The organism is Mycobacterium sp. NGS62, assembly GCF_059812285.1.
In genome coordinates this window covers 54,789-112,459 of the sequence record NZ_JCALCK010000012.1, presented here as the reverse complement: position 1 = coordinate 112,459, position 57,671 = coordinate 54,789, and the positions used below count along the sequence as shown (strand labels likewise).

57 protein-coding genes (2 of these 57 cut by a window edge) are annotated in these 57,671 nt (G+C 64.6%); 21 read left to right on the top strand and 36 right to left on the bottom strand.

All coding sequences use genetic code 11. The features are described from left to right. From AC5Y49_RS21290 to AC5Y49_RS21245, 10 genes are all read right to left on the bottom strand, one after another. On the bottom strand, nt 1-281 hold the start of the coding sequence (locus AC5Y49_RS21290) for a cytochrome P450 (RefSeq protein ID WP_499890852.1). 1,009 nt of this gene lie to the left of the window's left edge; 281 of the gene's 1,290 nt are visible here — the first part of the coding sequence; the start codon lies at nt 279-281; the stop codon falls past the left edge of the window. 149 nt (nt 282-430) lie between these two features. Beyond that, nucleotides 431-934 carry a hypothetical protein gene (locus AC5Y49_RS21285; RefSeq protein WP_499890850.1) on the bottom strand — a complete coding sequence of 168 codons (504 nt, stop codon included), beginning with the start codon at nt 932-934 and terminating at the stop codon, nt 431-433. Further along, nucleotides 931-1,536: a TetR/AcrR family transcriptional regulator gene (locus tag AC5Y49_RS21280; RefSeq protein ID WP_499890849.1), complete on the bottom strand. Its 606-nt coding sequence runs from the start codon at nt 1,534-1,536 to the stop codon at nt 931-933. Before AC5Y49_RS21280 ends, AC5Y49_RS21285 begins: the two co-directional genes overlap by 4 nt. Nucleotides 1,537-1,632: 96 nt before the next feature. Beyond that, nucleotides 1,633-2,781, bottom strand: a complete 1,149-nt coding sequence (locus AC5Y49_RS21275) for an acyl-CoA dehydrogenase family protein (RefSeq protein WP_499890847.1) — start codon at nt 2,779-2,781, stop codon at nt 1,633-1,635. A gap of 3 nt (nt 2,782-2,784) precedes the next feature. After that, nucleotides 2,785-3,930 carry a thiolase family protein gene (locus AC5Y49_RS21270; protein WP_499890844.1) on the bottom strand — a complete coding sequence of 382 codons (1,146 nt, stop codon included), beginning with the start codon at nt 3,928-3,930 and terminating at the stop codon, nt 2,785-2,787. Continuing rightward, nucleotides 3,923-4,729 carry an enoyl-CoA hydratase/isomerase family protein gene (locus AC5Y49_RS21265; protein ID WP_499890840.1) on the bottom strand — a complete coding sequence of 269 codons (807 nt, stop codon included), beginning with the start codon at nt 4,727-4,729 and terminating at the stop codon, nt 3,923-3,925. The genes AC5Y49_RS21270 and AC5Y49_RS21265 overlap by 8 nt, the downstream gene beginning before the upstream one ends. Beyond that, nucleotides 4,729-5,937 (bottom strand): CaiB/BaiF CoA transferase family protein, encoded by a 1,209-nt coding sequence (locus AC5Y49_RS21260; protein WP_499890838.1) that lies wholly within the window; start codon nt 5,935-5,937, stop codon nt 4,729-4,731. Before AC5Y49_RS21260 ends, AC5Y49_RS21265 begins: the two co-directional genes overlap by 1 nt. Beyond that, entirely contained in the window at nt 5,937-6,695 is a 759-nt protein-coding gene (locus AC5Y49_RS21255) for an SDR family NAD(P)-dependent oxidoreductase (RefSeq protein WP_499890836.1), read from the bottom strand. Before AC5Y49_RS21255 ends, AC5Y49_RS21260 begins: the two co-directional genes overlap by 1 nt. After that, nucleotides 6,695-7,861 carry an acyl-CoA dehydrogenase family protein gene (locus AC5Y49_RS21250; RefSeq protein ID WP_499890908.1) on the bottom strand — a complete coding sequence of 389 codons (1,167 nt, stop codon included), beginning with the start codon at nt 7,859-7,861 and terminating at the stop codon, nt 6,695-6,697. The genes AC5Y49_RS21255 and AC5Y49_RS21250 overlap by 1 nt, the downstream gene beginning before the upstream one ends. Nucleotides 7,862-7,932: 71 nt before the next feature. After that, complete coding sequence (locus AC5Y49_RS21245) at nt 7,933-9,228, bottom strand: amidohydrolase family protein (RefSeq protein ID WP_499890834.1); 1,296 nt, start codon at nt 9,226-9,228, stop codon at nt 7,933-7,935. 274 nt (nt 9,229-9,502) lie between these two features. Here AC5Y49_RS21245 and AC5Y49_RS21240 point away from each other — a divergent pair, with 274 nt between their 5' ends. Genes AC5Y49_RS21240 through AC5Y49_RS21210 form a run of 7 tightly spaced genes read left to right on the top strand, consistent with a single transcriptional unit; the run spans nt 9,503 to nt 15,144 of the window. Further along, on the top strand, nt 9,503-10,042 hold the full coding sequence (locus tag AC5Y49_RS21240; protein ID WP_499890829.1) for a carboxymuconolactone decarboxylase family protein: 540 nt from the start codon (nt 9,503-9,505) through the stop codon (nt 10,040-10,042). A 5-nt stretch (nt 10,043-10,047) separates the two neighbouring features. After that, on the top strand, nt 10,048-11,331 hold the full coding sequence (locus AC5Y49_RS21235) for an aromatic ring-hydroxylating oxygenase subunit alpha (RefSeq protein WP_499890825.1): 1,284 nt from the start codon (nt 10,048-10,050) through the stop codon (nt 11,329-11,331). Then, entirely contained in the window at nt 11,315-11,638 is a 324-nt protein-coding gene (locus tag AC5Y49_RS21230) for a hypothetical protein (RefSeq protein ID WP_499890822.1), read from the top strand. The genes AC5Y49_RS21235 and AC5Y49_RS21230 overlap by 17 nt, the downstream gene beginning before the upstream one ends. Before the next feature lie 3 nt (nt 11,639-11,641). Further along, nucleotides 11,642-12,856, top strand: a complete 1,215-nt coding sequence (locus AC5Y49_RS21225) for a metal-dependent hydrolase family protein (RefSeq protein WP_499890818.1) — start codon at nt 11,642-11,644, stop codon at nt 12,854-12,856. Next, nucleotides 12,840-13,256, top strand: a complete 417-nt coding sequence (locus tag AC5Y49_RS21220; protein ID WP_499890816.1) for a nuclear transport factor 2 family protein — start codon at nt 12,840-12,842, stop codon at nt 13,254-13,256. The genes AC5Y49_RS21225 and AC5Y49_RS21220 overlap by 17 nt, the downstream gene beginning before the upstream one ends. A 2-nt stretch (nt 13,257-13,258) precedes the next feature. Continuing rightward, nucleotides 13,259-14,350 (top strand): acyl-CoA dehydrogenase family protein, encoded by a 1,092-nt coding sequence (locus AC5Y49_RS21215; protein ID WP_499890812.1) that lies wholly within the window; start codon nt 13,259-13,261, stop codon nt 14,348-14,350. A gap of 2 nt (nt 14,351-14,352) precedes the next feature. Then, the gene (locus tag AC5Y49_RS21210; RefSeq protein WP_499890810.1) at nt 14,353-15,144 is read left to right on the top strand and encodes an acyl-CoA dehydrogenase family protein; all 792 of its coding nucleotides are present in this window, start codon (nt 14,353-14,355) and stop codon (nt 15,142-15,144) included. 76 nt (nt 15,145-15,220) lie between these two features. On the opposite strand, the gene AC5Y49_RS21205 is transcribed toward AC5Y49_RS21210, so the two are convergent. Continuing rightward, the gene (locus tag AC5Y49_RS21205) at nt 15,221-16,393 is read right to left on the bottom strand and encodes an acyl-CoA dehydrogenase family protein (RefSeq protein ID WP_499890808.1); all 1,173 of its coding nucleotides are present in this window, start codon (nt 16,391-16,393) and stop codon (nt 15,221-15,223) included. Nucleotides 16,394-16,590: 197 nt separating this feature from the next. Here AC5Y49_RS21205 and AC5Y49_RS21200 point away from each other — a divergent pair, with 197 nt between their 5' ends. From AC5Y49_RS21200 to AC5Y49_RS21170, 7 genes are all read left to right on the top strand, one after another. After that, nucleotides 16,591-17,247: a TetR/AcrR family transcriptional regulator gene (locus AC5Y49_RS21200; protein WP_499890806.1), complete on the top strand. Its 657-nt coding sequence runs from the start codon at nt 16,591-16,593 to the stop codon at nt 17,245-17,247. A 276-nt stretch (nt 17,248-17,523) separates the two neighbouring features. Beyond that, nucleotides 17,524-17,697: a hypothetical protein gene (locus AC5Y49_RS21195; protein WP_499890804.1), complete on the top strand. Its 174-nt coding sequence runs from the start codon at nt 17,524-17,526 to the stop codon at nt 17,695-17,697. A 9-nt stretch (nt 17,698-17,706) separates the two neighbouring features. Then, nucleotides 17,707-18,105 (top strand): hypothetical protein, encoded by a 399-nt coding sequence (locus tag AC5Y49_RS21190; RefSeq protein ID WP_499890803.1) that lies wholly within the window; start codon nt 17,707-17,709, stop codon nt 18,103-18,105. Between the two features lie 241 nt (nt 18,106-18,346). Next, entirely contained in the window at nt 18,347-19,549 is a 1,203-nt protein-coding gene (locus tag AC5Y49_RS21185; RefSeq protein WP_499890799.1) for a cytochrome P450, read from the top strand. Nucleotides 19,550-19,607: 58 nt separating this feature from the next. After that, nucleotides 19,608-20,444: a mycofactocin-coupled SDR family oxidoreductase gene (locus AC5Y49_RS21180; protein ID WP_499890796.1), complete on the top strand. Its 837-nt coding sequence runs from the start codon at nt 19,608-19,610 to the stop codon at nt 20,442-20,444. Between the two features lie 64 nt (nt 20,445-20,508). After that, complete coding sequence (locus AC5Y49_RS21175) at nt 20,509-21,522, top strand: phosphotransferase (RefSeq protein WP_499890904.1); 1,014 nt, start codon at nt 20,509-20,511, stop codon at nt 21,520-21,522. Nucleotides 21,523-21,563: 41 nt separating this feature from the next. Continuing rightward, nucleotides 21,564-22,388 carry an SDR family NAD(P)-dependent oxidoreductase gene (locus AC5Y49_RS21170; protein WP_499890794.1) on the top strand — a complete coding sequence of 275 codons (825 nt, stop codon included), beginning with the start codon at nt 21,564-21,566 and terminating at the stop codon, nt 22,386-22,388. A 6-nt stretch (nt 22,389-22,394) separates the two neighbouring features. On the opposite strand, the gene AC5Y49_RS21165 is transcribed toward AC5Y49_RS21170, so the two are convergent. From AC5Y49_RS21165 to AC5Y49_RS21115, 11 genes are all read right to left on the bottom strand, one after another. Beyond that, complete coding sequence (locus tag AC5Y49_RS21165; RefSeq protein WP_499890790.1) at nt 22,395-23,195, bottom strand: SDR family NAD(P)-dependent oxidoreductase; 801 nt, start codon at nt 23,193-23,195, stop codon at nt 22,395-22,397. Between the two features lie 5 nt (nt 23,196-23,200). Further along, entirely contained in the window at nt 23,201-24,055 is an 855-nt protein-coding gene (locus tag AC5Y49_RS21160) for an LLM class F420-dependent oxidoreductase (protein ID WP_499890786.1), read from the bottom strand. Then, a complete protein-coding gene (locus AC5Y49_RS21155) occupies nt 24,052-26,478 on the bottom strand; it encodes a CaiB/BaiF CoA-transferase family protein (RefSeq protein ID WP_499890783.1) in 2,427 nt (808 codons plus the stop codon). The genes AC5Y49_RS21160 and AC5Y49_RS21155 overlap by 4 nt, the downstream gene beginning before the upstream one ends. Before the next feature lie 2 nt (nt 26,479-26,480). Then, nucleotides 26,481-27,431 (bottom strand): enoyl-CoA hydratase/isomerase family protein, encoded by a 951-nt coding sequence (locus AC5Y49_RS21150; RefSeq protein ID WP_499890782.1) that lies wholly within the window; start codon nt 27,429-27,431, stop codon nt 26,481-26,483. Then, nucleotides 27,424-28,554 (bottom strand): M24 family metallopeptidase, encoded by a 1,131-nt coding sequence (locus AC5Y49_RS21145; RefSeq protein WP_499890780.1) that lies wholly within the window; start codon nt 28,552-28,554, stop codon nt 27,424-27,426. The genes AC5Y49_RS21150 and AC5Y49_RS21145 overlap by 8 nt, the downstream gene beginning before the upstream one ends. A gap of 41 nt (nt 28,555-28,595) precedes the next feature. Next, the gene (locus AC5Y49_RS21140) at nt 28,596-29,822 is read right to left on the bottom strand and encodes a M24 family metallopeptidase (RefSeq protein ID WP_499890901.1); all 1,227 of its coding nucleotides are present in this window, start codon (nt 29,820-29,822) and stop codon (nt 28,596-28,598) included. 21 nt (nt 29,823-29,843) lie between these two features. Continuing rightward, on the bottom strand, nt 29,844-30,905 hold the full coding sequence (locus AC5Y49_RS21135; protein WP_499890899.1) for an amidohydrolase family protein: 1,062 nt from the start codon (nt 30,903-30,905) through the stop codon (nt 29,844-29,846). A gap of 175 nt (nt 30,906-31,080) precedes the next feature. Beyond that, on the bottom strand, nt 31,081-32,322 hold the full coding sequence (locus tag AC5Y49_RS21130; protein ID WP_499890779.1) for a cytochrome P450: 1,242 nt from the start codon (nt 32,320-32,322) through the stop codon (nt 31,081-31,083). Nucleotides 32,323-32,326: 4 nt separating this feature from the next. Continuing rightward, nucleotides 32,327-32,521, bottom strand: a complete 195-nt coding sequence (locus AC5Y49_RS21125) for a ferredoxin (protein ID WP_499890776.1) — start codon at nt 32,519-32,521, stop codon at nt 32,327-32,329. Beyond that, entirely contained in the window at nt 32,518-33,180 is a 663-nt protein-coding gene (locus AC5Y49_RS21120; protein WP_499890774.1) for a TetR/AcrR family transcriptional regulator, read from the bottom strand. Before AC5Y49_RS21120 ends, AC5Y49_RS21125 begins: the two co-directional genes overlap by 4 nt. Nucleotides 33,181-33,225: 45 nt before the next feature. Beyond that, a complete protein-coding gene (locus tag AC5Y49_RS21115) occupies nt 33,226-34,038 on the bottom strand; it encodes an SDR family NAD(P)-dependent oxidoreductase (protein WP_499890771.1) in 813 nt (270 codons plus the stop codon). 413 nt (nt 34,039-34,451) lie between these two features. On the opposite strand from AC5Y49_RS21115, the gene pstS (AC5Y49_RS21110) reads away from it, so the two are divergent. The 3 genes from pstS (AC5Y49_RS21110) to pstA are packed head-to-tail and all read left to right on the top strand — an operon-like array spanning nt 34,452 to nt 37,501. After that, the gene (gene pstS / locus AC5Y49_RS21110) at nt 34,452-35,591 is read left to right on the top strand and encodes a phosphate ABC transporter substrate-binding protein PstS (protein ID WP_499890769.1); all 1,140 of its coding nucleotides are present in this window, start codon (nt 34,452-34,454) and stop codon (nt 35,589-35,591) included. A gap of 54 nt (nt 35,592-35,645) precedes the next feature. After that, nucleotides 35,646-36,596, top strand: a complete 951-nt coding sequence (pstC, locus tag AC5Y49_RS21105) for a phosphate ABC transporter permease subunit PstC (protein ID WP_499890766.1) — start codon at nt 35,646-35,648, stop codon at nt 36,594-36,596. After that, entirely contained in the window at nt 36,596-37,501 is a 906-nt protein-coding gene (gene pstA / locus AC5Y49_RS21100) for a phosphate ABC transporter permease PstA (RefSeq protein WP_499890896.1), read from the top strand. The genes pstC and pstA overlap by 1 nt, the downstream gene beginning before the upstream one ends. 29 nt (nt 37,502-37,530) lie before the next feature. On the opposite strand, the gene AC5Y49_RS21095 is transcribed toward pstA, so the two are convergent. The 12 genes from AC5Y49_RS21095 to AC5Y49_RS21040 all read right to left on the bottom strand — a co-directional run bounded on the left by AC5Y49_RS21095 (nt 37,531) and on the right by AC5Y49_RS21040 (nt 51,247). Then, nucleotides 37,531-39,501 (bottom strand): serine/threonine-protein kinase PknD, encoded by a 1,971-nt coding sequence (locus tag AC5Y49_RS21095; RefSeq protein ID WP_499890762.1) that lies wholly within the window; start codon nt 39,499-39,501, stop codon nt 37,531-37,533. 22 nt (nt 39,502-39,523) lie between these two features. Then, a complete protein-coding gene (pstS, locus tag AC5Y49_RS21090) occupies nt 39,524-40,636 on the bottom strand; it encodes a phosphate ABC transporter substrate-binding protein PstS (protein WP_499890759.1) in 1,113 nt (370 codons plus the stop codon). Between the two features lie 182 nt (nt 40,637-40,818). Beyond that, a complete protein-coding gene (locus AC5Y49_RS21085) occupies nt 40,819-41,634 on the bottom strand; it encodes an alpha/beta fold hydrolase (protein ID WP_499890757.1) in 816 nt (271 codons plus the stop codon). A gap of 9 nt (nt 41,635-41,643) precedes the next feature. After that, on the bottom strand, nt 41,644-42,402 hold the full coding sequence (locus tag AC5Y49_RS21080; protein ID WP_499890755.1) for an alpha/beta fold hydrolase: 759 nt from the start codon (nt 42,400-42,402) through the stop codon (nt 41,644-41,646). A gap of 10 nt (nt 42,403-42,412) precedes the next feature. Next, nucleotides 42,413-43,003, bottom strand: coding sequence for an NADPH-dependent FMN reductase (locus AC5Y49_RS21075; RefSeq protein WP_499890753.1), 591 nt, complete (start codon nt 43,001-43,003; stop codon nt 42,413-42,415). Nucleotides 43,004-43,011: 8 nt separating this feature from the next. Then, complete coding sequence (locus AC5Y49_RS21070; protein WP_499890748.1) at nt 43,012-44,001, bottom strand: cyclase family protein; 990 nt, start codon at nt 43,999-44,001, stop codon at nt 43,012-43,014. Next, complete coding sequence (locus AC5Y49_RS21065; protein WP_499890745.1) at nt 43,989-44,813, bottom strand: coniferyl-alcohol dehydrogenase; 825 nt, start codon at nt 44,811-44,813, stop codon at nt 43,989-43,991. The genes AC5Y49_RS21070 and AC5Y49_RS21065 overlap by 13 nt, the downstream gene beginning before the upstream one ends. Continuing rightward, complete coding sequence (locus tag AC5Y49_RS21060) at nt 44,810-46,111, bottom strand: LLM class flavin-dependent oxidoreductase (protein ID WP_499890741.1); 1,302 nt, start codon at nt 46,109-46,111, stop codon at nt 44,810-44,812. The genes AC5Y49_RS21065 and AC5Y49_RS21060 overlap by 4 nt, the downstream gene beginning before the upstream one ends. Then, a complete protein-coding gene (locus AC5Y49_RS21055) occupies nt 46,108-47,832 on the bottom strand; it encodes an FAD-binding protein (protein WP_499890739.1) in 1,725 nt (574 codons plus the stop codon). The genes AC5Y49_RS21060 and AC5Y49_RS21055 overlap by 4 nt, the downstream gene beginning before the upstream one ends. Continuing rightward, nucleotides 47,829-48,746 carry a 3-carboxyethylcatechol 2,3-dioxygenase gene (locus AC5Y49_RS21050; RefSeq protein ID WP_499890736.1) on the bottom strand — a complete coding sequence of 306 codons (918 nt, stop codon included), beginning with the start codon at nt 48,744-48,746 and terminating at the stop codon, nt 47,829-47,831. Before AC5Y49_RS21050 ends, AC5Y49_RS21055 begins: the two co-directional genes overlap by 4 nt. Next, nucleotides 48,694-50,382 carry a bifunctional 3-(3-hydroxy-phenyl)propionate/3-hydroxycinnamic acid hydroxylase gene (locus tag AC5Y49_RS21045; RefSeq protein ID WP_499890733.1) on the bottom strand — a complete coding sequence of 563 codons (1,689 nt, stop codon included), beginning with the start codon at nt 50,380-50,382 and terminating at the stop codon, nt 48,694-48,696. Before AC5Y49_RS21045 ends, AC5Y49_RS21050 begins: the two co-directional genes overlap by 53 nt. 1 nt (nt 50,383) lies before the next feature. Further along, complete coding sequence (locus tag AC5Y49_RS21040; RefSeq protein ID WP_499890730.1) at nt 50,384-51,247, bottom strand: alpha/beta fold hydrolase; 864 nt, start codon at nt 51,245-51,247, stop codon at nt 50,384-50,386. 102 nt (nt 51,248-51,349) lie between these two features. Here AC5Y49_RS21040 and AC5Y49_RS21035 point away from each other — a divergent pair, with 102 nt between their 5' ends. The 3 genes from AC5Y49_RS21035 (at nt 51,350) to AC5Y49_RS21025 (ending at nt 55,213) form a co-directional block, all read left to right on the top strand. Further along, nucleotides 51,350-52,042: an IclR family transcriptional regulator gene (locus AC5Y49_RS21035; protein ID WP_499890726.1), complete on the top strand. Its 693-nt coding sequence runs from the start codon at nt 51,350-51,352 to the stop codon at nt 52,040-52,042. 13 nt (nt 52,043-52,055) lie between these two features. After that, nucleotides 52,056-53,672: an FAD-dependent oxidoreductase gene (locus AC5Y49_RS21030; RefSeq protein ID WP_499890722.1), complete on the top strand. Its 1,617-nt coding sequence runs from the start codon at nt 52,056-52,058 to the stop codon at nt 53,670-53,672. 104 nt (nt 53,673-53,776) lie between these two features. Next, nucleotides 53,777-55,213 (top strand): WS/DGAT/MGAT family O-acyltransferase, encoded by a 1,437-nt coding sequence (locus AC5Y49_RS21025; protein WP_499890719.1) that lies wholly within the window; start codon nt 53,777-53,779, stop codon nt 55,211-55,213. A gap of 5 nt (nt 55,214-55,218) precedes the next feature. Here AC5Y49_RS21025 and AC5Y49_RS21020 read toward each other — a convergent pair whose 3' ends face one another. Then, entirely contained in the window at nt 55,219-56,019 is an 801-nt protein-coding gene (locus tag AC5Y49_RS21020; RefSeq protein WP_499890717.1) for a lysophospholipid acyltransferase family protein, read from the bottom strand. A 106-nt stretch (nt 56,020-56,125) separates the two neighbouring features. On the opposite strand from AC5Y49_RS21020, the gene AC5Y49_RS21015 reads away from it, so the two are divergent. Next, a complete protein-coding gene (locus AC5Y49_RS21015) occupies nt 56,126-57,211 on the top strand; it encodes an NAD-dependent epimerase/dehydratase family protein (protein ID WP_499890714.1) in 1,086 nt (361 codons plus the stop codon). Here AC5Y49_RS21015 and AC5Y49_RS21010 read toward each other — a convergent pair. Continuing rightward, on the bottom strand, nt 57,189-57,671 hold the 3' portion of the coding sequence (locus AC5Y49_RS21010) for a TetR/AcrR family transcriptional regulator (RefSeq protein WP_499890892.1). The gene runs 36 nt beyond the window's last position; the window shows 483 of its 519 coding nt (coding positions 37-519); its start codon lies beyond the right edge, outside the window; it ends in the stop codon at nt 57,189-57,191. The genes AC5Y49_RS21015 and AC5Y49_RS21010 overlap by 23 nt on opposite strands.

Genomic DNA, 57,671 nt, shown 5'->3' with positions numbered 1-57,671 from the left:
GGAAGCTCGGCGCGATGTTGCTCGATCAGTTCGGTCACGTCGTCGCCCTCGAGTGGCACCGGGAAGCCGGGGAAAGGTCCCGTCACCGAAACGCACGACGAGAACGTCTCCGCGTCGTTGGCGACCTCGACGGCCTCCTCCCAGCCGGTCACCATCGTCACCCCATGGTGAGGCTCCCGCGTGACAGGGCATTGCCGCCGCAGCGCATCGAAATACGGATACGGATCGTCGACGAGACGCTCGTCCTTGAAGAAATCCATCGCGGTCAAGTCATGCGCCATCTACTGCTCCGTTCGCGCCTAGTGAGAACGTCCCTCTCAGCGATGAATATTACATTTCCATAGCTGGTCGCCAGCGTCAACGTGGAGCAATGTGGCGCCCACGCTCCACGCGGTATGCCGAGGGATCCGGCGTCAGGGGAAGCCGGGACTCAGCTGGCCGGCACCAAGTCGGCGGCGACCGATGGACAAGCCATCACGCCAGTGCGGAAGGTCTCGACCACCCCAATGCGCTCCTGCACCGAGCCGGCGGCCAGGGCCTGGGCTTTGAAGGCCTGCGCTGCTGCGCTCAGCCGGTGGTGGACCAGACCGACGCTGTCAGTCAATTCGGCCGGCCATGTCTCACCCCACAGGGTGACTTCGGTGACCCCGGCATCCAGGGCCTGCAGCACGCCCTGCCGGACCCGCGAATCGCATCCGATGAGATCCGCGGCGGCCGCCAGGGTCTGCGGCACCGGACGGTGCCCGACGGTCGCCAGGGCGTGCTCGAGGTCGATGATCTGGGCACCCAGAATCTGCAACGGCCGTTCGTCAGGGTGGTCGGCGACCAGGACCGTCACATCCCATCCGGCCATGGCCCGGTCGAACAACCAACCGCCGGCGAACCGCACCACGTCGATGACGTTCGCCGCGACGACGTCGAGTCGGTACCTCATGTCGTGCTCGGCGGTGCCATGTCGCGGGCCAGCGACTCCGCGTATTCCTTGAACACTTCGGTCAGCGGTATCGAAGGATCGAGCAACCATGTGGTCTCCATTCCGGTGATGAAGGCGAGAATTTGCACTGCCTTGACAGCGACGTCCATATCCATCCGAAACTGGCCGGCCTCCTGACCGCTCCGGATGAGAGCGGTGACGATCTCGACCGCGTCCTGGTATCTGCTGACCAGACGGTCATGCAGCGGGGCATCGGGATCCATGTTTTCGGCCAGCAGCACGGTGTAGGTGCCCACCAGTTCCGGTGACCGGTAGAAGCGCTCGGCGACGGCTGCGATTTCGGCGATCAGGTCGCCCGCCCGGTCTGCGTGGGCGTCGTCGTCGGCGTCGCGGACATCGACCACCGCGTGCAGCAGTTGGTCTTTGGATTCGAAATGGTGCAAAAGGCCGGCCGGGCTCACACCGGCTTCACCGGCGATCTGGGCCAACGTGGTGTTGCGCCACCCGTTTCGGGTCAGCAGCCGCTGCGCGACCTTGAGGATCCGCTGTTTGCGGTCTTCGCCCTTGGCCAGCAGCGTGTCGTAAGGCCGTGTCTCCGGCACCGGACTCCTTCGCGGGTCAACCAACCTAGTGAACACACAGTAGGTTGGTTTGGGCGCTGTGACAAGGGTCTCAACGAAGGAGATTGGCGGTGCCCGTCACAGGCCGAGCGATTTGGCGATGATCACCTTCATCACCTCGCTGGTGCCGGCGTAGATGCGCGCCACCCGGGCGTCGGTGTAGAGCCGGGCGATTGGATACTCCATCATGTAGCCGTATCCGCCGAACAACTGCAGGCACCGATCCACGACCCGAGCCTGCATCTCCGTGCAGAACAGTTTCACTCTCGCCGCGTCGGCGGCCGACAGCTCTCCCTCGACGTGCAGCGCCACGGCGCGATCCAACATCGCCTGGCCGGCTTCCACCTCGGTCGAACACGCGGCCAGCTCAAACTTGGTGTTCTGGAACGACGCCACCGGAGTCCCGAAAGCCTTGCGGTTCTTGGTGTATTCGATCGCCGCGGCGATCGCCGAGCGCGCCTGCGCGACCGATCCGACCGCCACCGTCAAGCGCTCCTGCGGCAGGTTGTGGCCCAGATAGCCGAACGCTTCACCCTCATCGCCGAGGACGTTCTCGGTGGGAACGCGAACGTCGACGAACGACAGTTCGGCGGTGTCCTGGACTTTGCAGCCCATTTTCTCCAGTTCGCGGCCGCGGGTGAACCCCGCCATACCGTCTTCGACGACGAGCAGCGTTAAACCGTTGCGCCGGTTGTCGGGATCGGTGGACGTGCGCGCGACCACGATCACAAGGTCCGCCTGCATACCGCCGGTGATGAATGTTTTGGCGCCGTTGACGATCCAGTGGTCTCCGTCTCGCACTGCCGTCGTGCGCATCCCTGCTAGGTCCGATCCGGTTCCCGGTTCGGTCATTGCGACGGCGGTGAGCAGCGTCCCATCGGCCAGGCCCGGAAACCAGCGCTTGCGCTGTTCTTGGTTCGCATAGTGCAGGAAGTAAGGCAGGATCACCTCAAGTTGCGTGCGGACCGTGGAAAGTGTCACCAGCGCCCGCGCAGCCTCCTCTTGCAGCACGATGTTGTAGCGGTAGTCGGGCATGCCGGCACCGCCGTACTCCTCGGGAATCGCCATCCCCAACATCCCGAGCGCACCCATTTTCTTGAAGATTTCGCGTGGCATTCGCCCACGCTTCTCCCACTCTGGGTAGCCGGGCACAACCTCCTTGTCGACAAAGTCGCGCGCCAGCTGCCGAAACGCCTCGTGGTCTTCGGTGAACAGGTCACGACGCATCAGTCAGGCCACCAGTTCCACTAGCGTGGCATTGGCGGTGCCGCCGCCCTCGCACATGGTCTGCAATCCGTAACGGATCCCGTTGTCGCGCATGTGATGTGCCATCCGAGTCATCAGCACCGCCCCTGAGGCGCCCAGTGGGTGTCCCAGCGCGATCGCGCCGCCGAGCGGGTTGAGCCGCTCGAGGTTGGCGCCGGTTTCGGCCAGCCACGCCAGGGGCACCGGGGCGAACGCCTCGTTCACCTCGAACACACCGACGTCGGCGACCGAGACCCCCGCTTTGGCCAACACCTTCTCGGTGGCGGGAATCGGACCGGTCAGCATCAGCACCGGATCGGCGCCGGTCACCGCGCCGGCCCGGTAGCGCACCAACGGAGTCAACCCGAGCTCGAGCGCGGTCGCCGACGTGGTGACCAGCAGCGCCGCCGCGCCGTCGGAAATCTGCGAAGAGTTGCCGGCATGGATGACGCCGTCGTCGACGAAGGCCGGCTTGAGCGCGGCGAGTTTTTCGACGCTGGTCCCCCGCCGCACGCCCTCGTCCCGGGTGACCGCAGTGTCGTCGACGAACACCGGCACGATCTGCGCGTCGAAGGCGCCGCTGTCTTGGGCGGCGGCGGCACGTTCGTGAGACTGCGCGGAGTACTCGTCGAGGCGGGTCCGGGAAAAGCCCCACTTCTTGGCGATCATCTCCGCAGACAGTCCCTGGTTGAACGAGAAATCGTCATAGCGCTCAAGGACTTTAGGTCCGTACGGCATCCCGGTGGCCCGTGCCGCGCCCAGCGGCACCCGGCTCATCACCTCGACACCACCGGCGACGACGACGTCTTGCTGGCCGGACATGACCGCTTGCACTGCGAAGTCGAGGGCCTGCTGGCTAGAACCGCACGCGCGGTTGACGGTGGTGCCCGGGATGCTCTCCGGCCAGCCCGCCGCCAACACCGCGTAGCGACCGATGTTGCTGGACTGGTCGCCAACCTGCGATACGCAACCCCACACCACGTCGTCGACGATCCCCGGATCGATCCCGGTGCGCTGCATCAATTCGTTGAGCACGATCGCGGACAGGTCGGCGGCGTGCATCGCCGACAGCCCACCGTTGCGTTTGCCGACCGGGGTGCGCACCGCCTCGACGATGACTGTTTCACGCATCTGTTTGCTCCGATCTCGATATCGCCCACCGACCAGTAAACGACGGGTCCCGTCGTTCGGCGAACGCGGCATAGGCTTCAGCGGCGTCGGCGGTGGCGAAGTTGACCACCTGCGCACGGGCTTCGTTGGCCAACGCGTCACGCAGTGTCTGGTCGGCGCCTTCGTTTAGCAGCGCCTTGCTTTGTGCCAGCGCGATCTCCGGCCCGGCCACCAGGCGGTCGGCGAGCTCGGCGACGTAGGCGTCGATTTCGGCTGCGGCGACCACCCAGGTCACCAGGTTCAGGGCCTGGGCTTCCTCGGCGTCGATGGTCTCAGCCAACAGCGCCAGCCGTTTGGCCTGTTGGAGTCCGACGAGCTTGGGCAGCAACCATGAGCCGCCCAGGTCCAGGGACAGCCCGCGCTTGGAAAAGATCTGACAGAAGCTCGATTCCGGCGTCGCTACCACGAAGTCGCAGCCCAGCGCCAGGTTCCATCCGGCGCCGACGGCCACACCGGTGACCTTGGCGATCGTCGGCACGGGCAGTTCGTGCAGCGCCAGCGCCACGTCGGTCAACAGCCGTAATTTGTATGCAGGATGGCCGTCATCGGGACTGGAGATGTCAGCGCCCGAGCAGAACGCGCCGCCGGCGCCGGTGATGACAACTGCGCGCACGCCGCGGTCGTTTCGCGCGGCCATCAGGGCATCGGCCAACGCGATCCACAACTCGCGGTTGATCGCATTCTTACGGTGCGGGCGGTTTAGCGTCAGCGTCCGGACGCCGTTGCGGTCACTGCATAGCAGCACAGGCTCATCGGACATCAGCGGTAAGCCGCTCCGATGGCACCTTCTGCACGTAGCGCATTGATTTCGTCGTCCGTGACGCCCAGTTCGGCTAGCACTGCGTCGGTGTGCTGCCCGAGTCCGGGCACCGCTCCCATCGGGGGGCGGTAGCCCGAGATGACGGGCGGGGGCAGCAGGGCCGGAATGGGGCCTGCGGTCGTGTCGACCTGTCGCCACCGGTCCCGCTCGCTCAACTGGGGGTGCACCAGGACTTCGCTGGGCAGGTTGTATCGCGCGTTGCCGATCCCGGCGGCATCGGCGGTCTTCTGCACGTGTTCCAGGTCATGCCCCGCACACCAGCTGCCGATCGCATCGTCGAGGATGTCGCGGTGCGCGACCCGGCCGGCGTTGGAAGCGAAGCGCTGATCATCGGCCAGGTCGTTGCGCTGCAGGATTTCTCGGGAAAGCCGTTGCCATTCCTGGTCATTGGTGGTGCCCAGCACCACCGTCTGTCCGTCGGCGGTGCGATAGGCACCGTAGGGGGCCACCGCAGGCGAGCTCATGCCCAGCGGCTGCTGGTCGACGCCGGAATGCTGGGTGTAGGTGAGCGGGTAGCCCATCAGGTCGGTCATGGTGTCGAATAAGCTCACGCTTACCGCCTTGCTCACAGCGCGGCCGCCGGTACGTGAATAGAGCAGGGCCAAAATGGAAATCGCCGAATACAGCCCGGTGCTGATGTCGGCCACCGGCGGCCCGGGTTTGGCCGGGGCGCCGGGCGAGCCGGTCACCGCGCACGCTCCGGACTCGGCTTGGGCCAACAAGTCGTAAGCGCGCTTGTGCGACAGTGGGCCGCCCGAGCCGTAGCCGTCGATTTCGACGGCGATCACGTCGGGGTGGCGCTGGGCCAGATCGTCGGGGGCAATGCCCAGCCGGGCGGTTGATCCTGGCGCCAGATTGGACACCAGGACATCGGCCCGTTCCAGTAGGCGGTGCATAACGTCCAGTCCGGCAGCAGCTTTCAAGTTCAGGGTGACTGATTCTTTGCCGCGGTTGGCCCATACGAAGTGCGCGGCCAGTCCGTTGACGACGTCGTCGTAGTGCCGGGCGAAGTCCCCGCCTTTGGGGTTTTCCACCTTGATGACACGAGCGCCGAAATCAGCGAGTACCCGGGTGCACATCGGAGCGGAGACTGCCTGTTCCAACGCCACTACGGTGACGCCGGCCAGCGGCGCCGCAGAGTCGGGCATCACATCACCATGCCGCCGTCCACGGGCAGCACTTGCCCGGTGATGTAGGACGCGGCATCCGATGCCAGGAACACGAACGCCCCGGCGACCTCGTCCGGTTCGGCCCAGCGCTTGAGCGGGATGCGGTTGCGCATGTTGGCCGCGAACTTCTCGTTGGTGCGGATGGTCTCGGTCATCGGAGTCGCCGCCAGCGGCGCCAGCGCGTTGACGAGAATGTTTTTGGTCGCGAATTCGCGGGCAAGCGATTTGGTGAAGCCGATGATGCCGGCCTTGGCCGCTGAATAGTTCACCTGACCGAGCGTGCCGGTCAACCCGGCCGCCGACGTCACGTTGATGACGCGCCCGGTCCCGTCGGTGGGGATGTGCGGGATTGCGGCCTGCGTGCAGTTGAACGCGCCCATCACGTGGATGTCGAACAACAGCCGGAACGACTCCTGGGAGGTCTTCTCGAACATCGCCGGCCGCGTCACGCCGGCGTTGTTGACCAGGATGTGCAGTTTGCCGTCAGCCAGGGCGGCCGCTTGCGTTGCCGCCGCGTCGGCCGACTCGCGATCCGACACATCCAGTGCAGCAGATTCAGCTCGTCCGCCCGACGCCGAAATCCGCTCTGCCACAGCCGCTGCCGCGTCTTTGTCCACGTCGGTGACAAGCACCGCCGCGCCTGCCTCGGCCAGAGCCCTGGCGACCGCCGAGCCGATGCCGCCCGCGGCACCGGTGACCAGCGCCGCGCGGCCGGACAGATCGAAATAACCGCTCATCAGTAGCTCCTCGGCAATCCGAGCACATGCGAGCCGAGGAAATTCAGGATCATCTCCTGACTGACCGGCGCGATCTTCATCAACCTGGCCTCCCTGAAGTACCGCGACACGTGGTACTCCTCCGAATACCCCATGCCGCCGTGGGTCTGCAGCGCCCGGTCGGCAGCGGTGAAACCGGCGTCGGCGCAAAGGTATTTGGCGGTATTGGCTTCGCGTCCGCACGGCTTACCGTTGTCGTAGAGCCAGGTGGCCTTGCGCAGCATCAGCTCGGCCGCGTCGAGCCGGGCCAGCGAGTCGGCCAACGGGAACTGAATACCCTGGTTCATGCCGATCGGCCGGTCGAAGACATAACGTTCGTTGCCGTACTTGACCGCCTTCTCCAGCGCGACCCGCCCGATACCCAGGGCCTCGGCGGCGATCAACATCCGCTCCGGGTTCAGGCCGTCGAGAATGTACTGAAAACCCTTGCCCTCCTCTCCGACTCGATCCTCCACCGGAATGTGCAGGTCGTCGATGAACAGCTCATTGGAGCTGACCGCGTTGCGGCCCATCTTGCGGATCGGCCGGATATCGACCCGGCTGCGGTCCAGGTCGGTGAGGAACAGGGTCATTCCGTCAGTCTTCTTGCTGACCTCGTTGTAGGGCTGGGTCCGCGTCAGAAGCAGGATCTTCTGTGATTCGATCGCCTTGGAGATCCAGACTTTTCGGCCGTTGACGATGTAGTGGTCGCCGTCTCGCTTGGCGAACGTGGTGATCCGTGAGGTGTCCAGCCCGGCGCCGGGTTCGGTCACCCCGAAGCACACGTGCAGTTCGCCCGTCGCAACCCGGGGCAATGTGCGCGCTTTGAGCTCCTCGGATCCGTGTACCACCACCGGATGCATGCCGAAGATGGACAGGTGAATAGAGCTGGCCGCGTTCATCCCACCACCGGATTTGGCGACCTCTTCGGCCAGCAGCGTGGCTTCGGTGATGCCCAAGCCGTGACCACCGTACTGCTCGGGGATAGTCATCCCGAGCCAGCCGCCATTAGCGATCGCTTGATAGAACTCGGTCGGAAACTCGTGTGCCTGGTCTTTTTCCATCCAGTAGTGGTCGTCGAACTTCGAGGCCAGTTCGGCGACCGACTTGCGGATCAGCTCCTGGTCGTCGGTCAGCTCGAAGTTCATTCCACCGCCGGGCACTGCGGATCTCCTTCAGGTCGGTTGATGCACCGGCGCAATGCATTCCGGCGGCGTGATCAGTCCTTGTTGCCGGTCAGCGCTTTGGCGTTGGCGGCAAAGTCGGCAAACGACGAGCCCGACCGATCCTTGTGCTGACTGAGCGCCTGGATCGAGACGTCATGTCCCTCGGCGGCCTTGCGCAGCGCGCCGACCGTGGCCTGCTCGCGGGGAATGTGGCTGAACGGGTCGAACGAGTACCAGCGCATCGCGTTCTCGTAGGTCATCTTGTTGATCTCGTCGTCTGGGACGTTGTTGGCGGACAACACCTCCCAAAGCTCCTCGGGCGCACCGGGCCACATCGAGTCGCTGTGCGGGTAGTCGGCTTCCCAGCAGATGTTGTCGATGCCGATCATGTTGCGCAGCTGCACGCCAACCGGGTCGCTGATGAAGCAAGTCAGGAAGTGCTCCCGGAAGACCTCGCTGGGCACCTTGCCGCCGAAGTTCTGGTGGGTCCACGTCGAGTGCATCTCGAAGGTACGGTCCACGCGCTCCAAGAAGTACGGAATCCAGCCGGTGCCGCCCTCCGACAGCGCGATCTTAAGGTCGGGGTACTCCTTGATCGGTTTGGACCACAACAAGTCTGCCGCGGCCTGGACGATGTTCATCGGCTGCAGGGTGATCATCACGTCCATCGGCGCATCGGGCGCGGTGATCGCGAGCCTGCCCGAGGAGCCGATGTGCACATTGAGAACGGTATTGGTGTCGCACAACGCCTTCCACAACGGATTCCAGTACTCGTCGTGGAAGCTCGGATACCCCATCGCCGCCGGGTTTTCGGTAAAGGTCAGCGCGTGCACCCCCTTCTTAGACACCCGCCGGACCTCGTCGGCGCACTTCTCGGCATCCCAGATCACCGGCAGCGCCATCGGAATGAACCGGGCCGGATAGGCCCCGCACCACTCGTCGATGTGCCAGTCGTTGTAGGCCTGCACCAACGCCAGCGAGAACTCCGGGTCTTCGGTGGCGAAAAGCCGCCCGGCGAAACCGGGGAATGACGGAAAGCAGATCGAACCCAGGATGCCCCCCGCGTTCATGTCCTTGACCCGTTCATCGACGTTGTAACAACCCTTGCGGATCTCGTCCAGACCAGTCGGCTCGATCCCGTACTCCTCCTTGGGCCGGCCGGCAACCGCGTTCAGCGCGACATTCGGGATCACGGTGTCGCGGAACTGCCAGGTATCCGAGCCGTCCGGGTTGTGCACGAGGCGCGGCGCATCGTCGGCGTACTTCTTCGCCAAGTGGTTCTTGAACATGTCGGGTGGCTCAACGATGTGGTCGTCGACGCTGATCAGAATCATGTCGTCTTTGTTCACCGGTTGGTCCTTTCCCTCGGATCCCTCGGGCCATGGCAAGCGAGGCGGGTGAGTCCCCACTATGGAAATTATCTTCTCAGATCGCGAGAATCAACATCTTCACGCTACCCCCTGCGGGTGGCTGCCGTCGCCGAGACGACGAGAGTGCAGTCGCCGGAGATCGCGTTTCTGCAGGTGGCCACCACCTTTTTTGCCGGTGTTGACCAATCCGACGGATCGTGGAAATCTATTGGTCAAATATGAGAATATGATTCTCCATACCGAGGAGGCCCCTATGCGTTTGTCCCCGCTGCCGGCGGATCAGTGGGACGACGCTGTCCGGCATGCGGTGGCGGGGATGCTGCCCGAGGAACGGCGTAACCCCGACGACGCGGGAAACCTCCTGGCCACCCTGGTGCACCACCCCGAACTCACCCGCGCGTTCCTACGGTTCAGCGTCTATCTGCTGTACGGGTCGACGCTGCCCGAGCGGGTTCGGGAACAGGTCATCCTGCGAGTCGCGCATCGGCGCGGCTGCGAATACGAGTGGACACATCACGTCACCATCGGCAAGAGGGCCGGACTGACCGACGCCGACATCGCCGCAATCCAATCCGGCGACCCGCGCGACGAGTTCGACCGCGCGGTCCTCACCGCGGTCGACGAGCTCGACGAGAAGACCAACCTGTCGGATGCGACCTGGGCGGCGTTGTCCGCGCGGCTCGATGAACGGCAGCGGATGGACCTGATTTTCACGATCGGTGGCTACACCGCGCTGGCGATGGGCCTGAACACCTTTGGCGTCGAAGTCGAGGAAGACCGAAAAGAGAGGTAAGGACCTTGGCACACTTCACCAAGCCGGCGGCCGGCAGCTGGACAACGAACTATCCGGAGCTTGGCACCGCACCCGTCGACTACAGCGATTCCATTGACCCCGACCACTACGCGGCCGAACAGCAGGCGATCTTCCGCCGCACCTGGCTCAACGTCGGCCGAGTGGAACGGCTCCCCCGCACCGGCAGCTACTTCACCAGAGAACTACCCTCGGCGGGCACCGGCACGTCGGTGATCGTCGTCAAGGGCAAAGACGGGGTCATTCGGGCGTTCCACAACATCTGCCGACACCGCGGCAACAAGCTGGTGTGGAACGACTATCCCCATGAGGAAACAGCCGGGACCTGCCGGCAGTTCACCTGCAAGTACCACGCCTGGCGTTACAGCCTGGACGGGGAACTCACCTTCATCCAGCAGGAAGGCGAGTTCTTCGACGTCGACAAAAGCCAGTACGGACTGGTCGGCGTGCGCTGCGAGGTGTGGGAAGGCTTCATCTTCGTCAATCTGGACCCCAACGCGGCGCCCTTGACCGACTACCTGGGCCCGCTGGCCAAGGGCATCGAGGGCTATCCCTTCCACGAGATGACCGAGGTCTACCACTACAAAGCCGAAGTCGGCAGCAACTGGAAGCTGTTCATCGACGCGTTCGCGGAGTTCTACCATGCCCCGGTACTGCACCAGGGTCAGTACACCAAGGAAGAAGCCGCCAAGATTCAGCAATACGGCTTCGAGGCGCTGCACTACGAACTGGCCGGGCAGCACTCGATGATCTCCGTGTGGGGCGGTCAGTCGCCGCCCAAGGACCTCAATATGGTCAAGCCGATGGACCGGGTGCTGCGCAGCGGTCTCTTCGGCCCCTGGGACCGCCCCGACATCGACGGCCTGGACTCGCCGCCGCCCGGTCTCAATCCCGCTCGGGCGCCGCAGTGGGGCGCAGACACATTCGTGTTCTTCCCCAACTTCATGATTCTGATCTGGGCACCCGGCTGGTACCTGACCTACCACTATTGGCCGACCGCGGTAGACCGGCACATCTTCGAGGGCACGCTGTACTTCGTTCCGCCGAAAAACGCTCGTGAACGACTCGCCCAGGAACTGGCCGCGGTCACCTTCAAGGAATACGCGCTGCAGGACGCCAACACCCTGGAGGCCACCCAGACCATGATCGGCACCCGCGCCGTCAACGAATTCCTGTTGTGCGACCAGGAAATCCTGCTACGTCACCTGCACAAGATCGCCCACGACTACGTCAACGACTACAAGGAGCACGCCAATGGCTCTCCCCGCTGAGTTCACCGACCTGGAGCCCTATGCGGACTGGGATCTGGCCACCGAGCCGGAACGGTATGCCAAGCGGCTGGCATCTTCGATGCCGGAAATGCAAGCGTTCTACGATGTCGCGTTTCCCCGCCTGGAAGATGCGATCACCTACCTGGACAAGTTTCCGCTCGACGACCTGCCCGACGACGCCCGGTCGCTCATGCATGTGATGCAATCACTGATCATGGTGTCATTCCCGATCGAAGCGTGGAAGCAGCCCCGAGTGCCCGATAGCGGCGCCGCCTATCTGAACCTGGTGCGGGAGCCGGTGGTCTGACACGTGTTGACGCTCAAGGCCGCTGGGCTGCTTGACGTCGATGCCGGCGAGATCGTCCGTCCCGGCATCCTGCGGGTAGACGGCGAGCGGATCGTCGGTGTCGGCGGTGCAACTGAGGGCGACGTTATTGATCTCGGTGAGCAGATCCTGCTCCCGGGGCTGATGGACATGGAGGTCAACCTGCTGATGGGCGGCCGGGGGGAGACCGGTCTGGCCTCCTCGGTCCAAGACGACCCCCCGACCCGGGTGCTACGCGCGGTGGGCAATGCCCGCCGCACGTTACGCGCCGGGTTCACCACCGTGCGCAATCTCGGATTGTTCGTCAAAACCGGCGGATACCTGCTCGACGTCGCGCTCGGCAAGGCCATCGACGCCGGGTGGATCGAGGGCCCGCGGGTAGTGCCGGCCGGCCACGCCATCACCCCCACCGGCGGGCATCTGGACCCCACGATGTTCTCCGCGTTCGCCCCCGACTTGCTGCATCTGACTGTCGAGGAGGGCATCGCCAACGGTGTCGACGAGGTCCGCAAAGCCGTTCGCTACCAGATCAAGTACGGCGCTCAGCTGATCAAGGTGTGCTGCTCGGGCGGCGTGATGTCGCTGACCGGAGCGCCTGGCGCACAGCACTATTCGGATGAAGAGCTGTGCGCAATCGTCGACGAGGCGCACCGCCGGGGGCTGCGGGTGGCAGCCCACACCCATGGCGCCGAAGCGGTGCGCCATGCGGTCGCGGCGGGCATCGACTGCATCGAGCACGGTTTTTTGATGGACGACGAGGCGATTGCGGCGCTGGTCGACAACGACACATTTTTGGTGACCACCCGGCGGCTGGCCGATGCCATGGACGTCTCTAAGGCGCCGCCGGAGCTACAGGCCAAGGCCGCCGAGATGTTCCCCAAGGCACGCACCTCGCTGCTGGCCGCCTACCAAGCCGGCGTGAAGATCGCGGTAGGCACCGATGCGCCGGCAATCCCGCACGGCCGCAACGCCGACGAACTGGTCACCCTCGTCGAATGGGGTATGCCCGAGCTCGCGGTGTTGCGAGCGGCCACGGTCACCGCAGCGGACTTGATCAACGTCACCGACCGCGGACGGCTGGCCGAGGGGCTGCTTGCCGACGTGATCGGCGTGCCCGGAGATCCGTTGTCCGACATCACCGTTACTCAAAACGTGCAGTTCGTCATGAAAGGCGGCAAGGTGTATGCCAACAAGAACTGACGACCTTGTCGAGATCCAGCAGCTGCTGGCCCGGTATGCGGTCACCATCACCCAAGAGGACATCGACGGGCTGGTGGGCGTCTTCACGCCCGACGGCACCTACAGCGCATTCGGCGAAACCTATTCGCTAGACCGCTTTCCCGTCCTGGTGGACGCTGCGCCGAAAGGCTTGTTCCTGACCGCGACACCGGTGATCGAGTTGTCCGGCGACACTGCGACCGGCACACAGCCGCTGTGTTTCATCGACCACGCCACCCACGACATGCGGATCGGCTATTACAACGACACCTACGTGCGTACCGCCGACGGCTGGCGGCTGAAAACCCGTGCGATGACCTTCATTCGCCGCAGCGGCACCCACGACTCGGGCCGCCCGCACGCCGTGGGGCGGCCGTCATAGCAATGAAGGTCGAGCAGTTCCGGGCGGATCTGCGTGCCTGGCTCGACGACAACGACTTGACTCCAGGGCCGGACCATTCGCTCGAAGGTCAAATGCTGCAACTCGCCCGAGTCCATGGCGCGCTCTATGACGCCGATTGGATGCGATACGGGTGGCCCGTTGAGGTCGGCGGATTGGGCGGTCCCGCAATGCTTCGCGCAATCGTCGGTGAGGAGGTCGTCGGCCGGGGACTCGCCGAACCGGGACCCTACTCGATGGTCGAGGTGCTGGCGCCGACGATGATCGACTACGCCCCAGCCGAACTCGCGGCCGAAATGGTGCCGCGATTGCTGTCCGGCCGTGAACAATGGTGTCAGGGCTTTTCCGAACCCGGATCCGGCAGCGATCTCGCGTCGCTGTCCACTCGCGCTGCACCCAACGGCGAGACCTGGGTCGTCAACGGGCAGAAGGTCTGGACCAGCTTCGCGCAGTATTCGACACGCTGCATCCTGCTCACCCGCACTTCGCCGGGACATGACGGCATCACCGCGTTTTTCGTCGACATGGATACCCCCGGTATCGCCGTGCGGCCGCTGCGCACCATGCACGGGGTCGACGAGTTCTGCGAGGTGTACTTTGACGACGTCGTGATCCCCGCCGACCGGATGCTCGGCACGCCGGGGGACGGCTGGCGGCTGGCAATGGACCTGCTGCCCTATGAGCGCTCCACCTGCTTCTGGCAGCGGATCGCTTACCTGTACTCGCGATTCGATCGGCTCATCTCCGAAGCGACCGACCCGGATGACTCCGCTCTGGGCTCGGCATATCTGGCCTTGCACACCCTGCGCTGCCGCTCGCGTGCCACCCAGCATCGGTTGGCCGAGGACGGGACCCGGCTGGGGCCCGAGACGTCGATCGACAAGGTCTTGCTGGCCACAGCCGAGCAGCGGCTCTACGACACCGCGCGGGACCTGCTGCCCGGCGTCGTCGAACTCGACGAAACAGACTGGCGCACCGAATTCCTGTATTCACGCGCGGCGACCATCTATGGCGGCACCGCCGAGATCCAGCGCAACATCATCGCGCGCCGGCTGCTGGATTTGGGCAAGGAGTGAGCATGGACGCCGACTCGTTGGAGCTGATGGAAGACGCGCTCCGCAAGACCATGGCTGCCGTCTCGGGCCAGCAGCTCGATGCGGCGTTGGCCGACCTCGGCTGGCTCGACATGCTCGACGAAACACCCGATGCCGCAGTCCCGTTGGTGTTCCGGCTACTTGGCGAGACCGGAGCCCACGCGCCCATTCTCAATGACGTCGTGTTACGCGCGGCCGGTCGTGGCGGGGGCGGCACCGTGCCGCTGCCCTACGCCGGCGGCTCCTGGATTGTCTGGGAACGCACGGACCAGCAAAGCTCGACGCTGGGCGAAGATCTGCCGATACACCGTGTGCCTGACGGAGAGCCGCTGCCGCTGGCCGCCGGACGGCACGCGCTCGGCTGGTGGCTTGTCGGAGCCAGCCGGGCCATGTTGTCGCTGGCGCGCCAACATGCGCTGGACCGTCTACAGTTCGGCCGGCCCGTCGCCTCGTTCCAGGCGATCCGGCATCGGTTGGCCGAAACACTCGTCGCGATTGAGGGCGCCGAGGCCACCCTGCATGCCGCCGCAGCCGATCCCGACGATCTGGGCGCTCTGCTGGCCAAGGCCGCCGCCGGTCAAGCGGCGCTGACCGCCGCGCGGCACTGCCAACAGGTGCTCGGCGGTATCGGGTTCACCGCCGAGCACGAGTTGCACCGCCACGTGAAGCGCGTGCTGGTCCTGGATGGAATGTTCGGCAGCGCAAGAGAACTCACCCGCGAAGCGGGAGCGGTCCTACGAACCACAGGGTTCGCTCCGCGACTGGCAAACCTCTAGCTCCTAATTGCGCGAGCGTGCGTGTCCCCGGCCGACACGCCGCGCTAATATCCGGGTTTGCGCACACTCGTCCGCGTCATCGCGGCAGGCCCAAAACCCGCTGGGCGATGATGTTGCGCTGGATCTCCGAGGTGCCGCCGGCGATCGTCCCGGCGAAGCTGCGGAAGTAGCGATCGAACCAACTGCCGTAGTGGGCATCCAGATTCAGCGGCGCGAACGGACCGGTGACATCAGGGTGCTGGAGACCGTCAGCCGCTGCAGCATTGAGCGCATGCTCAGATGCGGTCTGCACTGCTTCTGATCCCAGCAGCTTGAGCACCGACAGGCTCGCTACATCCTCCTCGCCACGGTCAGCGCGGGCCAGTGCGGCCGAGCCGAGCAGTCGCAGGGCTTCGGAATCCATCAGCAGGGTGGCGTAGTGGTCGCGTTGTAGCGGATCCGCCGGTTGGCAATCGACGATCAGTTCGCGTAGCCGATCGGCGTAGCCCAGCCACAGCATCGTGCGTTCGTGCCCCAGGGAGCCGTTCGCCACCCGCCAGCCCTGATTCAGCGGGCCCACCAGGTTGTCGACCGGCACCCTCGCGTCGTTGAAGAAGACCTCGTTGAAATCCAGGTCGCCGCCATCCGCCGCCGACGCGAAGGGCCGTCGCGTCACACCCGGCGTGTCGGTGGGGATCAGCAACACGCTGATTCCCTTGTGTTTTGGCGCATCGGGATCGGTCCGAACGAAGGTCAGCAGCACGTCGGCATCGTGAGCGCCGGACGTCCATACTTTCTGCCCGTTGACCACGAAGTGGTCGCCGTCCAGCACCGCGCGGGTCCGCAACGAGGCCAGATCGGAGCCCGCGCCCGGTTCGCTCATCCCCAACGACGCGGTCATGTCGGCCCGCAGAATCGGCACCGCCCAGCGCTGCTTCTGCTCGTCGGTTCCGAACGACAACACCGACGCAGCGATGATGCCCACCCCTTGCGGATTGAAGCTTTGGTAGATCCGTCGCCGCGACAACTCTTCGAGATGCACGTATTGCTGTAGGACGGTGGCGTTGCGGCCGCCGAACTCCGGCGGGTTGCCCGGCAGCAGCCAGCCGTTGTCGAACAGCAGCCGCTGCCATCGGCGCGCCCAGGGCGGCACATGCGACGACGAGCGCGGCCGCTCGCCGGTTTGAACCTCGTCGGGCAGGTGCTCGTCCAGGAAGGCCACGAATTCGGAGCGGAACGCTTCCACGTCGGCGGCAAAAGTCAGTTTCACGGGTACTCCTCGGCATCGGCGCCCGCAGTTCCACATTTCTGCTTCCGGGAGCACTGCAAAGAGAATAGTATTCTCGTGGTAAGAAAGTTACAATCTCTGACACGTCGTCCGTGAGGGGGTGCGAGACACCAATGGCACGGCGTTCTCCGGTACAGTCCAACCATGTTCTCCCCTCACGGCAACCGTCTGAGCCGTCGGTGACCAGTCCCGGCGAAGAGCCGGCCTGGAAGCAGCGGGCGGTCGAGCGGTCCATCAAAACCGCGAAACTGCGCGCAGCCCAGCGCGTTCAACGTTTCCTGGATGCCGCCCAGGCCATCATCATCGAAAAGGGCAGCACGGACTTCACCGTCCAAGAGGTTGTCGACCGGTCCCGCCAGTCGCTGCGGAGCTTCTACCTGCAGTTCGACGGCAAGCATGAGTTGTTGCTCGCCCTTTTCGAGGACGCGTTGAGTCGGTCCGCCGACCAGATCCGCGCGGCTACGGCCAGCCACTCCGACCCGCTCGAGCGGTTGAAGGTCGCCGTCGAGCTGCTCTTCGAGGCGTCCCGTCCCGATCCCGCCGCCAAACGGCCGTTGTTCACCGACTTTGCACCGCGATTGCTGGTCTCCCATCCAGCCGAGGTCAAAGTCGCTCATGCCCCGCTTCTTGCATTGCTGACCGAACTTATGGAAGAGGCGGACGCCGCCGAACTACTGCGCGCCGGCATCCCGCCCCGGCGGCTGGCCGCGATGACGATGCAGACGGTGATGTTCATCGCCCAATCGAGCGGCGGTTCCGACGACGCGACCGTGCATCCCATCACCGCCGACGAGGTCTGGGACTTCTGCTCACGGGGATTCGCAGCCGAGAATTAGGTTACCGCGGTTCGAGAACTCGACTTACACTATCTGAGTGCCCGACCTGTGGACGGACCTGCTCGGTTGTTTGAATCTGCGATTCTGCGACACCGAGCAACCCGGGCAAGCCAACGCAACCACGTTCCAGGGCCCCAACCAGCAACTCGAATACCACCGGCTTTTCGGCGGTCAGTTACTCGGCCAATTCGTTTGTGCGGCCTCGATGAGCTGCCCGGACAAGCGCATCAAATCGCTGCATGCGGTGTTCGCCCGGGAAGGCCGGCCGACGAACCGGTGCGATACCAGCTGGCGCGTCACCACGAAGGCCGGTCATTCGCGACGCTGGCGATCACCGCCAGCCAGTCCCGCGGCGCATTGGCCACCGGCTCGGTCTGCATGCACACCGCCGAGGACGGCCCAGACCACCAGAGCATCGAGAGCGTGCCGCCGGTCTTGGACGAGCAGTAGCAAGTCGAATTGGGCCTCATTCCCTGGGAGACTCGCTGCGCCGACGATCTCAATGCTGCTACCGCCGGTCCGCCCCGGTTCGAGCTCTGGATGCGCACACCACCAGTTGACCCCGAGCTGGCGCCCGCGTTGGCCGCCTACGCCACCGATCTCACGCTGATCGGGACGGCGCTGCCCCCGATCGAGGGAGTCGACCAAGGCGGCAACGGGACGGCGTTCACCTCAGCGGTGACCAGCCATACACTGTGGTTCCACCGCCCGTTCCGCACCGACGACTGGCTGCTGCTGCGGCAGCACAGTCCGGTGTTGGCGCACGGCCGGTGTTTTGGGCGCGGCGATGTGCTGGGTAAAGACGGTTCGCTCGTTGCTTCCTATGCACAGGAGGCCCTGCTGCGTTTCAGCCAGTGATGGGTGGCACCGGAATATGTTGGCAGCCAACCTCTCTGGTCGTGATCAGCGCGGACAAGCCGCAATTGCAGTGTTCGAATATCGCACCACCCGACGCTTGGAGAATTTGATTCTCGATGTGCGAGAACTTTAGATGTCAGAAACGGATTCGAGATTGACACTGGTAGCGGCTGATGACAGAGTTCAGGAGCAACAGGATGCAAGATCCCGTGAGAACACGGTTCCGTGAGAGGCGATATCCGTGACAGTCAGCGCCGCCAGTGACGTCTACTACGACCCGTACAACCCCGAGCTGAATGCCGATCCGTACGGAATGTTCCGCCGGCTGCGCGAAGAATCGCCGCTGTACTACAACTCCGAGCACGACTTTTATGCGCTGAGCAGGTTCGCCGACGTCGACACCGCTCTGGTCGACTACCAGACCTTCAGCTCGTCTCGCGGGGCGATTCTGGAGCTGATCAAGAGCAACATGGAAATGCCTTCTGGTGTCTTGATTTTCGAGGACCCGCCGGTGCACGACGTCCACCGCAAACTGCTGGCACGAATGTTCACCCCTCGCAAGATCAACGAACTGGAAAGCAAGATCCGCGATTTCTGTGCTCGCTGTCTCGATCCGCTGATCGGCACTGACCGGTTCGACTTTGTGACCGATCTCGGGGCCCAGATGCCGATGCGGGTGATCGGAATGCTTTTGGGCATCCCCGAAAACGACCAGGAGGCGATCCGGGATCGCTCGAATGCCACGATGCGCACCGAGGTCGGTCAGCCGATGACCATTGCCTCCGATGGCTTCGACACCGGTGAGGCTTTTGCTCAGTACATCGACTGGCGAGCCGAGCACCCGTCAGACGACATCATGACCGAGTTGTTGAACGTCGAGTTCGAAGGCGAAACCGGCACCACCCGCCGGCTCACCCGCGACGAACTGCTCGTCTATGTCAATGTGGTAGCCGGGGCAGGCAACGAAACCACCACCCGGCTGATCGGCTGGACCGGCAAGGTTCTCGCAGAACATCCAGACCAGCGGCGGCAACTGGTCGAGGACACGTCGCTCATTCCACGGGCTATCGAAGAGCTGTTGCGCTTCGAGCCGCCGGCGCCGCACGTCGCACGGTATGTGACCCGCGATGTCGAGCTCTACGGCCAGACCGTACCCGAGGGCAGCGTGATGATGATGCTGATCGGGGCAGCCAACCGCGACCATCGCCAATTCCCGCCCGACGGTGACGTTTTCGACATCCATCGGGAAGCCCGTCAGCACTTGGCCTTCAGCGTCGGCACGCATTACTGCCTTGGCTCGGCGCTGGCCCGGCTGGAAGGACGGATCGCGCTGGAGGAGATCCTCAAGCGCTTCCCCGATTGGGACGTCGACCTGACCAACGCCACGTTGTCCCCGACGTCCACTGTGCGCGGATGGGAAGCGATGCCCGCGGTCATCCGATAAGCCGCAGCGGTGATCGAGTGCACGTCAAAGTTTCAACATCAACGGAATTGAGGTAGGGATGGCGGGACGAGTCGAAGGCAAGGTCGCATTGATCACGGGTGCAGCCCGTGGCCAGGGCCGCGCGCACGCGGTGCGGCTGGCGCAGGAAGGCGCCGACATCATCGCGGTCGACATCTGCAAGCCGATCGAGAGCGTCCAAGTTCCGCTTTCCACACCGGAAGATCTGGCCGAGACGGCAGATCTGGTCAAGGGCCACAACCGCCGCATCTACACCGCCGAAGTCGATGTGCGGGATTACGACGCGCTGAAAGCTGCAGTGGATGCTGGTGTCGAGCAGCTCGGGCGGCTGGACATCATCGTCGCCAACGCCGGTATCGGCAACGGGGGGGCGACGCTGGACAAGACCAGCGAACGAGACTGGACCGACATGATCGACGTCAACCTCGCCGGCGTATGGAAGACCGTGAAAGCCGGTGTACCGCATCTGCTGGCGGGCGGACGCGGCGGATCGATCATCTTGACCAGTTCGGTGGGCGGGTTGAAAGCCTATCCACACACCGGTCACTATGTGGCGGCCAAGCACGGCGTGGTGGGGCTGATGCGGACCTTTGCGGTCGAGTTGGGCCAGCACATGATTCGAGTCAACTCCGTGCACCCCACCAACGTGAACACACCGTTGTTCATGAACGAGCCGACGATGAAGCTATTCCGCCCCGATCTGGAGAACCCCGGCCCAGATGACCTCAAGGTGGTCGCACAGATGATGCACACTCTGCCGGTCGGGTGGGTGGAGCCGGAGGACATCAGCAACGCGGTGCTGTTCCTGGCGTCCGACGAGTCCCGCTACATCACCGGCGTCACGTTGCCGATCGACGCGGGCAGCTGCTTGAAGTAAGTCGATCGTGACAACTGCCGAACTCTCGGTTCCCAAAGAGTGGGAACACGTTACACCCGAGTGGATGACGGCGGCGATCGCACGCCACTATCCCGGTGCCGAGGTTGGCGAGGTCACAGTCGAGCTGCGTGACGACGGCACGAACCGGCGCGCCCGGCTGGCGTTGAGCTACTCGGCCGGTTCCGGGCCGCCCACCGTCTTCGTCAAGGCTGCGGATCCGGCGCACAAGGAGCTGATCCGCGCGACCAGCGGCATGTTCCACGAGCCGCGATTGTTCAATTCCGGAGTTGAGTTGCCGCTGGAACATCCGACCGTCTATACGGCCCTCATCGACGAAGGCGACTACGACTTCGTGATGGTCATGGAGGACCTGACGGCCCGCGGAGCCGACCCGCGCGACGCGACACGGCCCATGACCGTTGCGGAAGTCGCGACCGGTGTGCGCGGCCTGGGCCGGATGCATGGCCATTATTGGGGCAACAGAGTTCTCGAGGCCACGGCGCTTGACTGGCTCGAGCCGTTCGAGCCCTGGGGCGGCATGGAGATCGCGCCCCTGCCGGCGGCCATTGAGAGGTTGGGCGATGACGCTCCGGCGCAGGTGAAGTCGCTGACGATCGAGCAATTGATCGGTGATATCTGGGCGCCCTACATTCGCACGTTGACCAAGTCGACGCAGACGCTGTTGCACGGCGATCCGCATATCGGCAACACCTATCTGCTGCCTGGCGGCGAGGTCGGCTTCCTGGACTGGCAGGTGGCGCGCCGCGGGAACTGGTCGCTGGATCTCGGATATTTCCTCCAGGGGGCATTGACCACAGAAGACCGACGCCATGCCGAACGCGAACTGCTAGAGCAATATCGTGATGCCCTGGCGTTACCGGCCGACGAACTGCCGTCGATGGACGAGATCTGGCTGCGCTATCGGGCCTCGGTCGCCCATGGGCTGACCCTGTGGCTCTGCACCGCCAGCGCCGGCGAGCTCTGGCAGCGGCCGGACATCGCTTTGGCGCTGGCGCAAAGGTATTCGGCCGCCTACGCCGACCTGGACGCGGCGGCAGCTTTAGCAGCAATCGGCTAAGCGATACCCATCCAGGTCCGCATCGGTTAGCGTTTTCCGCCATGGACGCTTTCAAAGGCCGGGGCGCGGTCATCACCGGCGGAGCGAGTGGCATCGGTTTCGCCACCGCCGACAACCTTGCCCGGCGCGGCGCGGCCGTCGTGCTGGCAGACGTCGAAGGTGCTGCGCTCGAGCAAGCCGTCGCGCGGCTGCGCGCCGATGGCCTCGAGGCGCATGGCGTGGTCTGCGATGTCCGCCACCACGATGAGGTTATCGGCTTAGCCGACCAGGCGTTTCGCCTGCTCGGGCGAGTTCACGTGGTCTTCAACAACGCCGGTGTCGCGGTGGCCGGGCCGATCGCGCAGATGTCGCACGACGACTGGCGCTGGGTGGTCGACGTCGATTTGTGGGGTCCGATTCACGGCGTCGAAGCTTTCTTGCCCCGACTCCTCGAGCAGGGTGAGGGTGGCCACATGGTGTTCACGTCGTCGTTCGCCGGCTTGGTAGCGAATGTGGGCCTCGCGCCGTACTCCGTCGCCAAATACGGTGTGGTCGCACTCGCCGAAGCGCTGGCCCGTGAGGTCAAGGCAAACGACATCGGGGTATCGGTGCTGTGCCCGATGCTCGTCGGAACCAATATCGGCAACTCCGAGCGCAATCGCAGTATCGACTACGGAGGGCCGGCGCAGCAGCTGGTTCCAGGACCGGAGACCGGCGGGGAAGGCGTCCTTGACGTCGATGCCGTCGCCGGGCTGACGGTGGAAGCAATACTGGCCAACCGGCTCTACATCCTGCCGCACCAGGCGTCGCGGGGCTCAATCCGGCGCAGGTTCGAGCGGATCGACCGCACCTTCGACGACCAGGCCGCCCACGGTTGGACCCACTAGTGGGGACTAGGCGGGGCCTAACGTGGGCTTATCGGTATGTGGATGGTGATACCAGCCGCCGGCGGCGTGTGTCCCGCCGTCGACGTGAATGGTCTGTCCGGTGATGTAGCTCGCCATATCCGAGGCGAGAAACACTGCGGCACTTGCGACCTCGTCGACAGTTCCGGCTCGGCCGATCGGGACAGCCTGGCCGATATCCTGGCTCAGGTCGCCGAGGTTGGCGAGTCCCTCGGTGATGGTGATGTCCGGCGCCAGTGCGTTGACCCGGATACCGTGCGGTGCGAGCTCGAACGCCGCGGTTTTGGTGTAGTTGATGACGCCGGCTTTGGCGGCCGCATATGCGGCGTAGCCGGGTGCGGCGCGCACCCCTTCGATCGAGGTCAGGTTGATGACGCTGCCGGGTAGGCCGGCGGCTACCAGAGATCGCGCAACCCGCTGAGTGCACAGCAGCACATGACGGATGTTGGCCTTGTAGAGTGCATCCCAGCCGTTCTCGCTGGTCTCCAGCAGCGGCGAGAAGAACGTCCCACCGGCGTTGTTCACCAGGATCGTCACCGGTCCAAGTTCTTCGGCCGTACGCTGCAGCGCGGCATCGACCTGTGCGCTGTCTCGGACGTCGGCGACAATGCCCAGCGCGCCAATCGATTCGGCAGTGCTAATGCAGCTCTCGGTATCGCGTTCCCAGATCGCCACCGATGCCCCGAAAGCGACCAAGCCCGCCGCAATGCCGCGGCCGATGCCTGCTCCGCCACCGGTCACCACTGCGACACGGCCGCTAAGTTGGATGTCGGATGGACTGATGGCCACGGAATCTAGCCTGCCGCAGCGGCTTTCTCGAAGTACTGATCGGCGAAGCGGGTGATGCCGTCGAGTGCGTCGCGGGTGCGTTGCCACGGTGCGACGATGAGTCGGTCGATACCTGCGTCAGCGGCGCGCTGCACATCATCGGTCGAGGAGATCGGTACGGAGGTGGTGATTTGTGGTCTGCCGCTGCGTCCATGCTCAGCCCACAGTCCGCTGAGTATCCCGACCGACTCCGGTATCCGATCCACAGTGTGGTTCATCGGCAGCCAGCCGTCGCCCAGGCGCGCGACCCGGCGTAAGGCGGCCTTGCCGTCGCCGCCGATGTGCAACGGCGGTCCGCCCGGCTGCACCGGTTTGGGCTCGAACATGACTTCACCGAAATCGAAGAACCGGCCGTGGTATTCGACACTGGGTTGGCTCCACAGTGCCCGGCATACCTGTAATGCCTCGTCGACGCGTGGGCCGCGGCTGTCGAAGTCCAGGCCGACCGCCTCCCACTCTTCGCGTAGCCAGCTCGCGCCGACGCCGAAGTCGAACCGGCCGCCCGACACGATGTCCAGGGTCGCAGCGGCGCGTGCGCTGACGAAGGGGTGGCGCAGGCCGATGTTGTAAACATAGGTGCCCAAGCGGATGGTCGCGGTCTGGGCGGCAAGAAACGACAGGTAGTTCAGCGCGTCGAAAATCGGTGTCTGCGGCGGCACTGGTGGATGCGCATCGCCCTGGTGAGGGCTACCGCTCATCGCGACGGGGAACACCAGGTGTTCGGGAAGCCAGACCGACTCGAAGCCCAGCGCCTCAGCCTGCTTCGTCAGCTCGGGCCACAACCCGGGATGGGCGCGTGCCAGCGGAATACCGAATTTCATTGGGCTTTCGCCTTTCTCGCAACGCCCGGCGCCGAGCCGATGACCCCGTCGGCTTCCAGGCCGGCGATCTCAGACTCGGTGAGGCCGAGCTCGGCAAGGAGTTCATGGTTGTGTTGCCCGAGCAGCGGGGCGGGCTGTCGGTGGAAGCGATGCGGTCCCCGAGAGAAGCGCGCAGGCACCGTGCTGTGTGGAACCGACTCGTTGACCGGGTGTCCGACGGATTCGAAGAAACCACGGAAAGCGAGCTGCGGCAGCTCGGTTTGCCGATGCGGTTGCATGACCTTCGCCACTGGGACACCGGCTTCCCACAGGCAGCCGACGATCTCGTCGCCGCTGCGGTGCTGACACCAGGCGCTGAGTTGCTCGTCGATCAGGTCATGGCGTTGCCGCCGTCCGGCGGCACTGGCCAGCGCCGGATCGGTTGCCCACCGCGGGCGGCCGAGCGCGTCACGCAATCCGGCCCACTGTTCGTCGGTTGCCACCGCGACCGCGACCCAGCTGTCGGGGCGGCCGAACTCGTCGATGTCGGCTGTGCGGTAGAGGTTTTGCGGCGCTGCCGTCGGACCGCGGTTACCGTCCCGTTGCAGCAGGGCGCCGTAGGCGCTGTATTCGACGACCTGTTCGGCGGCGACGTTGATCGCGGCGTCGACCATGGCGGCCTCCACCAGCACTCCTTGCCCGGTTCGGCGTCGGTGTTCCAGCGCCAGCAGTAGCGCGTTGACCGCGTGGATGCCGGCGTTGGGGTCGCCGACCGAATATGGGTCATAGGGGTTGCGGTCGGGATAGCCGGTGAGCCAACTCAACCCGGACGCGGCTTCGATAACGTAGGCGAAGGCCGGATTGTCGCGCCAAGGCCCGTCAAGTCCGAACCCGGGCATCCTCAGCAGGATGGTGTCAGGCCGGATCGCTTGCACCGCCGCGAAATCCAGTCCGATTTGTTCGAGCACCCGGGGCGTGAAGTTCTCGACGATCACGTCCGATGTTGCGATGAATCGGCGCAGCAGATCGCGTCCGGCAGCCGTCCGCAAATCGAGCGTCAAACCCTTTTTGTTGGTGTTGAGACCAGAGAAGATCGGCGAGCGCTCCCACCATTGGTCTTCGGTCACCGGCACGCCGGCGATGAGCCGGGTGCCGTCCGGCCTGCCGGTGGACTCCACGTGGATGACCTCGGCCCCGAGTAGCGCCAAAAAATGCGTGCAGGATGGACCCGCCCAGAACGTCGTCATGTCCAGCACCCGTAAGCCGCTCAACGGCAACCGATCCGCCGTGCCGCTGGCTGCCGATCGGGCGGGCGGCCGGGCCTGGCGGTAGTGGGCGGTATGCTCACCGAGCCGTGGGGCAGGTGTTGGCGGCGGCAGCAACGAGGGCTGCATGCGGTAGGGGTGGCCGGGCTGCCAAAAGCCGTCCCGAGGATTGGTGACAAACGACCCGCGATGCTGGAAATGGTCCAAGCCGGTGATGTTGGCGCCGTTGGCCACTGGAGCATTGGGAACGCGGAATGCGGTGGCGAGATCCCGGATCTCCTCGACCGTCTGCTCCTCGAACCAGGCATAGATGTCGTCGGCCTTCTCGTTGGCCTGCTCGGTGATCGTGAGCGGCGATTCCTCGTCGATCCAGTCCTGGTGACCGGTCATCGCGCACAGATCGAACCACTGCTGCGCGGTCCCGCAGCCGACGTCGATTAGGCCGTCTTTGGCCCGCGCGATGCCCGGGACGGTGAGTCTGCGGGCATCCCGCCAGGGCCGGCCGAGCATCTCGAAGTAGCTCACCGGGTAATACGTGAGGCCCAGTATCTGCGTCTCCAGCATGGACAGGTCGATGAGTTCACCAGCACCGCTGTCGATTTGACGCAGTCGCGATGTCAGGGTGATCGCACTGGCAAACGCTCCGGCGAGATACTCACCGACCTGCCCGCCGACGAATACCGGTGCTCGGTCCGCCGACCCGCGGCCGAGACCGACGATTCCGCCGGACCACGCCTGCAAGGTGAATTCCGTCGCCGGCAGGTCTCGCCATGGCCCGGTCAGGCCGAACGGAGTGATCGCGGTGACGATCAAATGCGGGTGAGCGTGCTGCATTTCGGCGGGAGCAAATGACGGGTGCTCGGCAACGGCCGAGCCGCGCGACCACACCACCGCGTCGGCAGATGCCAGCAACCCGTTGACGAACGCCACATCAGTCTCAGGATCGGCGACTACGCTGTGCTTGGCGCAGGCCAAAAAACTGAACAGGGCGCCGTCGGTGCCGGATTCGATGGCGGCACCCGACGCGGACCATCGTCGCAATGGGTCTCCTTGCGGCGGCTCGATTTTGATGACGCGCGCACCGCCGTCTGCCAAGAGTTTGGTGCAGTAGGCGCCGGCGATGCCGGTGGACAGGTCGACGACGGTATAGCCGTGTAAGGGGCCGGATAGCGCCTCCACGGTTACCCGTTCTTCTCGCGACTGGATTTGCTCAACCGGAACTCCGGCGGAAACTTGCTGTCGTTGTCCTTGACCGCGTCGGTCAGCCCGCTGCCGATAGCGTCGTCGAGCATTAGGCTGTCGCCGTCGGGAGCAGCACCGCCGCCCATCGATTCGAAGAAACCAGTCAGCAGGCTGCCGAGATATTCGCCCTGATACTGCTTGACCACCTCGAAGAAGACCTTCTGCATAAAGATGGTGTCGGTGGGGCGGTTTCGCGCGCACGCCAGCGCGTATTTGTCGACCTCGGCCTCCAGCTGATTCCGCGGCACGACTTTGTTTAAGAAGTTGCAGTGGAACATCTCGTCGGCGGTGAAAGGCCGTCCGGTGAAAACCATTTCCTGAAACGTCCGCAAGCCCATGGTCTGGACCCATGTCCACATCCGCGGGCCCCAGCCGTAGTACCGGAACGACGGGTGACCGAACAGAGCGTCGTCGGAGGCGATCACCAGGTCGGCGTCAGCGGCCTGGTAGAAATGCCAGCCGTAGCAGTACCCCTTGGCTTCGACGATGCTGATCTTCTTGAATTCCTGCAGCGCGCGATTACCGGCCTGCGAGTTGGCGTACCACTGGCTGATCGTCGCGCCGTGACGAAAGGATCCTTTGGGCGGGTATTGAATTCCATCGTCTTCCAGCCGCAATTCAGCCAAGCGGGCCTCGGGCGAATCTTTGCCTTCCATGAACTCGGGAAGGTCGGCGCCGCTGCCGAGGTCGTCGCCGACACCGCGGATGACCACCACCTTGACGTCGTCGTCGACGGTGGCGGCGCGCAGCAGATCGGCATAGCGAAGCCGCGCAGCGGTGGTGGGAGCGTTGAGAAACTCGGGACGGTTGAAGGTGATCGTCGCGATCTTGGTCTTCGGGTCCTTCGCGTAGAGGATGATCTCCTCAGGCGGGGGAGGCTGGTCAGGCATGAACTACGCCTTGCCATGACGGACTCGTCGTCAGCAACTCGGGACCGTCCGCGGTGATCAGCACCGCCTCCCGGCCGAATACCGCGCCGATACCTCGCTCCCAGACGTAACCGGTGACCGCGAGCACCATGCCGGGCTCCAGCTGTTCTTCGGCGGCGGTTGCCGGCAGATGCGACGACACCACCGGTGGGTCGAAACCCAGTCCCAGCCCGCGCGCCACCGGCATCGGCGGCAGCGGCTCCCCTGCGGCGTGGTAGGCGGCCAGTAGTTCAGCAGCCGGTGCGGCAGGCTGACACGCTTCATAAAGCCTGTCCCACAGCAACTCCCAGCGGCCGTAGAGATCGGCGGCACCGTCGACATCGCCGACCGGCCAGCTGCGGCCGACCTCGCCGGCGTAGCCGCCGGCGAGTACACCCGCCGACAGCGCCACCAGATCCCCGGATGCGACCCGTCCATCGTCGCTGCCGCGCCGCCACGGGTGATCACGCGAGGTCACCCATGCCACATCCTGGGTTGCCGGCGTGCTGACCCCGCCGGCCGCCACAGCCTCCAGCAGGACCCCGGCCAGGGTCTTTTCGCTGATTCCGGGCCGCAATTCGGCCACTGCTGCGGCCAGTCCGTTCTCGGCCACCCGGATGGACTCGCGTAGCGCAGTCACCTCTTCGGTCGTCTTGATCCGCCGGGCGGCGCGCATGGCCAACTCCCCGTCCACCAGGTCGGCGTTGGGAAAGGCCACCGGCAGCAGCTGTGCGAACCCGGGCGAAAGCGCATCGGTACCCACGCGTTTCGCTGTGGCCGCACCCTCGATGCCTTGCAGCACCGAGATGGTGTTCATCGGATTCCAGGCGATGCCGTAGAGGTTTTCGTGCGGGATGTCCTCGGGGACACCTTCGTCCCAGGTGCTGAGCAGGTGGATGGCCCCGGTTTCCGCGACGACGACGCAGGTGGGACCGAACGGCCGGGTGCCGGCCACCCACAGTTGCGGTGCGCCGGTCACGTAGCGCACGTTGGCTTGTCGACCAAGGACCAGCACGTCGAGGTCGTGGGCCGCCATTTGGGCCAGTGCACGCTCGCGACGCCCGGAGCGCAACGCCCGATCGTCGGGCAGAACTTCAGTAGCCATCGGCGCTACTCCTCCTCATCGCGTCGCTGCGCAGCTGGGCGCTACTCCGCGCCATACGGGTCATAGGGATAGTCGGTCAACCGAATCCAACCTTCCTCGGTGATGACGATGATCTCTTCGCTGCGATAGCCGCCGGTACCGTCCTCCCACACCACCGGCTCCAGGACCAGCACCATGCCGGGTTCGAACACAAAGTTCTCGTCGAACTCGTCGCCGAGATCCGTCCCGATCATTGGTGTTTCAGCCGCATTCACGCCGATACCGTGACCCAGGTAGAAGTGGGGCAGCCAGGGTCGGCTGCCGCCGTTGGCTTTCGTCGCGGCTCTTCCCAACTCGGCGGCGGTAGCCCCGGCACGGGTGACGTCGAGCACCGCGGTCATGATTTCTCGCCACCGGTCGAACTGTGCCTGTTGGCGCGGTGTGGGATCCTGGCCCACCACCCAGGTCCGGCCGAAGTCCGAGCAGTAGCCGGCGTAGGTGATGCTGACGTCGGTCCACAATACGTCGCCGGCCGCCAATTCGCGCTCGGTCGTCAGCAACGGCAACGCCAGATCGCCGTGTGTGGTCCACACCCCGTCGGCCTTGTTCTTCGGCATTACCTGCCAGATCGGTTCGAGCATGCTGGCCATCGCGCCCAGTTCGAACGCGCGGCGCAAAAAGCCTGCCGACAAGTCGATCTGGCGGATTCCGGGGGCCAGCGCCGCCTGCACATCGACCATCGCCTGGTCGGTGATCCGGCATGCGGTGCGGATACAGGCCAGTTCGTCGGTGGTCTTGATGACTTTGGCGGCGCCGATCACCTGGGCGGCATCGACTGGGCGGCCGGCCCGAAACAACTGGTGCTGGGCGCGTCGCATCGCTCCGGTGAACTCGTCGACCGCGACGACCGCCTCGGCCGGCACCAGTTCGGCGACCCTCCGCGCGAAGTTCTCCACGCCCTCATCGAACTCGAGATAGACCGGGCCATGCAGATGGTCGGCAGGCAGCCCCGATTCGGATGCCGTGCCCTCGCGGAACGGCAGGAACAAATGCGGCCACGGGTCGTCGGCGCACACCACCGCGACCGGCCGCTCGACGTAGGACAACCCGGCGTCGCCCAGCGGCCAGCTCGCTCCGGTTGCGTAGACGACGTTGTTGTTTCCCAGCAGGATCAACGCATCGACGCCCCGATCGGCCATCACCGACCGGAGCCGCGCACCGGTCTCTGAGCGCATCCGGTCGAGGTCCGGAGTGTCCGGGATTTCGATCGCAGACGGCGGCGCCTGCATGAACGTCGTCACCGAACGGCCCTACAGTCCGAGGAATTCGGTGATGTTGCCGCTCACAATCTGTGCAGCCGCCTCCGGGCCGACCGCATCGACCACCGTCGCCAGCGACTTCTCGGAGTAGCCGTAGGTGCTTTCGTTGTGCGGGTAGTCGCTCGACCACATCACCTTGTCGACGCCGATTTTGTCGATCAACTGCAGACCCAACGGGTCGACCATGAACGACGCACTCATGTGGGTGTCCCAGTAGTACCGCACGCCGTGCTCGACGGGCCGGTTGAACATGTGCTGATACGACGCGACGAGATGTTCGGCGTCCTGCAAAGCCCATGGCACCCAGGCGATCCCACCTTCGAACCAGCCAATCCGCAGCTTGGGATGCCGGTCGAGGATGCCGGCGAAGATGTACTTGGAGAACGCTTCCCGGAACCCGTCGATGTTGATCATCATGCCCACCACCACGCTGTTGAATTCGCATGGGGTTTTCGGCGGCGTCTCGCCGATGTGATGGGCGACCGGCAGGCCGGCTTCTTCGATCTCGTCCCACACCGGGCTCATGGCATCGCTGGCGTAGTCGATGATATTGCCCTCGTCGTCCTTGCCCGGGTTCAGCGGAAGCAGGAACGTCTTGAGACCAAGCGATTTCAACTCTGAGAGCGTCCGGCGGGTGCCTTCCGGATCCCACCAGTTGATCAGCCCCGCCCCATAGAAGTGGCCACCGGAACGTTCCTGCAACTCGGCGATGTACTCGTTGTAGATGCGGAACGCGAGTTCGCGAAGCTTTTTGTCCGGGTAGTGGAAAAGCGCCAAGATAGCGTTGGGGAACGCCAACTCCTTGTTGACGCCGTCTTCGCGCAACTCCTGGATTCGCGCCTCGATGTTGGTGCTTCCGGCGCCCGGCAGGTCGTCGTATTGCATCAGCACCGCGCTGAAGTCGCCCGGCAGGAACGACTGCCCTTTGCGGCCGACCTGGTATGCCCCATCCTCGTACCAGATCCGCGGCGCTTTGTCTTTGAGGTCGTCGGGAAAACGTTCGTAGAAGATGTCCTCGGCAAGCGAAATGTGGTTGTCCGCAGAGAAAACCACCGTGCCTTCCGGTAATCCGGTGCTTTTGACGTCGGCGTGGCCACGTCGATCCTTGGGCGCGCCGTAACCTCCGGGCGGGTACAGCGAAATGGTGGACTGGCTGGACATCGTTGATCCTCCAATCGGATCGGCTGGGTTTTCGAAAGTAGTCATCTATGCCTGGCCCGATAGGCGATCACCAGGTCACCGGCAACTCGTAGACGCCGTAGGCCAGGCGGTCGTTTTTGAACGGGATCTTGTCGAACGGCACCGCCAATTCCAACGTGGGCATACGCCGGAACAGTTTGTGAAAGACCATCTGCAACTCGACGCGAGCCAGTTGCTGGCCGACACATTGGTGCGGGCCGAAACCGAACGCGAGATGCTGGCGGGCGGGCCTGCCCAGATCGAGCACCTCGGGGTCGGGAAACTCCGCGGGGTCCCAATTCGCCGGAGCCAGGTCGATGATGATGCCGTCGCCGGCACGGATCACCTCGCCCGCGATCTCGATATCCTCGGCGGCCACCCGGCGCTGCCCATTCTGAATGATGGACAGGTAGCGCAGCAGTTCCTCCACCGCATTGGCAACCACGGTGTCGTCGTCGGTGTCTCGGATCACGGCCAGCTTCTCGGGTTCTTGCAGCAGCGCAAGAATCCCCAAACCGATCATGTTCGCCGTGGTTTCGTGTCCAGCAATCAGCATCCCAGTGCCCAGCTGGGTCGCCTCCTTGAGGCTGAGCTCCCCCGATTTCACCCGGTCCCCCAGGTCCGAGACCATGTCCTCGGTGGGTTCGGCAATCCGGGCTTCCAACAGCCGGATCAGATACTTGGACAGCTCGCTCGCACCTGCGGCGGTGTCCTTCGCGGTCGCATAGCGGGAGACTCCCATGGTCGCGTGCTCCTGGAAGAAGCCGTGATCTTGGTACGGCACGCCGAGCAGTTCGCTGATTACCAGCGACGGGATCGGCAACGCCAGCGCCGTCACCAAATCGGCGGGCTGCGGACCGGCCAAAATGGCGTCGATGTGTTCGTCGATGATCTGCCCGATCGCCGGGCGCATGGCCTCCACCCGCCGGGATGTCAACGGGCGCGACAACATCCGGCGGAAGCGGATGTGTTCGGCACCATCGGAAGTGAACACCGACCGCGGGCGCTTGTGCACCGTGGCAAGCATGCCTTCGTTCCAGTGCGGAAAGCCGTCGCGCCGATCGTCGACGCTGACCCGCGGGTCGCCGAACAGGGCGCGCGCCTCCTGGTAGCCGGTGATCAGCCACGGCGTGCTGCCGTCCCAAATCCGCACCCGAGAAAGCGGTTTCGTCTGCGCAAGCGCCATCACGTCGGGTGGAGGCGCGAACGGGCAGCTGCCCGACCTCGCCATCGGGTATTCCGGAATTCCCGAGGTGGTCTCGGTCGCAGTGCCGGTGAGGGTGTCGGACAACTTCTCACTCCTCGATCTGAATGGCTTGGGCGGGGCAACCCGCAGCGGCGCTGCGGGCGTTGTCAGCCTGGTCGGCCGGTGGGTGTTGGTTGAGCAGCACGACGACTCCGTCCTCGTCGCGTTGGTCGAAAATCTCCGGCGCCCGCATCACGCAGTTGCCCGACGATGCGCATTTGTCTTGGTCGACAGTCACTTTCATCTGTCGCTTCTTTCCGTCACCGGAGCCAGCCACAAACCCACGATCGCATCGATAAGACCGGAACCGGCGGTCTGCCAACTGGACAGAGATGTTTTTGCGGCCAGCGCCCGTTCGCGATCGGCGCACGTGTGCATCAGTAGATTGCGGGCCATCAGATTGCGCTCCACCCGAACCTCGATCGGCAGCTCGGGCAGACAGCCGTTGATGCCGTCGATCACCTGCACCAGCGACGGGGACGTCAGCGCGTCTTTGACGACAATGTTGTGATAGGCCGGATCGGTCATCACCTGTGCGGCAAAGCGCGCATACCAAGTGGGGTTGCCCAGCGCAGCGAGGTGTTCGGTGAGCGGGCATACCAAGCACGCCACCCAGTCGCGCATCGCTGCGGAGTCGCCGTTCTGCACAAGCTGAGCAACCATCTCCTCGCGCAGCCGCTCGATGGGCACCCGGTGTTTGTGCTCGATAGCCCGCACCAGGTCCGTTTTGGTGCCGAAATGGTAGCCGACGGCGGCGTTGTTGCCCTGCCCGGCGGCCTCGCTGACTTGCCGATTGGACACGGCGAAAACCCCGTGTTCGGCGAACAACCGCTCGGCCGCCGTCAGGATCGCCTCCTGAGTCGTGCTGGCCCGCTCGGTGCGCGCGGGCCTCGCCGTAGTCACGCCGCCAAGTCAACCCCGCGGCCCTGTTTAAGTCAAGCGATTGATTTAATCTTTCGGACGGCGCCGCCGGATCGCTTTACCGGCCGACGTTCCGCCGTCGACGGGGAGCACCGTCCCGGTGACATAGCGGGATCTCTCACCGGCCAAGTAGAGCGCGGCCTCGGCAACGTCGTCGGGTGTGCCCTCGCGCTGTAGCGGCCGGTCGGCCCGCATCTGCTCCCGGATGGTGTGCTCGAAACGCTCGAGTTCTTCACCTTTCATGCCGGAAGCCGACGAGGCCAGGATCGGAGTCGGGATATTGCCCGGAGCAATGCAATTGACCCGGATCTCGTAGTGCGCCAACTCGATTGCCACAGACTTGGTGAATTGAATGACAGCCGCCTTGGAGGCGCGATACGTCATCACACCGCCACCGGCCTGGATCCCACCGATTGACGACACGTTGATAATCGAACCGCCGCCGCCGGCCGCCATGTACCGAGCCGCCTCGCGAGTGCCTGCCATGACGCCGAGCACATTGACCCCCATCACCCGCTGGAAGTCGGCCAGATCGTCCTCCAAAAAACTGCGGTGCATCCGACTGGAGATGCCGGCGTTGTTGACCATGACGTGCAGGCCGTCGAACTGCCGAACTGCTCGCGACACCAACTCGGCGACCTGGTCGGGTTCTGCGGTGTCGGTATGACGGAAATCCGCTCGGGCCCCGTACTTTTCCGCGAGCGCCTTACCCCGGTCGGCATCGACGTCGCCAATCACCACCCGGGCGCCCTCCGCCAGGAACCTCTCGACGATGCCAGCGCCGATGCCCGAGGCACCGCCGGTGACGATCGCGACCTTGCCAGCTAATTCGTTGACCACACCGACGAGTTAATCGACGCGATCTTGGTTAAGTCAAGCGATTGATTTAGAAAAACCTGAATCGACGCCCCCGCGCCCACCGGCCTGGTCTGCCGACGCGCACCCGTTGTGCGGTTTCATACGCGACTCGCCGCAGCCTGCGTATCAAATCGCACCCTGGGGGCCCGTGCAGGCCGAATACCGCATCGGCGACGCTTCCCCGCCCCCTGGTGATCTTGAAAAACGGATGGATTCCCTGGCTGTTCGATCTTCGTGCGTGATACGTTCGCCTCGGTGGGGCCTTTAACTATGCGTCTACACGGTGCCGGCTTGGATCAGCCGCGGACCCACCCCACTTGCATGGCTGTGCAACTCGGCGTGGCCTGGTGGCGCAGTGAATGCAGTCGTCATCCCTTCCGTTCAAAGGAGCCGATTTGAAACTCAAACGATGTGGCGCTGCGCTCGGTGTGATGGCCACCGGCGCGCTGGTGCTGTCGGCATGCGGTAATGACAACAGCGCGAATCAAGGGAACCAAGGGGCGCAGCCGTCTGGTTCGTCGTCTGCCTCTGCTTCGTCGTCGGCGAACGTGACGTGCGGCGGAGCCAAGACGCTGAAGGCCAGCGGCTCGACAGCACAGGCCAACGCGATGGCTCGATTCGTCAACGCGTTCGAGCAGGCTTGCCCGGGTCAAACCCTGAATTACACCGCCAATGGTTCGGGTGCCGGCATCAGCGAATTCACTGGCAAGCAAACTGACTTCGGCGGCTCCGACGTACCGCTGAGTGCCGACGAGGCCGGCAAAGCGCAAGAACGTTGCGGCTCACCGGCATGGAACCTGCCCACGGTGTTCGGTCCCATCGCGGTCACCTACAACGTCAAGGGCGTGGACAAGCTGGCCCTCGACGGTCCGACAGCGGCCAAGATCTTCAACGGAACCATCGCCACCTGGGATGACCCTGCGATCAAGGGGTTGAACAACAACGCCACGCTGCCCGCCGAGCCGATTCACGTTGTGTTCCGCAGCGACGAGTCCGGCACCACAGCCAACTTCCAGGAATACCTGGACGCCGCCTCTGACGGCGCGTGGGGCAAGGGAGCCGGCAAGACGTTCAACGGCGGAGTCGGCGAAGGGGCCAAGGGCAACGACGGCACGTCAGCTGCCGTCAAGAACACCGAAGGGTCGATCACCTACAACGAGTGGTCGTTCGCTCAGGCACAGAAGTTGAACATGGCTCAGATCGTCACCTCCGCGGGCCCCGAGCCGGTGTCGATCAGCAGCGACTCGGTCGGCAAGACGATCGCCGGTGCGACGATCAAGGGGCAGGGCAACGACTTGGTCCTCGACACGATGTCGTTCTACAAGCCGACGCAGGCCGGCTCGTACCCGATCGTGCTGGCGACCTATGAGATCGTCTGCTCGAAGTACCCCGACCCGCAGGTTGGTTCGGCTGTCAAGGCGTTCCTGCAGGCCACCATCGGCCCCGGGCAGAACGGCTTGGCGGACAACGGGTACATCCCGATTCCCGACTCGTTCAAGTCGAGATTGTCAACCGCGGTCAACGCGATCGCCTGATCTGAGGCCGCCATTTCCCGAGAATCACTGACCCGGCCCGATCCGACCGGGGCAATGCCTGGGTTGACGGCGACAGGTAGCGCAGGACGGCACGGCGACCGACTGTTCAAGTCGGTCGCCGTTGCCGCCGGCGCGACGATCGTGATCGCGATCGCCTTGATCGCGATATTCCTGCTCATCAACGCCGTGCCGTCGCTGCGTGCCAACCACGCGAACTTCTTCACGAGTGCCGAATTCGACACCCGCGATGCCCAGAACCTGGCATTCGGCATCCGCGACCTGTTCATGGTCACGGTGCTGAGTTCGATCTTCGCCTTGGTGTTGGCGGTGCCGGTCGCGGTCGGGGTCGCGGTGTTCCTGACCCAGTACGCGCCGGCACAACTGTCACGTCCGTTCGCTGTGATGGTCGATCTGCTGGCTGCGGTGCCCTCGATCATCTTCGGGCTCTGGGGCATCTTCGTATTAGCGCCGCAGCTCGAGCCGATCGAACTGTTTCTCAACCGCCACCTGGGATGGTTGTTCCTGTTTCACAAGGGCAATGTGTCGCTGGTCGGCGGTGGCACGATCTTCACCGCCGGGATCGTCCTGGCCGCGATGATCCTGCCGATCATCTCGTCGGTGTCCAGAGAAGTGTTCCGGCAGACACCGCATATGCAGGTCGAAGCAGCGCAGGCGCTCGGCGCGACGAAGTGGGAAGTCGTGCGGATGACCGTACTGCCCTTCGGCCGGAGCGGCGTCATCGCGGCGTCGATGCTCGGTTTGGGCCGTGCGCTGGGAGAAACGGTGGCCGTGCTGATCATCTTGCGCGCGGCCGCGCAGCCCGGGCGTTGGTCGCTGTTCGACGGCGGCTACACGTTCGCTTCCAAGATCGCTTCGGCGGCAACCGAATTCAGCGAACCACTACCAACCGGCGCTTACATCTCCGCTGGATTCGTGCTCTTCGTGCTGACGTTCATGGTCAACGCCGCCGCCCGGGCGGTCGCCGGCGGGAAGGTCAACGGATGATGAGTACCGCGGCGCTCGACCGGCCGGTCAAAGCTGCGGCGTTTCGCGGCATCGGCATTAGGCGGCGTGTCAAAAACAGCGTCGCGACAGTGCTTTTCCTGGTGTCATTCGTCGTCGCGTTGGTCCCGCTGATCTGGTTGCTCTGGGTCGTCATCGACCGCGGCTGGTGGGCCGTCACCCGAAAAGGCTGGTGGACTCATTCGCTGCGCGGCGTGATGCCAGAGCAATTCGCCGGCGGTGTCTATCACGCGCTCTATGGCACGGTGGCGCAAGCGGTGGTGGCCGCCGTCATCGCCGTGCCGCTGGGATTGATGGTCGCGATCTACTTGGCCGAATACGGTCCCGACCGGCTGACCCGGGTGACCACCTTCATGGTCGACGTGCTGGCCGGGGTGCCATCGATCGTGGCGTCGCTGTTCATCTTCAGCCTCTGGATCGCGACTTTGGGCTTCGAGCAGAGCGGCTTTGCGGTGTCGCTGGCGTTGGTTCTGCTGATGTTGCCGATCGTCGTGCGTGCAGGCGAAGAGATGCTCAAGCTGGTGCCCGACGAACTGCGGGAAGCCAGCTACGCGTTGGGCATCCCGAAGTGGAAAACGATCGTGCGGATCGTCATTCCCGTTGCGCTGCCGGGCATCATCTCGGGCGTCTTGTTGTCGTTCGCCCGCATCATCGGGGAAACCGCACCGGTGCTGGTGCTGGTCGGCTACAGCCGATCGATCAACTACGACATGTTCAGCGGCAACATGGCGTCGCTGCCGCTGTTGATTTACACCGAACTCACCAACCCCGAGCACGCCGGTTTTCTGCGGGTCTGGGGCGCGGCGCTGACGCTGATCATCGTGGTCGCCGTCGTCAACCTCGTTGCCGCGCTGGCGACCAGGATCCTGGCCATCGGGCGGCGGTAGTCGTTTGGCCGCCGGTATTTCCGGTCAGATCAGCTAGGCGGCAGCTTCTCCACCCTGTTGTTACCGCGGTCGGCGACGTAGACGTTTCCGTCGTTGTCCACCGCCACGTCCAACGGGGTGTTGAGGCCGGTGAACGGCAACACCACCGGCTTGTCGGAGCCGGCCGGCAACTTCACCACTTGGCTGTTGTCGTGTTCGGTGACGTAGACGGTGCCGTCCTTGTCGACTGCGATACCCCAGGGCACCGCGAGACTGGTGAACGGCAGTTCGATCTGCTGGGTCGTACCGGCCTGCAGCTTGAGGACCCTGTTGTTGTCGGAGTCGGTGATGAAAACATTGCCGGAGCCGTCGACCGCCACGCCATCGGGGTGGTTGAGGCCGTTGAACGGCAGATCGGTCTGCTGGTTGGTACTGGCGTCGAACTTCACCACCCTGTTGTTGCCCCGGTCGGCGACGTAGACGTTGTTGGCGCTGTCCACCGCCACACCCTCGGGATAGTTGAGACCGTTGATCGGCAGATCGGTCTGGTCGTTCGATCCGGGCGCCAACTTCACCACCCTGTTGTTGAAGTCGGTGACGTACACGGCGCCGCCGCTGTCCACCGCCACCCCTTGGGGTTCGTACAGCCCGGTGAACGGCAGCACGGCCGGGCTGCTCGAGTCGGGCGCCAACTTCACCACCCGGCCGTACATGCCCTGGTTGGTGACGTAGACGTTGCCGGCGGTGTCCAACGCGACCCCGCCTGGGGAGAGGTGGAAGTTGAGGCCCTTGAACGGCAGGTCAACTTGCCCGTTCGCCGACTTCGGGCCGGACGACGACCCGAATACCAGAATCGCCACCGCGACGAGGACGCCGACCACCACGAGCGCGATCGCCCCGATGAGGACCCACCGCCTGCGTTGCTCGTCGTCGGCCCCCGGTGCTCTGCTGAAGTCCGGGGTGTCGCCACGGCTGCCCGTCGCCGGGATCCCCGGTTGGCTGGGCCAGTTGCCACCGCCGGCATCCGGCGGAGGGGCCCACGCCGGCTGGGTCCACGCGTCGCCGCGCGGACGCGACCCCGTGGACTGGTTGCGGAAACCGGCCGCCGGGCCCGGGTCGACGGCGGGGGCCATCTGAGTGGCACTTTCGCCGCGCCGCAGAATCGTGGCGGCCTGGTGCTGGTCGGAGGTCGTCAGCGCCTCGTGGGCGGCCGCGGCCAGATCACCGGCGGTGCGATAGCGGTCCTCGGGCTTTTTGGCCATGCCCTTGGCGATCACCTGGTCGAGGGCCGGCGGAACCTTCCCGGGTTGCATTTGGCTGGGGCGGGGCACCGGCTGCATCAAATGCGCGGCAACCAACTGTTCGATGCTGTCCACCCGGTACGGCGGCGCTCCGGTCAGACACTCGGCCAACACGCACGCCAGCGCATAAATGTCGGCGGGGTAACTGACTTCGTCACCGGAGAACCGCTCCGGGGCCATGTACTTGTAGGTCCCGATCGCGGTGCCGGTCTGGGTCAGCCCGGGGTCGGTCGCGGCGCGGGCAATACCGAAATCCACCAGGTAGGCGAAGTCGTTGCCGGTGATCAGAATGTTTTCCGGTTTGACGTCGCGATGCATCACGCCGCTGGCGTGCGCGGCGTCCAGCGCGGCGGCGATCTGGCTGACGATGGCCACCGCCCGCCCCGGTGGCAGCGGCCCGCCGCGGGCCAGCATGTCACGCAGCGACGTGCCCTCGATCAGGCGCATGTCGACGTAGAACTGCCCATTGATTTCGCCGTAGTCGTGGATCGGCACCACGTGTGGTTCGGTCAGCCGTCCCGCGGTATCGGCCTCGCGTTGCATCCGGGCGCGAAACTCCGGGTTTCCGGAAAATTGCGAGGAGATCAGCTTCAACGCCACCACCCGCCGCTTGCGAGTGTCCTCGGCCTCGTAGACCTCGCCCATTCCGCCGCGGCCCAGTAGCCGCTTCAGCTGATAGGGCCCAAACCACGAACCCACCCGCGAATCTGGGTCGGTCACCGTCGACGCTCCCTTCCGCTAATCACGAGATCGCATTCACCGCCGACTCGAGTTTCGATTCGAACGACTTCGGTAGCGGGATGTACCCATATTCGTCCAAACCGTCCTGCCCGGAACCGATGCTGGCCTGCATGAACGCTCTTACAGCCGGGCCGGTCGCGGGATCCGGATACTTCGAGCAGACGATCTCATAGGTCACCAGCACGAGCGGGTAGGCACCGGTCTGCGTGGGCTTGTAGAACGACGACGTGTCCACCACCAGGTCGTTGCCCTGCCCCTTGAACTTCGCACCCGCAATCGTCTTTCCGACTGATTCGGCCGTGATCGTCACCGGATCCGGCCCCGCTGACGTAATGATCTGGGCCATGTTCAGCTGACGGCCCACGGCGTAGGACCACTCGTTGTAGGTGATCGCCCCGTCAGTGGTCCGCAGGATTGATGACGTGCCGCCATTGCCGACGGCGCCCTGCCCGACACCTCCGTTGAACGTTTTTCCGCTGCCTTTGCCCCATGCACCGTTGGATGCAACATCGAGGTAATTCTGGGTGTTGTCGGTGGTACCGGATTCGTCGCTGCGGAACACGACCAGAATCGGGGTCGCGGGCAGGTTGGTGCCTTTGTTGAGCGCCGTGATCGCCGGGTCGTTCCACATGGTGATGGTGCCGTTGAAGATCTTTGCCGCCGTGGGGCCGTCCAGGTTCAGGGTATTGACATTTTTGATGTTGTAGGTGATCGCGATCGGGCCGAACACCGTCGGCAGGTCCCATGCCGGCGAACCGCACCGCGCCGCCGCTCTGTCGGGCTCACCTTTCGATGGATCCAAGGCCACGTCGGAGCCGCCCAGGTCAGTCTCGTTACTGATGAACTGCTCCACGCCTTTGCCGGAGCCATTCGCGTCATAGTCCAGCGTGTAGCCGGGGCAGGCGCGGATATAGGCATAGACGAATTGCTCGATCGCGTGCGTTTGCGCGGTTGAGCCACTGGCCTTGAGTTTCTTTTTGCCGCCGCACTGCACTGGTACCGCGGTTGCGCTGGATTGCGACGAGGAACTGTTGTCGTGGCTGCTGCACCCTGACAACACCAGTGCGATGGTCGCCAGCAAGCTCAGGGCGGCGCTGAATCGGTTGACCTTCACGCAACTCCTTTGAAGCGTCAGGGTGACGAAATAAGCTCACTCCGCCGCCGGGTCGGGCCGAGTGTGGAACCACCTTCAGTCGCACAGGCGCATCGCTGCTCGGCAATAGTCGGCAACAGAACGCCGAGCTTACCGTGAGTAGGTAACAGCCGAGGATGAACGGTCCGTTTGTCGCTGTGCGGTCAACGGAGGAATTCTTGCAGCAACTCGTTGACAATTGCCGATTGCTCGATCTGCGGGCAATGGCCGGCCGCGTCGACCAGAGCCGAACGGCCGCCGGGAATCTGGTCGGCGATCTGCTTGGCCCAACCGGGTGGAAGGAGCTTGTCGCACGCGCCTTCGACGACCAGCGTGGGAACCGAAATGCGGCCGTACGCACGGCTACTCGACGGACTCGGCGGCGGCTGGGCGCCGGGACGGCGGAACCGTGCCGCCGCAACCGCCTCCCAGGCCCCCGGCGCGATGCTGGATTCGTAGCGACGCCGCACATAGTCGTCGTCGGCCGGGTAGGCGGAATCATGGAACAGCGCCGCGACGATGCGGCGCATGCCCTCGATGGACGCGTCGTATTCGTAGAGCGCCTCCATGTGTTGGTTGCGCTGGATATCGCCGCCGCCGCAGATGACCACCATGGTCCGAATCGGCAGGATGCCCGAATCCGATGTGACGTCGTTGAGCAGCATGATGGCACCCATCGAATTACCGACGAAGTGTGCGGAATCGATGTTCAACGCAGCGCAAAACCGTGCGACATGGCGGATTCGCATACCCCGCCCGTCGTTGAAGTCGATGACCTTCGCCGACTGCCCGAAGCCCAGCATGTCCGGTGCCAGGACCCGATGATTGGCGGCAATGGCCACGACATTGCGCTCCCAGCCTATCTCCGCACTGGCGCCGAACTCCCCGCCGTGCAGCAAGACGACCGGCTCGCCAACCCCGGCTTCCAGGTAGCTGGTGACGAGCCCGTCGATCACGACGGTTTTGTGCTGAATCTCCAACGAGACTCCTCAGTTCGGGTCCAACGGACCGACGGGGTTGGTGGTTGTCGCGTGGACGAGCAGTTCGGCGAGTTCTTGCGGCCGGCTGAGGAACGGGCAGTGCGAGGAGTCGATGGTCAATTGTTCGACGCCAAGTCGCTGTGCCACTGTGTCGGCCAGCCAGCGGGGCATCGACCGGTCCTGCAGGCAACGGATGAAGCTGCGCGGCAGGTTAGCCTGCCAGAACCGAGGTACGGATACCGGTGCGACGGTGGTTTCACCGAACCGCTCCGGCCCGAGGCGCTCGAACGCCCACCGGGCGGTCTGCTCGTCACAGTCGTGCCAGAAGTATTCCCATGCCCCTTCAAAGTCCGCGAACGTCATCGCGCCGTCGTCGCTGAACCGTAAGTAGCCGAGCATCTTTCCGGCGTCCCCGTCGAACTCACCGTCTTCGGCGTTGCGCATGGTCATTGCTTCGGGATAGCTGCGGCCTTCGCGGGGTAGTGCCGCAGCCAGATAGACGATGTGTCTCAGCACATCGGGCGCGGCGTCGGCGGCCAGCGTCGCATCGAACCCGCCGCCGGAATGGCCTACCAGCACATCATCAGGCTGCAACACCGCAACGATTGCTGCCCTGCGGTTTTCGAGCGTCGACTCTTCGTCGATGCGATCGCCGTGACCGGGCAGATCAACCGCGATGCCCTGGTGGCCGAGCGTTTCCAGCGCGGTAATCGTGCGTGCCCAGCACCATGCAGCGTGAAAGCCGCCATGTACCAGCACAAAACGCATGGGTACCCGCTCAGCCGGCGCTCGCGGCGGGAGCGGAACGGACGAATGTCAGCACCTGGGATGCCAACAGGTCGAGCTGGGCCTGCACGCCCGTATCAGCCAGCGCTCCGGCCGCATCCCAGATCTGGTCTGCCGAGTTGATCGCCACGCCCAGCGGAGTGGGCCAGGCGCGCAGCGCATGACCGATGGCCCGAAGTTGGTCGAGCGTGCCCACGGCTGCCTGCCACCCGTAAGCGCAGCTGATGCACCCCCAGGGCTTGTTGTCGAGGTAGACCCGGGAATCGCCGCGCATGTCTTCGATGTAGTCGAGCGCGTTCTTCACCAATCCCGAGATGCCGCCGTGGTAGCCCGGTGAGCCGACGATGACGGCATCGGCCTCGCGCAGTGCACCGATCAGCTCGATGGCTCTGGTTGTTCGGGCCGGCTCGTGCGGGTTATACATCGGCAGATCGATGTCCTCGCCGCAGTACAGCCTGGTCCGTCCACCTTGGCGCTCAACGGCTGTCAGACAGCTCCGCAACGCGCGTTCGGTCGACGAGTTCGATCGCAACGTCCCGCCCAGACCGACGACCAGTGGCCCGGTCTCAGTAAGTTTGCTCATCTTCGCCCCTACTTGATTGCGATGGGATTCAGCGGAGACCCCACCGCGCCAACGACTCTCAGCGGCGGAGCGACGAGTTGAAACTCGTAAACCCCGTCGGCCGCGCAGTCTGCCGCCAGCGCGGTCAGGTCCCAGTACTCGCCGAGCATCAAACCCATGTCGCGCAGGCACAGCATGTGCATCGGCAAATACGTTCCCTCGACCCCGGATACCGGGTCTTCGACCATCAGGTTGTCGGCTGCAACTGCCGCGACGTCGTGGTCGTGCAGCCAGGAAGCACAGCGCCAGTCCAGGCCCGCGCCCGGCTCACTTCCGTCACCGGCCTCGAGAAACCTTGCCCACCAGCCGGTTCGAATCAACACAATATCGCCGCGCTTGATGGTCACCTGCTGTGAGCGGACGACGTCGTCGAGCTCGTCGGGCGTGATCGGACTGCCGAGTTCGAGAAAGGTGTCCGCACCGCGGTGGCGGACCAGGTCCAGCAGCACACCGCGCGAGGTGATGCCTTTGGTGTCGATCTTGTCGATGCCGCAGTGCAATGCGCCGAAGCTGGTGACCGAGCCGGCCGGGAAGCCGTTGTAGAGCTGGTCGTCGTAGTAGACGTGCGACAGCGCATCCCATTGGGTGGCGGCTTGCAGCGGCATGATGACCATGTCGTCATTGAAACGAAACGGGTTGTCTTGAAAGTATTTACTGAGCTCCTGAGCGACCGGATTGCGTGGCCATTGCGGTCCGTATTGCGCCAGCGTGCTGGTGTCGCCACCGTCGACGGTCATGACGTGTATCGGGTTGTGCCGGAACCGAAACGCACCCTGCGGTCCTGCCGACCCGAAGTCCACACCGAGCGGAAAGACCTTGCCGTGCTTGACCAGGCTCGCCGCCTCGGCGATCTTCTCAGCAGTGATGAAGTTCAGGGTGCCCAGCTCGTCGGTGTCTCCCCAGCGGCCCCAGTTGCTGACCTCGCGTGCGACGCGACGAAAGTCTGTCAGGCCGGCCACGACGCGGCTCCTTTCTCGAGCTCGCCGGCGATCGCAGCGCCCACGGTTCCGCCGTCGACCCAGACGACTTGTCCCGAAATGTAGCTGGCTGCGCGGCTGTTCAGGAACATCAGAACCGCTGCTTGTTCGGCGGGTTCGGCGACCCGACCCAGCGGCTTGGGGATCTCGTCGAGGTAATCCTGGCCGTAGGCGGTCCGCAGTTGGTCGAGGATCGGTGTTTCGGTCACGCCCGGGCCGGTGCAGTTGATCCGGATACCCCGGGCACCCAGGGCGACGGCAGAACCCATGGTGTAGAGAATGACCGCTTCTTTCGACAACCGGTAGCCCCCACCGGTCAGCGCGTCGGGGTGGCGGCGGCACCACTCGATCCCTTCGGCCATCGTCGCGGTGTGCAGCAGACCAGCCGTTTTCTGGTGGCTCTCCCGGTAGCCGGCAGCCGCCAGCGAGGACACACTCACCACCGACGACCCGGCGGCCATCTTGGGGATCACCGCCTCGGTCAGATGCCGCAGGCCAAGAAAGTTGACCGTGACGACGAGCAGCGGATCGCCGATCCCCGAGGACACACCGGCGACGTTGAACAGCGCATCGACTTGCCCGCCAACCGATGCCACCGCACGATCGATCGACGCGCTGTCCGCCAGGTCCACCTCGTGGAACTCGCCGATCTCACCTGCCGGCCGGGCGCGGTCCAGACCGACGACGTCGGCCCCGAGCTCGGTGAGTTGTGCCACCACCTGCGCACCGATGCCCGAACCACATCCGGTCACGACCGCCCGGCGGCCGTCATAACGCCACAGTTGCTCGATCACGAACCTGGTTCTTTGGCACGCTGCGCAGCTTGGACGCGACCCTCGTTGATCTCGGCCATGGCTTCGGGGATCTCGCTGGCGGTGAACTTGCCGCCGCGGCCGGTGGGCAGCCCACCAAATGAGTAGCTTTCGTCGAACTCGGGTGCGGTCGAGGCGGTGCGGCGTGCCTCGATCTTCTCCACGACCGGTGCCAGTCGCTTGGCTTTGTCGGCCACTGCTTTGGCATCGCGTTCGATGAACTCCGGCAGCACTTCCTTGCCCATGAGCTCGATGGATTCCATGGTGCCTTCGTGGCTGCGCGGGTTGAGCAGCAGGATGATCTCGTCGACGCCGCTGTCTTCGTACCCCCGCAGGAACTCCCGCACGGTGGCCGGTGAGCCGATCGCCCCGCGACCGGGTCCGTACGCCAGCGTCGGGTCTTTCTCGCATTCTTCGAGATACCGCTTCCAAACGCCGGTGCGCCCGGGGGTGTGCACGCCGGTCATGTAGTAGTGCATGATCCCGAACGAGAAGAAGCCACCGCCCATTCCGAGTCGTTCCAGGGCCTGCTCGTCGGTCTTGGCCACCATCATCGACAGGTCGCCGCCGATAGCCAGGATGTTCGGGTTGATCTGCGGGGTGACCGGGACGCCGCTTTCCTCGAGTTCTTTGTAGTAACCGTTCACCCGCTCGGTCAGCGGTCCCGGACCGGTGTAGGCGAAACTGAGTGCGCCGATGCATTTTTGGGCTGCCATCTGAACGGACGCCGGCCGTGTGCAGGCCACCCACACCGGCGGGTGCGGCTTTTGCGCCGGCTTGGGGATGACATTGCGGGCCGGCATCTCGATGTGCTGGCCTTTGAATCCGGTGAACGGTTCTTCGATCATGCAGCGGATCGCCACCTCCAGTGCCTCTTCCCACTGGGCGCGTTTGTCTGCGGGATCGATGCCAAAGCCGCCGAGTTCGCCGACCGAAGACGATTCTCCGGTACCGAACTCAACCCGGCCGTTGGAAATCAGATCGAGGGTGGCGATGCGTTCGGCCACCCGTGCCGGATGGTTGACCACTGGCGGCAGGTGCATGATGCCGAAGCCCAGTCGAATGTTCTGAGTGCGCTGGCTGGCCGCAGCCAAGAACATCTCCGGCGCGGTGGAATGGCAGTACTCCTCTAGGAAGTGGTGCTCGGTCAGCCAGACCGTCGAGAAGCCGGCCTTGTCGGCCGCCTCCACCTCGTCGAGGCAGTCCTGCAGCAGGATCCGCTCGTCGTCGGGCTGCCACGGGCGCGGGAGGGCGAATTCGTAGAACAGCGAGATCTTCACTGGTTACCTCCGATAAGTGATGAGCTTTGGCTGACAAGGTGTTTGGCGGCGACATAGCCGAATGTCATGGCCGGGCCTATCGTCGCACCGGCTCCGGCATAGCTACGCCCCATGACCGGCGCTGCGGTGTTGCCGACCGCGTAGAGGCCACGCACCGCGGTGTCGTCGCCGCGCAGCACCCGAGCACACTGGTCGGTGCGCAGACCGCCCGACGTACCGAGGTCACCGAGAATGACCCGGAACGCGTAGTAGGGCGGTTTGCCGAGCGGATACAGGTTGGGGTTGGTCAGGGTGGGATCTCCGTAATAGTTGTCGTAAACGCTGTCACCTCTGTTGAAGTCGTCGTCGTGGCCGTTGTGGGCAAGCTGGTTGAAACGTGTTGCGGTTTGGCGTAGTTGATCGGGTGGAACCCCGATCTCGGCGGCGAGACCGTTCCAGCTGTCCGCGGCCTTGACCACACCCGACGCCAGCCAGGCCTTCGGCATCTTGCGTCCGGTGGGCACCGGGGCGCCCGGAATCTTGGGTAGCGGCAGATGACCGGCGATCACGTATCGATTCCAGGACCGGTGGTCGGTGATCAGCCAGCACGGAATGTGGGTAGTCCCGGATTTCTGCCCGTCGAGCATGGCGTGACCGAAATCCATGTACGGTGCCGCTTCGTTGATGAAACGTCTGCCCGCACCGTTGACGATGAACTGCGCCGGCATCATGCGCTCGTTGAGCATGAATTGCAGCCGCCCGTCGGGCCATTGGATGGCCGGGAACCACCAGGCTTCGTCGAGCAAGTCGGTGGCGCCGCCCACTTGTTGGCCGGCACGGATACCGTCACCGGTCGCCGCGGGGTTGCCGAAGCTCCAATCCTGGTCCACGACCGGTTGGTGTTCTTTGCGCCAGGCCAGATCGTGGTCGAATCCCCCGGTTGCCAGGATGACTCCGCGACGGGCGTGGATCTGCTGCACTGTCCCGTCTTTGACGACCACGGCGCCGATCACCGATCCGTCGTTGTCGGTGAGCAACTGTGTCATCGGCGAGTCCAGCCACAGTGGAATGGCACGGTCCTTCATCGCCAGACGCAGCCGAGCCGCCAGCGACTGACCGATGGCTGCGATCCGGTCGCCGAAGAGCCGCGCCCGGGCCATCCGCCACAGCAGTTTGAGCAGGACCGCTTTGCCGGCCCAGGACTGACGAACCTGATAAAACGATCGAAGCTCCTTGGGGCCAAGCCAAATTCCCTTGGGAGCCAGCGCCAAGGGTTGCAGCAGGTTTTGCTCCTCTTCGGCCAGCTCGCGCAGATCGATGGGCGGCACATTGATCGTGCTGCCGAGTTCGGAGCCGCCGGGCAGTTCCGGGTAGTAGTCGGCATAGCCGGGCTTCCACACGAACTCAAACCATGGGCTGAGTTGCTCGAGAAACGCCATCATCTCCGGCGCGGAGTCGACGTACTGCCGGATCCGCGCATCGCTGACCAGCCCTTCGGTGATGCGCTGCAGATACTCGACAACACCGTCGCGAGGCGGTGCGTAACCTTCCCGGCGTTGCGCCGGCGCGCCCGGCACCCAGATTCCGCCACCCGAGAGCGCCGTGGAACCACCGAAGTGGTGCGACTTTTCGACGACCAGCGTGTCCAGGCCCGAAGCATGAGCCGTCAGGGCGGCGGTCATTCCGCCGCCGCCGGAACCAACGACCAGCACGTCGACGGTGTGGTTGGTGGTCGCCGTCATGTCGATACCGCCGTGCGGATGGCGAACCCGGCGATGAGTTCGGCGGCTGCTTTGTAATAGCGCACTTCGGTCTGGTAGGGGCCGGCCGCCGCGAGCGCAGCGAAAGCCGCGACCCAGGTGCGGATCTCGTGTGCGGAGTTGCCGCCCTCATGGGCGATGAACGAGTTGGACCACTCATCGAGGTCGGCAAGCTGTCCGGAGTCGACGATCTCGAGAAATCGGTGATCCCAGGCCGGGTTGATCGGTTGACGATCGCTGCGTCCTTCGGCCAGCTGCTGCGCCGCCTCAATTACCGCGGTCTGACGGGCCTGACGCTGCTCGGAGGTCATCGGTTTGCCGTGCACGATTCGTTCCGCTACTTGCGGGGTTGCGGTCGCCAAGGTCGCTATCGGCGGATCATGGGAAAGCCCACCGGATCCCACCACCAGCACCCGCTTGTCCAGCGTGGCCAAATGGTGGCCGACCGCGGTTCCCAGCGCTCGGGAACGCTGAAGCGGGCCGAGCGGTGTGGCGACCGAGTTGATAAAGATCGGCACTACCTGGGGCGCGGTGGCGTCACCGAACAGTTTCTCCAGGGGTTGGACAGTGCCGTGGTCGACGGCCATGCTCGCCGAAATCGCGAGGTCGACGCCCGCATCGAGTACCGCTTTGGCGCAGTCGAGCGCGATCGCGCCGGGAACGTTGAGTGGTCCGGCGTGGGTGCCGTAGTCGCCGACACCCGCTGCGCCGGTGGCGATGCAGAACGGCGGCATCAGCTTGTAGAAGAATCCGTTGTAGTGGTCGGGCGCGAAGATGACGACGAGTTCGGGGTCGAACTTGCGCACCAAATTCTGAGCTTGCGCCACCGCACTGTCGATGTCATCAATGAGGTCCTTGGGCGGCCCCGGCAGATTCAGTAGCGGGCTGTGGGACATACAGCACAGGGCTATGGGCACTTCGAGAATCACCCCCTCCCGGAGTCAAGGTGAGGACGTCGAAGAGTGCTGAGCTCAGTTCCGGTGCGAGCTGGGCGATTCCGGCGGCAGCGATGCAACGGTCGGGACGCAGGAACAATACAGATTCCTGGTGGGCATCGAACCAGGTCTTCAGATCGCAGTCGCGATCGCCGACGACCACCACGTCGGGATCGTCGTGACCGGGCCACTGCAGCTGAGGCAGTGGGCGCGCCGCCACAAACCGCGCGCCGAGCGCCTTCCAGCTCGCAAACGCCTGCTCCCCCAGGATTTCCCGTGGGTTGTTATTCCACGCCAGCACCGCGAAGTTGGCGCCCAGCACATCGTCGAGCATCACATTGCACCGTTGACGAGTATCTACCCGCGGTTGCACGAACAAAGTGCCGACCGGCGAATCTTCGCGGCGCGGGTCGGAATGCACAACCGCGCCGTGCTCGTAGCGCGGCATCGGCTTGAACCGCATCTCCAGCACATACCGCTTGAGCGAGGGCACAATTGAGGCTGACCGCACCATGAGGTCGCGGACGGCAGCGACCCTTCGGTTGGTCGGGGAGATCACCCGGCCCACCATGGTGGACAGGTCGATCATGGCCCGGGCATGCTTACGCCGTTCGACGTCGTAGGTGTCGAGCAACGCGTCGTCGGCTTGGCCGGTCACCACTGCGGCAAGCTTCCAGCCCAGGTTCGCCGCGTCCCGGATACCGCTGTTGTAGCCCTGCCCTTGCCACACCGGCATCAAATGTGCGGCGTCGCCGGCAAGAAGCAGCCGACCACGACGGAATGCGCCCGCGATCCGGGAGTGGTGGGTGTACACCCGCCGCCGGATCACCTCGACCCGGTCGGGATATGGCACGAACGGGGCCAGCATGCGCGCCAGGAAATCCGGGTCCTGCGCCTGCTCATCGGATTCGTCGGCGTGAATCATGAATTCGAACCGGCGGATTCCGTGCGCGATAGAGATCGACGCATAGGGCCGCTCGGGGTCGGCGCCGACTTCACTGTTGGGGTGACCGAGTGGATCATTCGCTAAGTCGACGACCAGCCATCGGGTCGGCGAGGTCGTGCCATCGAAGGACACGCCCATCAGCCGCCGGGTGGTGCTGCGCCCGCCATCGCAGCCAACGACATAGCGCGCCTGCACGCTCGACGGCTCGCCGTCGCCACCGAGCTCGACTGTCACGGCCTCCGGTGCTTCCGCGTATGAGGTCATCGGGCGATTCCAGCACACCTCGACGTGCTCGAATCTGTCCAAACCGCGCAGCAATTCGGCATCAACCAGTGGCTGCACGAAGCCGTTGCGCTTGGGCCAGCCGAACCGGGCATCGGCGGGGGCCATCTCGGCCAGCACTCGGCGCTTGGCGTCGACAAATCGAAGAATTTGGTTCGGCACGGTGTGAGGCAGGATCGCCTCGGCGAGGCCGATGGTCTGGAAGGTCCGCAGTGCCTCGTCATCCAGGCCGACCCCGCGCGGATAGTCGATCAACGTTTCCCGCTCGTCGACCACCATGGTGCGAACACCGTGCAGGCCGAGGATATTGGCCAACGTCAGGCCGACTGGGCCCGCCCCGACCACGACGACGTCGAGATCTGTTGTCACGTCAGCGTCCCAGGAGAAAGTCGAGATGCAACCGATTGAACGTCTTGGCGTCCTCATACTGCGGCCAGTGCCCGCAACTGCCCATCACCTCGAAACGGGCACCGGGAATCATCGACGCGATCCGGCGGCCTTCGCTGACATCGGCGGTGGGGTCATCGCTGGTCCACAACACCAGGGTGGGCGCAGTGATCCGGCCGTACTCCGCCGGCCCCAGCAGGTTGCGCGCCCGGATCTCGGGGTCCTGCAGCGCCATGATGTCGCGCATCGCGGCGACGAAACTCGGCTGGCGATATACCCGCTGCCGACTGGCGACCAAGTCGTCGTAGTCTTTCGACTTGTCGGCCATCAACCACTTGATCCGGGCCTGCACGGTCTCCCAGGTCGGGTTCTCTGCCGCCGCCATCGACAGCGTGATAATGCGTTGCATCACTTCGGGATCGGCCTGCGAACCGCCGGCGGTATTGAGCACGAGCCGGTCGACTTTGTCGGGGTGATCGGCAGCGGCGCGCGCGACCACCCAACCGCCGAGCGACTCACCTGACAGGCTGCCCCGTTCGGCGCCGATTGTGCGCAAAAACGCCAGCAAATGTTCGACGTAGTGGCTGATCTCGAGCGGATGACCGGGCTTATCGGTGTAGCCGTGCCCGAGCATGTCGATGGACCACGTCCAGAAATGCTCGGCATGCGCTTCCAGGTTGCGGACGTACGCCTCGGCGTGGCCGCCTGACCCGTGCAACAGCACGAGTACCGGTTTGTCCGGGTCGCCGGCGCGCAGGTAGCGGGTGCGAACGCCCTCGACGTCCAGGTAGCCCTGCTCGAACGGGACACCCTGGAGGTCACTCCAGACGCTTTCGTACTCGGCCACCTGGTTCCTTTCTCCGGAAATTCAGCTCTCGTCAGTCGCCGCTATCATGTGCTAAAATCGCACGGTGATGTGCACTATGTATAGAGCATCACTCTCCGCCGGTTGTCTGTCAAGGGAAGCGCCGCGGTGGTGAACGGATCACAGACGCTGGCCAGAGGGCTCAACGCCCTGCAACTGGTCGCGGGGGCGCCTTCGGGCCTGAACGTGCAACAGGTCGCCGACGGCCTCGGGGTCCACCGGACGATTGCCTATCGCCTGCTCGGCACGCTGGCTGAGTTCAGGTTGATCGCCAAGGGCGACGATGGCCGCTACCGCCCGGCCGCGAACCTTGCCGTGCTGGGGGCCTCGTTCGATCGCAATCTGCGCCAACTCAGCGTGCCGATTCTGCGGGCGTTGGCCGACGACCTCGGCACCACCGTGTCATTGCTGGTGGCCGAGGGCGATCAGCAGGTGGCGATCGCGGTGATCGTGCCCACCCAGGTTCCCTATCAGCTGGCGTTTCACGAGGGCAGTCGATACCCGTTGGACCGAGGCGCGGCCGGGATCGCGCTGTTGGCGAGCATGCCGGCGCGGCCGGCAGAACGCGATCTCGTCGCCGAGGCGCGGACACGTGGCTGGGTAATCACCCACGGCGAAATCGAGCCCAACACTTATGGTTTGGCCGTGCCGGTGCACCGGGAACCACCCTCACCACCGACGTGTATCAACTTGATCTCACACCGGGAAGATGTCGTGATGGGCGGACAGGACGCCGTCATCAAGGCGGCCAAGCAGTTGTCGGAAATCCTCAGCTGAAAGGACGCTGCCCATGCCTTCTTGGGACCATGAAGTCGACGTCGTCGTGCTCGGCAGCGGCGGCGCCGGTCTCACGGCCGCCCTGACGGCAGCCGCCAACGGTGCGTCGGTAGCGGTCTACGAAAAGGCCGCGACCGTGGGTGGCACCACCGCGGTGTCCGGCGGCGTGGTATGGATTCCGGCGCATCGTCGTTGTCCCGACGAAGAATTGACGATCGCCGACGCGTTGCGCTATCTGCAGGCGCAGTCACTCGGTTCGATGGACGAGGCGCTGGTCGACACATTCGTCCGCACCGGCCCGGCCATGCTCGACTTCGTCGAGGCGCACAGCGGTCTGCGCTTCGAAATCGCCACCGGCTTCCCCGATTACAAACCCGAGCTTCCTGGCGGGCGGCCCACCGGAGGCCGGTCGCTGAGCGCTGCACCGTTCGATCTGAGCCGGCTCGGCCAGTGGCGCGACCGGATCACTTCGTTTCCCGCTGACTGGTCCAACGTCGGATTTGACGCCGAGACCCGGGCGCGGCTGCACGCGGAGGTCGACGAGACCACATCGGACCTGTGCGTGGCCGGCACCGCGCTGATTGCCGGACTACTCAAAGGATTACTCGACCTGGGCGTGACACCGCAGACCAAGGCGCGGGCCGAGGAGTTGGTTGCCGACGACGACGGGATTACCGGCGTCCGGGTTCGCTGCGACGGACAACGGCTGACCGTGCGTGCCCGGCGCGGCGTAATTCTGGGCACCGGCGGGTTCGAGTGGAACCGGCCATTGGTCCACGCATTTTTGCGCGGCCCGATGCACGGAGCGGTCTCACCGCCCAACAACACCGGTGACGGCTTGCGGATGGCGATGGCGCACGGGGCCGATCTGGCCAACATGGGCGAAGCGTGGTGGGTACCCATCGTGCAGATCCCCGGCGACACAATCGACGGCGAACAACGCAGTCGCAGTGTACGGCTGGAGCGGACCCGACCGCGAAGCATCATCGTCAACCGCGCCGGACGGCGATTCGTCAACGAGGCGTGCGACTACAACTCGATGGCCGGAGCTTTCCACTACCTCGACCCGCGCGGCGGGTACGTCAACGATCCGGCGTGGATCGTATTCGATTCGCTGCACTTGAAACGCTATGGGTTTCTGGGCGTCGCGCCCGGGGAGCCGGTGCCGGACTGGTTCTGCGCGTCACCGGACTTGGCCGAATTGGGTGCCAAGACCGGTATCGATTCCGATGGGCTGGCCCACACGGTCGCGGCGTGGAACCGTAATGTGGCCGCCGGCCACGATCCCGACTACGGCCGCGGATCGAGCGCGTACGACGGATATTGGGGTGATGAGCGGGCGACGACGCTGGCCGAGAAGACGCTCGGGCCAGTCGATAACGCTCCCTACTACGCGGTGCCGGTATCAGTGGGTGCGATGGGAACCAAGGGCGGACCGCGCACCGACCGCGACGGTCGCGTCCTGCACGTCAACGGCGAGCCGATACCGGGCCTGTTCGCCGCCGGCAACGCGATGGCGGGTGTGACCGGCCGGGCTTACGGCGGTGCCGGTGGAACCATCGGACCGGCAATGGTTTTCGCATTCCGCGCCGCGCACGCCGCCGTAACGGACCGCTCGGTCGTCGCCTGAAGCGTTCTGCCGCCGAACACAACATTTCCCCGAAACCACCGATCAGCACCGCGCGGATGGTTCGATAGCTCCATCAACCGAGTCGCTAGTGATCGAGGTGGGCAATGAGGCGACTCAACGGCATGGACGCCATGTTGCTGTACACCGAAACCCCCAGCCTGCACACGCACACGCTGAAGGTCGGCATCATCGACGCCACCGACTTCGACGGTGAGTTCAGCTTCGAGGTGGTTCGGCAGACCTTTGAGCGCCGCCTGCACCTGCTGGACCCACTACGCTTCAAGCTCGTCGATATTCCCTGGCGGCTACACCACCCGATGTGGCTGGAGAACTGCGAGGTTGATCTCGATTACCACTTGCGTCGGGTGCGGGTTCCGCAGCCCGGCGGTCGACGAGAGCTTGACCAGGTGATGGGCGAGATCGCCAGCACGCCGCTGGACCGTAGCCGACCGCTGTGGGAGTTCTACTTGGCCGAAGGCCTGAGTGACGAGCGCTTCGCGCTGATCGGCAAGGTGCACCATGTGCTCGCCGACGGGGTTGCCTCAGCGAACCTGCTGGCGCTGCTGATGGATCTGAAGGAAGCGGCCGGCGACGAACATACCGACTACGAACGCTGCGCCCCGCCCACCACGACCGAGCTGTTGCGGGCCGCTGGACGCGATCACATGCGGCAGGTTGCCGCGCTGCCGCGGCTGGTTACCGATGCCGCACGTGGCATCTCCCGTGTCCGGCGGCGCTCACGACATCGCGGCGAACACCCCGATCTGGCCGAGAATTTCAAAGCGCCGCCGACCTTTCTCAACCATGTTGTCTCGCCAGTGCGGACGTTCGCCACCGCTGTCTTGTCGCTGGCCGAGGTCAAAGAGACCGCCAAACACCTCGGCGTGACGTTCAACGACATCGTCCTGGCAATCGCGGCGGGCGGGCTGCGAGAACTGTTGCTGCGCTACGACGGCAGGTCTGACCGGCCGATCATCGCCTCGGTGCCGGTCAGCACGGACAGATCACCAGACCGGATCTCCGGCAACGAAATCAGCGGGCTGTCGGTCTCGTTGCCGGTGCACGTCGACGATCCTCTCGAACAGGTCCGTCTGGTCTCGGTGGCCACGACGATCGCCAAGGAAGATCACGATCTGCTCGGCCCGCAGCTACAGGGCCAGCTGATGGCGTATCTGCCGCCGCCGTTGACCCCGGCCCTTTTTCGATGGTCGTCGAAGCGGGCAGCGCAGAACAGGGCAATGAACGTTGCGGTTTCCAACGTGCCCGGGCCGCGGGAACGCGGCACGATTGGAGGCGCTCCGGTCACCGAAATCTATTCGGTGGGAATTCTTTCCGCAGGCGCGGCGGTCAATATCACGGTCTGGAGTTACGCCGACCAGGTCGACATCTCGGTACTCTCCGATGATCAGACCTTCAACGATGTACACGAAGCCACCGACGCGATGATTCATGCGTTCGGTGAAATCCGGCGGGCCGCAGGCTTTTCCGGCGAACCGGCCAGGGTCGAAACGGCAATGGCACCGGCAACCGCCAACGGCTAGCCGCTTCATCCCAGTACGGGGAAGCGGCGTTGTTGCGCGAGCCGGTCGAGCGCGGCTTGCATCACCGAACGCACATGCGCGTCGACCTCGGCGATGTCCGGCTCCGGGCCGAACCGGGCCGCGACGTCGATGGGCTCCAGCACCTCGGTGACGATCTTGGTGGGCAGCGGTAGGTTGGGCGGGAAGATCACGCTGAGTCCGAACGGGACACCGAAGCTGACCGGCAAGATCTTCATTCGCGCCCGATACAGTCCCAGCAACTTGGCTATCCGGTCACCGCGCAGCAGAAACAGTTGACTCTCTTGGGCCCCGATGGAGACTATCGGCACGATGGGGACGCCGGTCTCGATGGCGGTGCGCACGTATCCGGTGCGACCTTGGAAGTCGATGGTGTTGGCACTCAGCGTTGGCCGGTACGAGTCGTAGTCGCCACCGGGGAAGACCAGCACCACCCCACCGGACCGCAGCGCCTGGGCAGCGTTTTCGCGGTCGGCGTGGATGACGCCGGCCCGGATCAGCCATTGGGCTAGCGGCCCGATGAACAAACCGTAGTGGCCCAGTGTGTAGACCGGCCGGTCGTACCCGAATTTGTGGTAGAAGGCGGGCGCGAAGATCAGCACGTCGGGAGTGAGCATGCCGCCTGAGTGATTGGAGACCACCAATGCACCGCCGGCGGCGGGAAACGATTCCAAGCCGTGTACTTTCGCCCGGAACCAACGCTTGACGACCGGACCGATCGTGTTCGTGAGCTGTCGGGTGAGGCCCGGGTCCCACTTGGCGATGTCCGGTTTGCCGTTACCGCTCACAAACTCCCCTGTCTCTGGACCGGCCTGGATCGGCTTTTACCTGCGGATATGCTACTCTTCATATTCGAGAATGTCATAATCCATCGTCGTTCAGCTAAGGGGGCGCATGCCCGCGACCGTCCTGGTGACCGGGGGGTTCGGGCTGGTCGGGTCGGCGACCGTGCGGCGGCTGGCCGCCGGTGGCAGACAGGTGGTGGCCGCCGACCTCGGCACCCCCGCCAATCACAAGGCGGCGCGAGCGCTGCCGGCGGGCGTGGAGACCCGGTGGGCTGACCTGACCGACCCTGCCGCGGTGGATCGGCTGGTCGCTGAGACCGCGCCCGCGGCAATCGTGCATCTGGCCGCCGTCATCCCGCCGCAGATCTACTCCAACGCCAAGCTGGCCCGCAAGGTCAACGTCGACGCCACTGAGACGTTGGTGCGTGCCGCCGAAGCGCAACGGATCCCGCCGCGTTTCGTGCAGGCCTCCAGCAATGCGGTGTATGGCGCGCGTAACCCGCACCGGGTGACGGCTCCCGTCAAGGCGGACACCCCACCCAAGCCATCCGATGTGTATGGGCAGCACAAGCTCGAGGCCGAAGAACTCGTGCGCTCGTCGAAGCTCGACTGGGTGGTGCTGCGACTCGGCGGTGTGTTCAGCGCCGACCCCACCGCAATGCCGTTCAGTTCCGACGCGCTGTACTTCGAAAGCTTGCTGCCGACCGACGGGCGGCTGCACGGCGTCGATGTCCGCGACGTCGCGGCCGCATTCGCGTCGGCAACCACCGCAGACGTCGTGGGTGAGATTCTGCTGATCGCCGGCGACGACTCACACCGGTTACGGCAAGGCGAGGTCGGCCCGGCCCTGGCCGCCGCCCGCGGTATGGCAAGAGTGTTACCCGAGGGCAGGCCCGGAAATCCGGACAGCGACACCGACTGGTTCGTCACCGACTGGATGGACAGCACCCGGGCGCAGCAGGCCTTGAATTTCCAACATCATTCGTGGCCCGACATGGTCGCCGAGATGCGCGCGCAGGGCGGCTGGATGCGCTACCCGATGCGACTGCTGACGCCGGTGGCGAGGCAGATTTTGACCCGGCGCGCGGCCTACCGCCATGCCCCCGGCCGCTACGCCGACCCCTGGGGAGCGATCCGCGCCAGGCTCGGAGATCCGCGGCCCGATAAGCCGTTCAGTCAGCGGACGTCTCCATGAACCGGCGGGTCAGCCGAAGCAGCTGCGAGCGCAGCACATCATCGTCGACGTCCGCCACGAGTGGGTGCATGACGCCGACGGCGATGGCGCCGGACAGCATCGCCGCCGTCACTCGTGCGTCGTCGCCGGCGTCGCCGACAAGGACGCCGTACAGCCGCTGGATGAATTGCTGGAACGGCTGATGTTGGGCAAGCAGCCGGACGATGACGGGATCGAATTGCAGCGTGCTCGCCACGCCACGGCGCTTGACGGCAAGTTCGATCACGCCGTCGAGCAGCAACTCGCGGGCCCGCAGCTGGGACTGCTCGGCTTCGGCGGTCTCCAGCGCTTCCTCCAGCCCGCCCAGTTCACGTTCGGTGAGCGCGATGACGATCTCGTCCTTGGTTTTGAACTGGTGGTAGACAGCGGCTTTCGTCACGCCGATGGCGTCGGCGATCATCTGCAACGACGTGCCGCCGAC

Coding starts and splice junctions, on each gene's coding strand:
- AC5Y49_RS21150 (WP_499890782.1), bottom strand. CDS start 27,431: ATGCCTGACCAGCCTCCCCCGCCTGAGGAGATCATCCTCTACGCGAAG.
- AC5Y49_RS21220 (WP_499890816.1), top strand. CDS start 12,840: ATGCCAACAAGAACTGACGACCTTGTCGAGATCCAGCAGCTGCTGGCC.
- AC5Y49_RS21025 (WP_499890719.1), top strand. CDS start 53,777: ATGAGGCGACTCAACGGCATGGACGCCATGTTGCTGTACACCGAAACC.
- AC5Y49_RS21050 (WP_499890736.1), bottom strand. CDS start 48,746: ATGTCCCACAGCCCGCTACTGAATCTGCCGGGGCCGCCCAAGGACCTC.
- AC5Y49_RS21230 (WP_499890822.1), top strand. CDS start 11,315: ATGGCTCTCCCCGCTGAGTTCACCGACCTGGAGCCCTATGCGGACTGG.
- AC5Y49_RS21030 (WP_499890722.1), top strand. CDS start 52,056: ATGCCTTCTTGGGACCATGAAGTCGACGTCGTCGTGCTCGGCAGCGGC.
- AC5Y49_RS21015 (WP_499890714.1), top strand. CDS start 56,126: ATGCCCGCGACCGTCCTGGTGACCGGGGGGTTCGGGCTGGTCGGGTCG.
- AC5Y49_RS21210 (WP_499890810.1), top strand. CDS start 14,353: ATGGACGCCGACTCGTTGGAGCTGATGGAAGACGCGCTCCGCAAGACC.
- AC5Y49_RS21080 (WP_499890755.1), bottom strand. CDS start 42,402: ATGCGTTTTGTGCTGGTACATGGCGGCTTTCACGCTGCATGGTGCTGG.
- AC5Y49_RS21075 (WP_499890753.1), bottom strand. CDS start 43,003: ATGAGCAAACTTACTGAGACCGGGCCACTGGTCGTCGGTCTGGGCGGG.
- AC5Y49_RS21270 (WP_499890844.1), bottom strand. CDS start 3,930: ATGCGTGAAACAGTCATCGTCGAGGCGGTGCGCACCCCGGTCGGCAAA.
- AC5Y49_RS21250 (WP_499890908.1), bottom strand. CDS start 7,861: ATGAACTTCGAGCTGACCGACGACCAGGAGCTGATCCGCAAGTCGGTC.
- AC5Y49_RS21240 (WP_499890829.1), top strand. CDS start 9,503: ATGCGTTTGTCCCCGCTGCCGGCGGATCAGTGGGACGACGCTGTCCGG.
- AC5Y49_RS21140 (WP_499890901.1), bottom strand. CDS start 29,822: ATGCAGGCGCCGCCGTCTGCGATCGAAATCCCGGACACTCCGGACCTC.
- AC5Y49_RS21215 (WP_499890812.1), top strand. CDS start 13,259: ATGAAGGTCGAGCAGTTCCGGGCGGATCTGCGTGCCTGGCTCGACGAC.
- AC5Y49_RS21175 (WP_499890904.1), top strand. CDS start 20,509: ATGACGGCGGCGATCGCACGCCACTATCCCGGTGCCGAGGTTGGCGAG.
- AC5Y49_RS21055 (WP_499890739.1), bottom strand. CDS start 47,832: ATGACGGCGACCACCAACCACACCGTCGACGTGCTGGTCGTTGGTTCC.
- AC5Y49_RS21265 (WP_499890840.1), bottom strand. CDS start 4,729: ATGTCCGATGAGCCTGTGCTGCTATGCAGTGACCGCAACGGCGTCCGG.
- pstA (WP_499890896.1), top strand. CDS start 36,596: ATGAGTACCGCGGCGCTCGACCGGCCGGTCAAAGCTGCGGCGTTTCGC.
- AC5Y49_RS21145 (WP_499890780.1), bottom strand. CDS start 28,554: ATGGCTACTGAAGTTCTGCCCGACGATCGGGCGTTGCGCTCCGGGCGT.
- AC5Y49_RS21255 (WP_499890836.1), bottom strand. CDS start 6,695: ATGAGCGGTTATTTCGATCTGTCCGGCCGCGCGGCGCTGGTCACCGGT.
- AC5Y49_RS21160 (WP_499890786.1), bottom strand. CDS start 24,055: ATGAAATTCGGTATTCCGCTGGCACGCGCCCATCCCGGGTTGTGGCCC.
- AC5Y49_RS21275 (WP_499890847.1), bottom strand. CDS start 2,781: ATGCGTCGTGACCTGTTCACCGAAGACCACGAGGCGTTTCGGCAGCTG.
- pstC (WP_499890766.1), top strand. CDS start 35,646: ATGCCTGGGTTGACGGCGACAGGTAGCGCAGGACGGCACGGCGACCGA.
- AC5Y49_RS21260 (WP_499890838.1), bottom strand. CDS start 5,937: ATGCCCGACTCTGCGGCGCCGCTGGCCGGCGTCACCGTAGTGGCGTTG.
- AC5Y49_RS21180 (WP_499890796.1), top strand. CDS start 19,608: ATGGCGGGACGAGTCGAAGGCAAGGTCGCATTGATCACGGGTGCAGCC.
- AC5Y49_RS21125 (WP_499890776.1), bottom strand. CDS start 32,521: ATGAAAGTGACTGTCGACCAAGACAAATGCGCATCGTCGGGCAACTGC.
- AC5Y49_RS21170 (WP_499890794.1), top strand. CDS start 21,564: ATGGACGCTTTCAAAGGCCGGGGCGCGGTCATCACCGGCGGAGCGAGT.
- AC5Y49_RS21285 (WP_499890850.1), bottom strand. CDS start 934: ATGAGGTACCGACTCGACGTCGTCGCGGCGAACGTCATCGACGTGGTG.